The 48,611-nt window shown below is 74.5% G+C and carries 15 protein-coding genes and 2 pseudogenes; 4 read left to right on the top strand and 13 right to left on the bottom strand.

Going from position 1 to position 48,611, the window contains the following annotated elements; genetic code table 11:
• Positions 1-131: 131 nt before the first annotated feature.
• Positions 132-797, bottom strand: coding sequence for a hypothetical protein (locus ACZ6D7_RS39040; RefSeq protein ID WP_469501280.1), 666 nt, complete (start codon positions 795-797; stop codon positions 132-134).
• A gap of 257 nt (positions 798-1,054) precedes the next feature.
• Between ACZ6D7_RS39040 and ACZ6D7_RS39035 the strand changes: the two genes are divergently transcribed.
• The 4 genes from ACZ6D7_RS39035 to ACZ6D7_RS39020 all read left to right on the top strand — a co-directional run bounded on the left by ACZ6D7_RS39035 (position 1,055) and on the right by ACZ6D7_RS39020 (position 6,376).
• A complete protein-coding gene (locus tag ACZ6D7_RS39035) occupies positions 1,055-2,917 on the top strand; it encodes a gamma-glutamyltransferase family protein (RefSeq protein WP_469501278.1) in 1,863 nt (620 codons plus the stop codon).
• Positions 2,918-3,011: 94 nt separating this feature from the next.
• Positions 3,012-3,854 carry an inositol monophosphatase family protein gene (locus ACZ6D7_RS39030; protein WP_469501276.1) on the top strand — a complete coding sequence of 281 codons (843 nt, stop codon included), beginning with the start codon at positions 3,012-3,014 and terminating at the stop codon, positions 3,852-3,854.
• A gap of 226 nt (positions 3,855-4,080) precedes the next feature.
• On the top strand, positions 4,081-5,493 hold the full coding sequence (locus ACZ6D7_RS39025; protein ID WP_469501354.1) for a phytoene desaturase family protein: 1,413 nt from the start codon (positions 4,081-4,083) through the stop codon (positions 5,491-5,493).
• A gap of 373 nt (positions 5,494-5,866) precedes the next feature.
• Positions 5,867-6,376, top strand: a complete 510-nt coding sequence (locus ACZ6D7_RS39020; protein WP_469501274.1) for an O-acetyl-ADP-ribose deacetylase — start codon at positions 5,867-5,869, stop codon at positions 6,374-6,376.
• A 46-nt stretch (positions 6,377-6,422) separates the two neighbouring features.
• Here the strand turns inward: ACZ6D7_RS39020 and ACZ6D7_RS39015 are convergent, their stop codons facing one another.
• The 12 genes and pseudogenes from ACZ6D7_RS39015 to ACZ6D7_RS38960 all read right to left on the bottom strand — a co-directional run.
• On the bottom strand, positions 6,423-8,204 hold the full coding sequence (locus ACZ6D7_RS39015) for an FAD-dependent monooxygenase (RefSeq protein WP_469501272.1): 1,782 nt from the start codon (positions 8,202-8,204) through the stop codon (positions 6,423-6,425).
• A complete protein-coding gene (gene ubiG / locus ACZ6D7_RS39010; RefSeq protein ID WP_469501270.1) occupies positions 8,201-8,977 on the bottom strand; it encodes a bifunctional 2-polyprenyl-6-hydroxyphenol methylase/3-demethylubiquinol 3-O-methyltransferase UbiG in 777 nt (258 codons plus the stop codon). The genes ACZ6D7_RS39015 and ubiG overlap by 4 nt, the downstream gene beginning before the upstream one ends.
• A 32-nt stretch (positions 8,978-9,009) precedes the next feature.
• Entirely contained in the window at positions 9,010-10,851 is a 1,842-nt protein-coding gene (asnB, locus tag ACZ6D7_RS39005; RefSeq protein ID WP_469501268.1) for an asparagine synthase (glutamine-hydrolyzing), read from the bottom strand.
• 43 nt (positions 10,852-10,894) lie between these two features.
• The gene (locus ACZ6D7_RS39000; protein WP_469501265.1) at positions 10,895-11,392 is read right to left on the bottom strand and encodes an SRPBCC family protein; all 498 of its coding nucleotides are present in this window, start codon (positions 11,390-11,392) and stop codon (positions 10,895-10,897) included.
• Between the two features lie 36 nt (positions 11,393-11,428).
• On the bottom strand, positions 11,429-12,118 hold the full coding sequence (locus tag ACZ6D7_RS38995; protein WP_469501263.1) for a class I SAM-dependent methyltransferase: 690 nt from the start codon (positions 12,116-12,118) through the stop codon (positions 11,429-11,431).
• Positions 12,119-12,126: 8 nt separating this feature from the next.
• Positions 12,127-19,311 (bottom strand): annotated as a pseudogene (locus ACZ6D7_RS38990) (type I polyketide synthase); the annotation flags it as partial.
• A 90-nt stretch (positions 19,312-19,401) separates the two neighbouring features.
• Complete coding sequence (locus ACZ6D7_RS38985; protein WP_469501261.1) at positions 19,402-25,116, bottom strand: type I polyketide synthase; 5,715 nt, start codon at positions 25,114-25,116, stop codon at positions 19,402-19,404.
• A gap of 37 nt (positions 25,117-25,153) precedes the next feature.
• Positions 25,154-31,639, bottom strand: a complete 6,486-nt coding sequence (locus ACZ6D7_RS38980) for a type I polyketide synthase (protein ID WP_469501349.1) — start codon at positions 31,637-31,639, stop codon at positions 25,154-25,156.
• Between the two features lie 18 nt (positions 31,640-31,657).
• Positions 31,658-31,702 (bottom strand): annotated as a pseudogene (locus ACZ6D7_RS38975) (hypothetical protein); the annotation flags it as partial.
• 57 nt (positions 31,703-31,759) lie between these two features.
• Positions 31,760-37,267, bottom strand: coding sequence for a type I polyketide synthase (locus tag ACZ6D7_RS38970; RefSeq protein WP_469501258.1), 5,508 nt, complete (start codon positions 37,265-37,267; stop codon positions 31,760-31,762).
• 52 nt (positions 37,268-37,319) lie between these two features.
• Positions 37,320-47,471: an SDR family NAD(P)-dependent oxidoreductase gene (locus tag ACZ6D7_RS38965; RefSeq protein WP_469501255.1), complete on the bottom strand. Its 10,152-nt coding sequence runs from the start codon at positions 47,469-47,471 to the stop codon at positions 37,320-37,322.
• Positions 47,472-47,585: 114 nt separating this feature from the next.
• Positions 47,586-48,611 (bottom strand): acyl carrier protein (locus ACZ6D7_RS38960; protein ID WP_469501252.1); only part of this gene is annotated, 1,026 nt, incomplete at its 5' end.

Below are 48,611 nucleotides of genomic sequence, written 5' to 3'. Positions count from 1 at the left end.
GGTGGTTCGTCTCCGGACTAGCCGAAACGACGAGCGAAGAGATGGCCCCCCCCCCCCCCCCCCCCTCCCCCGCCCCCCCCCCCCCCCCCCCCCCCCCCCCCCCCCCCCCTCGCCCATCCTCCAGGCCTGGTTCAGCCGCTCACCTTCTGGAGCGTGGCCACCACGTCCTTCGCCGCCTTGATCGCACCCTTGTTGATCACGTCCGTGGCGGGCGCCTTCTTCGACTCGAAGTCGCTGCCGTTGTAGGTGACGATCACCAGGGCGTTGGCGACGCGGGCCACGACGACACCCTCACGGGTCTGCTGCTTGTCCTCCGTGGTGAGGTTGACCACCGAGTACGCCTCGTCCCCGAGCCCCGGGACGGCACCTCCGCCGCTCTTCTCCTTCAGCCGCTCCTGGTACGACTTCTCGGCCGCCGCGTCCGACTCGGCGATCTCGAAGGAGATGTCGAGCCAGCGGTAGTCGTACTCCTTGAGCGCGTTCCAGGAGCAGGTGCGGCGCACGTCGGTGTCCGTCGACGGGATCTCCTTGCCGGCCTTCTTGGCGCCCGGCACCAGCGAGGTGACCGTCTTGGTGGCCACGCTGGTGCAGGGCGCGGGCGCGGCGGCGTACGTCTTGGGCGCGGTCGTCGAGGACGGCCCTGCGGTGCTCTCGGACTGGGTCTGCTGCGTGTTCTTGGCCGCCGTGTCCGGTGTGTCGGTGGCCGGAGGGGACGTCAGCGCCCAGCCCGCGCAGGCCAGCACGGCCACCGGGGACAGGCGCGCGGTGAGGGCGAGCGGCAGTGGGAGAGAACGCACGGCGCACTTTCGTGGGGGACGGTGCGGACGGAGTCCGCGATGCGGACAGGGACGCCAGTGTCACACGACTCCCTGTGGGGCGGAAGCGAAAACTCGCAGCGTGCACGGGTGGTGACGAAGGGGCGTTGCCCTTCTGAGACATCGTCGGTTCTTTGGTGAGCAACTCGGTTCTTTGGTGAGGAAAGGGGCGAAAGGTCCCTCCGGGGCCGCTGCGTACGATCACGAGATCCACTGTCGTGCAGTGAGGAGCCGCCTCCGTGTTCACCACCCGACCCACGCTCCAGGGCACCTTCGGCATGGTGTCCTCCACGCACTGGCTGGCCTCGCAGTCGGCGATGGCCGTGCTGGAGGACGGCGGCAACGCCTGCGACGCGGCCGTGGCCGGGGCGTTCGTGCTGCACGTCGTCGAGCCGCACCTCAACGGGCCCGCCGGGGAGGTGCCGATCCTGCTCGCCCCGGCGGGTGGTGAGGTGCGCGTGCTGTGCGGGCAGGGCGTGGCACCGGCCGGCGCGACCGTCGCCCACTACCGGGGGCTCGGCCTGGACCTCGTGCCCGGCACCGGACCGCTGGCCGCCGCCGTCCCCGGCGCCTTCGACGCCTGGATGCTGCTCCTGCGCGACCACGGCACCAAGGACCTCGCCGACGTCCTGAAGTACGCCGTCGGGTACGCCGAGCACGGGCACGCGCCCGTGGAGAACGTCGGCGCGACCGTCGAGAGGATACGGGAGCTGTTCGAGACCGAGTGGACCTCGTCGGCGGAGGTGTACCTGCCCGGCGGACGCGCGCCCCGCCCCGGTGAGCTGCTGCGCAACCCCGCCCTCGCCGCCACCTGGCAGCGGCTGCTCGCCGAGACCGCCGGCGCGGGAGACCGGGAGGCGCGGATCGAGGCCGCGCGCCATGTGTGGCGCGCCGGGTTCGTCGCCGAGGCGCTCCTGCGGCAGTCCGCCCGGCCCACCCTCGACACCAGCGGTGAGCGCCACACCGGCACGCTCACCGCCGCCGACCTCGCCGGCTGGTCCGCGTCCTACGAGGCACCGGCGACCTACGACTGGAACGGCTGGACCCTGTGCAAGGCGGGCCCCTGGAGCCAGGGCCCGGCCCTCCTCCAGCAGCTCGCCCTGCTCCCGCCCGAGCTGCCCGCGTACGGCTCCGACGCCTACGTCCATCTGCTGATCGAGGGCTGCAAGCTCGCCATGGCCGACCGGGAGGCGTGGTACGGCGACGCCGCCGAGGTGCCGCTGGCCGAGCTGCTCGCGGACGACTACAACGCCGGGCGGCGCCGCCTCGCCGGCGACAAGGCGTCGTACGAGCTGCGGCCCGGCCGTCCCGGCGGCCGCGTGCCGCGGCTGAGCGCGCACGCGCACCTGGTCCGTACGGAGGAACCCGGCTCCGGCCCGATGGGGGTGGGGGAGCCGACGGTGGCCGGCGGACCGGCCGGGGCACGCGCGCGTGGTGGGTCCTCGCCGGGGAAGCCGGGGGAGCCGGGGGAGCCGGGGGTCGGTGCGGACGGGGGCACACGGGGCGACACCTGTCATCTCGACGTCGTCGACCGCTGGGGCACCATGGTGGCCGCGACGCCCAGCGGCGGCTGGCTCCAGTCCAACCCGGTCGTGCCCGAGCTGGGCTTCCCGCTCGGCACCCGGCTCCAGATGACCTGGCTGGAGGAGGGGCTGCCCAACTCGCTGACGCCCGGCCGCCGTCCCCGCACCACCCTCAGCCCCTCCCTCGCCCTGCGCGACGGCGTGCCGGTGCTGGCGTTCGGCACGCCCGGCGGCGACCAGCAGGACCAGTGGCAGCTGCACTTCTTCCTCGCCGCCGCCCTGAGCGCGCGGGTGCGCGGCGGCCTCGACCTCCAGGGCGCGATCGACGCCCCGAACTGGCACACCGATTCCTTCCCCGGCTCCTTCTACCCGCGCGGGATGCGGCCCGGCAGCGTGACCGTCGAGTCCCGGATGCCGGCGGAGGTGGTGGAGGGGCTGCGGCGGCGCGGCCACGACGTGACCGTCGGCGACCCGTGGTCCGAGGGCCGGCTGTGCGCGGTCGCGCGGGATCCGGACACCGGGATCCTGTCGGCGGCCGCGAACCCGCGGGGTATGCAGGGGTACGCCGTCGGCCGCTGACCCCGCAGGTAGCGGAACCGGTTGTTCATCCCCTTTCCACCCGGAGTGCACCGGCGGGGCGGGGATTGTCAGTGGGGCGTGCTCTCATGGAGACATGATCGAAGACATGGAAACCATCGACGAGTTTCTCGCCCGGCACTCGGCCGACGTGGAGGAAGCGCTCCGCAAGGCCGCCGCCACCGAGATCATGCCCCGCTTCCGGCAGCTCGCCGCGCACGAGGTCGACCAGAAGAGCGGTCCCCACGACCTGGTGACGGACGCCGACCGCAACGCCGAGCTGTTCCTGACGGAGGCCCTCGGCGCCCTCCTGCCCGGCTCGGTCGTCGTCGGCGAGGAGGCGGTGCACGCCGACCCGGTCACCTACGAGGCGATACAGGGCGACGCGCCGGTGTGGATCGTCGATCCGGTGGACGGCACCCGGCAGTTCGTGCACGGCGAGGACGGCTTCTGCACGCTGGTCGCGCTGGCCCGCCGCGGCGTCCTGCTCGCGTCCTGGACGTACGCCCCGGCGCGCGACCAGCTGGCCACGGCCGTGCGGGGCGGCGGTGCCTTCCTCGACGGCGAGCGGCTGTTCGCCGGCCCGCCCGAGGCCGGCCGCGACCTGAGGGTGGCCACCTCCCACCCCGACTACACCACCGAAGAGCAGAAGCGGGCCCTGCTGGGGCTGTGGACGGACGGCGTCGCGCCGCGCGCCTGCGGATCGGCAGGCCTGGAGTATCTCGCCGTCGCCCGGGGCGAGTCGGACGCGACGGCCTTCTCCTGGGAGGCGGCCTGGGACCACGCGGCGGGCCTGCTGCTGGTCGAGGAGGCGGGCGGCGCCCATCTGACACTCACCGGCGAGCCGTTCCGCATCACCGGCGGCAACGCCCTGCCGTTCACGGCGGCGCGCGACGCGGCGACGGCCCGGCGGGTCATGGGGCTGCTGTCGGGGGCATGAACGGCGACGCGGTGACGGCCGGCGACGCGACGAGGCTGCCGACGCGGTGACGGTTGTCGACCTGGTGACGGTTGCCGACGTGGTGCGTCCCTCCGCAGGGCGCGCGGGTACCTGACGGTTTGCGGCCCCGTGCCTCGGGCGCTGTCGTACCCCCGGCATATCCTGATGCCGGAGGCCGCCGGTCTACGGGGGCCACCCGCTGACGAAGGGGTCGGAAGTGCCGTCGATGCTCGATGTGGTCGTGGTGGGAGCGGGGCCCAACGGGCTGACCGCCGCAGTGGAGCTGGCCCGGCGCGGCTTCTCCGTGGCGCTCTTCGAGGCGCGGGACACCGTGGGCGGCGGCGCCCGCACCGAGGAGCTGACCCTGCCGGGCTTCCGGCACGACCCGTGCGCCGCCGCGCACCCCCTCGGGATCAATTCGCCCGCGTTCCGCGCCCTGCCCCTCGAGCGGTACGGGCTGGAGTGGCTGCACGCCGAGCTGCCCATGGCGCACCCGTTCCTCGACGGCAGCGCGGCCGTGCTGTCACGGTCGGTGGCGGAGACGGCCGCGTCCTTCGGGCCGCGTGACGCGGGCGCCTACCGGCGGCTCGTCGAGCCGTTCCTGCCCAAGTGGGACACGCTGGTACGCGACTTCATGTCCCTGCCGCTCACCGCCCTGCCGCGCGACCCGGTCACCCTCGCCCGGTTCGGGCTGGCCGGTCTGCCGCCGTCCACCTGGCTCACCCGCCGCTTCCGCGACGAGCCCGCCAAGACGCTCTTCGCCGGGCTCGTCGGCCATGTCATGGCCCCGCTGGGCGGCCTCGGCACGGGCGCCGTCGGCCTGGTCTTCGCGCTCGCCGCGCACGCCCGGGGCTGGCCGGTGGCCCGCGGCGGCTCCCAGGCCGTCTCCGACGCCCTCGCCGCCTATCTGAAGGACCTCGGCGGCGCCGTCCACACCGACTACGAGGTCAAGCGCCTCGACGACCTGCCGCCGGCCCGCGCCTACGTCTTCGACACCTCGCCCACCGCCCTCGCCCGGATCGCCGGCCTGGGCCACTACTACGCGGGGTTCCGGTACGGGGCGGCCGCCTTCAAGGTCGACTACGCGCTGGACGGCCCGGTCCCGTGGACGGCCCCGGAGGCCCGCGTCGCCGGCACCGTGCAGATCGGCGCGGACAGTGCGGAGATCGGCGCCGCCCTGCGGGCCGCGTCCCGCGAGGGGAAGGCACCCGAGCGGCCCTTCATGATCACCGTGCAGCCCGGTGTCGCCGACCCCACCCGCGCCCCGGCGGGCAAGCAGGTCTTCTGGGCGTACGGACACGTGCCCAACGGCTGGACGGGCGACCTCACGGACGTCCTCGAACGCCAACTGGAGCGCTTCGCCCCCGGCTTCCGCGACCGTGTCCTGGCCCGCGCGATCGCCGGCCCCGCCGAACTCGCCGCCCGCAACGCCAACTACGTCGGCGGCGACATCGCCACCGGCGCGGCCTCGGGCCTCCAGCTCCTGCTGCGCCCCCGGCTGTCCCTGTTCCCGTACTCCACCCCTCACCCGGCCGTCTACCTCTGTTCCGCCGCCACCCCACCCGGCCCGGGCGTCCACGGCATGTCGGGCCACAACGCGGCGAAGGCGGTGTGGCGGAGACTTCGGCAGCGGGGGTAGGGGGTGGGGTGGGGGCTGCCTGAGCAACTGGTGGCGGGGGCAGGGGCCGTGTCGGTGGTGGGCGGGCCGGGGCTTGTTCTGCGCGGCGGGCTCTCTGATCGGCGGGTCGTCCCTCCGGCCCGAGCGGTGACCTTCCGGGTCGCCAGCCGCTGCGCCGCCTTCGCTGCGCTCGGCTGCCGGGGGCGGTAGCGGGCCGGGCGGGAGGTGGGCGTTCGGGGGAATGCGCCGTGGCTTATTCGGCGGTGGCCGTTGGCGCGTCCTCGTTCCGTGCGGTGGTTGCTCGCTCCGGGTGTGGTCGGGGAGGGCCCGTTGTTCGGGTGGTGGGCGGTATTTCGTGCGCGATCGATCGCGAGCGGTTGGTATACACACAGGCATGACCACGATCACGCTCGTCCAGGGTGACATCACCGATCAGTCCGTGGACGCCATCGTCAACGCGGCCAACTCCTCGCTGCTCGGCGGCGGTGGTGTCGACGGGGCCATTCACCGGCGGGGCGGGCCCGAGATCCTCGCGGACTGCCGGCGGCTGCGGGCCTCGCACTACGGCAAGGGCCTGCCCACCGGGCAGGCGGTCGCGACGACGGCCGGCAAGCTGGACGCGCGCTGGGTGATCCACACCGTCGGCCCGGTGTACAGCGCGACGGAGGACCGGTCCGCGCTGCTGGCCTCCTGCTACCGCGAGTCCCTGCGGGTCGCCGACGAACTGGGCGCCCGTACGGTCGCGTTCCCGGCCGTGTCGGCGGGCATCTACGGCTGGCCGCTCGACGACGCCGCCCGGATCGCGGTGGAGACGGTCCGGGCGATGCCGACGGACGTCGAGGAGGCCAGGTTCGTGCTCTTCGACGAGCGGGCCTACGCGGCGTTCGCCGCGCGGACCGGCTGACGGCGGGCACCAGGGCACCCGCCGCCGCCGCGCGCGGTGGCCCGTGTCAGCGGCCGTTCGGTGTGTGCAGCAGGGTCGCCAGGACCTTCGGCAGATCCGATGCCGCCGCGGACGACACCGCACGCCAGGCCACATGGCCGTCGGGGCGGACCAGGACGCCGCCGTCCGCGTCCACCTCCCGCAGCCGCTCCCACGTCCCGTACGGGTCGCGCGGGCCCCCGGCCGTGCCGACCGGCCGCACGGTGACCTCGACGCCGGTCAGCCGGGCCGCCTCCCGGGCCGCCTCGTGCCAGGCCTCGCCGCCCCGGCCGGTGAGCAGCACGAATCGGCCGCGGCCGACGAGGTCCAGGGTGGAGCAGCGGCGCCGCCCGTCCTCCAGCCAGGCGTGCGGCAGCCGCGCGCCGGGCCAGGTCGTGGCCTGGTAGTACAGCTCGGGGTCGCGGTCCTGGGCCGGTTCCGGTGTGCCGTCGTCCACCCGGGCGCCCGCCCGGTAGCGGTGGCCGATCTCCATGCCGTGCGCGTTGACCTGACCGTTGATCCGGTCGGTGGCCGCAGCCAGCGCCTCCCGCCGGGCCGCCGCCTCGGGCGTGTCGTCGTGCAGGCCGCGCAGCAGCGCCCACTGCTCCTCGGCGCTCTGCCCGTCCTCGTACCTCAGGGCCGCCGGGATGCCGAGGAAGTCGAGCATGCTGCGTACGGCACGGTCCACGGCGTGCCCGCCCACCGGGAGGCGCTCGGTCTCGTAGCTGGCGAGGAGTTCGGGACCGGCCTGGCCCGCGAGGACCAGCCGCAGCTTCCACGCCAGGTTGTGGGCGTCCGCGACCGCCGTGTTCAGGCCGAGCCCATTGGTGGGCGGCATCTGGTGCACGGCGTCGCCCACGCAGAACACCCGCCCGGCGGCGAAGCGTTCGGCGACCTGCGCGTTGACCTGCCACGGCGAGACGCTCTTGATCCTGATGTCGATCGAGGAGTCGCCGATGCTCTGGCGGATGTGGGCGATGATCTCCTCGTGGTCGTCGGCGGAGAAGCCCTCCGGGTCGTCGTCGTGGTCGAGGAACCGCAGGTACACCCACTCGTTCCAGGGGCGGATGCTCACGAACACCCGGCCGTCCCCGGCCGGGCGGCCCGGCACTCCGCCGATGTAGAGGATCGCCGGACGGTCGGCGCAGTACCGCGACAGATCGGCCTCGAACCACACCGACGCCACCCGCGCGATGCCCTCGTGCCCCTGCATCCCGATGCCGATCTGCTCCCGCACCCGGCTGCGTGCCCCGTCCGCGCCGATCACATAGTCCGCGCGGACCGTGTACTCCTGCCAGGAGTGCCGGTCGCGCAGGACGGCGGTGACGCCGTCCTCGTCCTGCTCCAGCCGCTGGAAGTCCTGCCCGCCGCGGAGTTCGCCCACCCGGGCGCACTCGATCTCGTCGACCAGGATCGGCTCCAGGAGATGCTGGGCGAGGTTGCACATCCGGCTCGGGCTGGCCGCCAGATAGTCCCCGATCCGCTCCGGGCCGTTGCCGTACGCGTCCAGGCGGCTGACCTCCGGGCCCGCGAACGTGGACATGAAGACGTGGTTCGAGAAGAGGTGGCTGGGGGTCGCCTCGGCCAGCACCCGGTCCTCGACGCCCAGGTCGCGGAAGATCTCGCCGGTGCGCTGGTTGAGGAGGTGGGCGCGGGGGGTGTGCGCGCTGCCGTCGTAGCGGTCCACCAGGAGGTGACGGACGCCGTAGCGGGACAGGGCGAGCGACGCGGTGAGCCCGGCCGGACCGGCCCCGACGACGAGGACGGGGACGCGGACGGCCGGCGCGGCGGTGCTCTCGGACGTGTTCATCGGGCGGCCTTCCTCGCGAAACCGGCGTAGATGACGGAGGTGTCCTTCGGGTGGACGCCGAGACCGAAGCGGCGGCCCAGCTCGCCGTAGGTGATCTCGCCCCGGGCGCGGCGGCGCATGTCCTTCAGCAGCTCCAGCTGCGGCCGGGTGGAGGCGAACCCGATCGTCTCCTGGTTGTCCAGGCCGTGCCGGCGGAACAACGCGTACAGCTCCGCGGGCTTGATGAAGCTGTTCCAGTCGTGCAGGTCCTTCGGGGCGAAGCGGACCGACTTCCACTCCTGCGCCATCTTGATCATGGCGAGTTTGGAGCGGAACGTGCGGTTGATCGTGTCGTACAGGTAGTAGCCGCCAGGCTTCAGCACCCGCACCGCCTCGCCGACCGCGCGGTCGGTGCTGGTGACGTGCTCCAGGGTGTCGCAGCAGTACACCAGGTCGAACGTGCCGTCGGGGAAGGGGAGTTCCTCGGCGACGCCCTGCCGGTAGTCGATCTCCAGGGCCTGTTCACGGGCGTGGGCGCGGGCCGCCTCCAGCGAGGGGCCGGACGGGTCCATGCCGGTGACCTGGGCGCCCGTACGGCTGAAGCGCTCGGCGAGCAGCCCGCCGCCGCAGCCCACGTCCAGCACCCGCAGGCCCTTCAGCTCCAGCCGCAGCCGTGTGGTCAGGACGTCGTGGAAGTACGTGAAACGGGCCGGGGTGAACGCCTCCAGCGTGGCGAAGGGCTGGTTGTCGTCCCACCAGGAGAGCTGGTCGTAGAGGTCGTTGTCGACTGCCATGCCGTGGATGCTCCTTGCGCAGGGGGTGGGGGTCAGGACAGCTTGAGGGTGGGGCGGTGCAGATCGAGCCAGACGGCGAGGTCGAGGACGCGCTCGAACGCCTCGCGCGCGTCGCGCTCCACGGTCTCCGGCCCGCCCTGGACGGCCTGGGTGAGCGCGGCCCGGTCGAAGAACTCCACCGCTTGGTGGCCGTCCGACAGCAGGTCGCCCACCTGGCGCTGCAACGCGCCGACATAGCGCAGCTCCTGCGTGTGCGGGTAGAGCGCCTTGACCCGCTCCACCACCGAGGTGGGCAGGACATCGCGCACGGCCGCCCGCAGCAGGCTCTTCTCCCGGCCGTCGAACGTCTTCATCGACCACGGGGTGTTGAACACGTACTCCACCAGCCGGTGGTCGCAGAACGGCACCCGGACCTCCAGGCCCACCGCCATGCTCATCCGGTCCTTCCGGTCCAGCAACAGGCCCAGCAGGCTGGTGAGATGGACGTAGCAGAACTCCCTCATCCGCCGCTCGTGCGCGTCCTCGCCCGGCACGGACGGGAGTCGGGCGACGGTGTCGGTCCAGCGCTGCGCCCAGTACCCGGGCACGTCCAGGGTGCCCAGCAGCAGCCCGGGGTCGATCAGCTTGGTGGGATGGGACTTGGGGCCGAGTCCGGAGGCCGTGACCCACGGGAACATGGCGGCCTCCTGCACGACCGGCAGGTGGAACCACGGGTAGCCGCCGAAGATCTCGTCGGAGGACTCGCCCGACAGGGCCACCGTCGCGTGTTCCCGGATCGCCTTGAACAGCAGGTAGAGGGAGTTGTCCGCCTCCCCGAAGCCGAACGGCAGATCACGCGCGGTGACGGTGGCGCGCCGCACCTCCGGGTCCGCGAGCGTCTGGTGGTCCAGGCGGATGTCGGTGTGCACCGTGCCCACGTGCGCGACGACCTCACGGGCGTACGGCGCGTCCTGCGAGCCGCGCAGCTCGTCGGCGCGGAAGGCGTCCGGCTGCTCGAAGTCGACGGTGAACGTCCGTGTCTCCTGGCCGCGTTCGGCCATCCCGCGCGCGGCCAGCGCCGTCAGCGCGCTGGAGTCGAGGCCGCCGGAGAGCAGCACGCACTGCGGCACGTCCGCGACGAGCTGCCGGCCGACGCTGTCCTCCAGCAGCTCCCGCACCCGGCGCACGGTCGTCTCCGTGTCGTCCCGGTGCTCGGCGAGCTCCAGCCGCCAGTAGACGCGCTCGCGCGGCCCCGCCCGGTCGACGATCAGCATGCTGCCCGGCCGGACCTCCCGCATCCCCGCCCACACGGCGCGGCCCGGCTCCTTGACGAACCCGAACAGCTCACGGAAGCCGTCCGTGTCCACGACCGGCTCCACCGCCGGGTGGGCGAGGATCGCCTTGGCCTCCGAGCCGAACAGGACGCCGTCCTCGGTCTCGTACACGTACAGCGGCTTGATGCCGAGCCGGTCGCGCAGCAGCACCAGCTTGTCCGTACGGCCGTCCCAGACGCCCAGCGCGTACATTCCGTCGAGCCGGTCGGCGAACTCCTCGCCCCACTCCAGGTAGGCGTGCAGCACCACCTCGGTGTCGCTCGTGGTGCGGAAGCGGTGGCCGCGCCGCGCCAGCTCGGCGCGGAGCTCGACGAAGTTGTACGCCTCACCGCTGTACGTCAGCACCACCGGGCCGTCCGGGGTGTCCACCGTCATGGGCTGGACCCCGCCTTCGAGGTCGATGACGGACAGCCGCCGGTGCCCCAGCGCCGCGGAGCGCGACAGCCAGGTGCCCCCGGCGTCCGGGCCCCGGCAGACCATGGTCGCGGTCATCGCGTCGAGCGCGGCCTGCTGGGTCTGGAGGTCCCGCTGGAAGGCGATCCAGCCGGCGATCCCACACATGTGTTGTCTTCCTTCGGTCGGGGGTGCTTGTCGCGTGCTCGGGTCAGCGCTGGGCGGCCATGTACACGGGCAGCCCGTCGATGTGGGAGCGGCCGGTCGGCGCGAACATCAGCCGGTCCAGCGGACCCTGGAGATACGACCAGGGGCGGTTCAGCTCCGCCGCCCAGCGCCAGCTGAACCGCGAGCCGCCGTCGGTCGGCTCCACCACGTAGTCCTCCACGAGGTGCCGGAAGATGTTCTTGGTGCCCTCGACGGCGGTGAACGTCTTGCGCCGGCCCTCCTCCCAGCGGAAGAACCGCTCGCGCAGCACGAAGTCGCCGCCCAGCTCGATCTCCCGGGTGGTGCCGACGCCGTAGGGAGGCGGCGAGGTCCAGGTGAGGCGCTTCATGCCCTTGGTCCAGCTCGACACCCCCTCGCCGGTGAGCGCGGCCCACGTCTCCTCGGCCGGGTACGGCAGTTCGACGGAACGGGCGTGGTAGAGCGAGGCGGTGGCGAAGAGGGAGTCGTCGGCTTCCTCGACCGGGTACCAGCGAATGCCCATGGGGGTCCTTTCGGAAAGGGGGTGTCCTGGCGGGGGCTACTTCGGCTTGCGGGCGCGGAAGAGACCGACGCTGCCGCGGGTCACCAGATCGAAGTCGTCGAAGTTCTGCTCCAGTTGGGCGCGCAGGTCCTCCAGGCTGTCCTGGTCGTTGTGGAAGACGCCCTTGGCGTTGAGGTTGCCCATCAGCCACCGGCCCGCCCGGGTGACCGGGACGCCGGAGGACAGCACCGTGCTGCCGAACACGGTCCCGCCCGGCTTCACGGCCGCCGCCGCGTGCTTGATCGCCACACCCTTGTCGCGCAGGCTCCCCGGGATGCAGTGCAGCAGGAAGCTCAGCGCGGCCGAGTCATGGCTCTCGTCCGGCACCGGCAGCGGCTCCAGCGCGTTGGCGACGACCTTCGTCGTCTCGAAGAAGCGCAGCCGCTGCGCGGTGAAGTCGAGGGTGGCCGGGTTCAGATCGGCCAGCGTGATCTTCGGGTTGGACACCGGGAAACGCGCACGGGACAGCAGGTAGCCGGTGCCGACGCCGATCTCCAGGTGCTTCGCGCCGACGCTCGTGCGGTACAGCTCCTCGAAGTTGCTCGGGTGGCAGCGCCAGAACCACGGTGCGCTGCCCCGGAACACGACGAGGTCGTAGAAGGCGAGGGCGCGCCGGTGGTAGGGGGCCTGGCCGTCCAGGACCGCCTGGTCGATCTCGTGCGGCTGAGCGCCGTTCTCGGGGGACATAGGGGTGCTCACCTTCCGTGAGGGGCGGGGATCGGGGACCGGGGAAGCGACGACAGGTGCTCACGGATCGCGTCGAGCGTCGTCGGGGCGTGGTCGGTGGTCGTGGTGAAGTGGTCGCCGGGGACGTCCACGACGACGGGTTCGGGGATGGATTCGGGGTTGGGTTCGGGGACGTGCCCGACGCCGGGGACGGGGACGGGGGCGGGGCGGGCCGGCCACCGGGCCTGCCAGCCGGTCGTGGGGAATCCGGGCAGCGGTTCGGTGGCGCGGACGAGGAGCGTCGGGCAGGCCGGGGCGTCCTCGGCCGCGTCCTCGGCCGGACGCCAGGCGGCGAACAGGCGGGCGTAGCCGCCCATCGCCGTCAGCACGGTGTCGTCCAGGCCCGTCTGCCGGGGGTCCCCGGCGGGGGAGAGGCCGAGGTGGGTCTGGATGTGCCGCAGGACGGGGTCGCCCGGCTCGTAGCTGTCGATCAGGACGACGGCCGCCGGGGCGTGCGCGCGCAGCCGGGCCGCCACCGCGTGGGCGATCCAGCCGCCCGCCGAATGGCCGAGCAGCGCGAACGGCCTTCCCGCCGCGAGGAGTTCGACGTCGTGCGCGTGCGCTCGGACCAGCGCCTCGACGTCCGCCGGCAGTGCCTCGCCGGGCGTGAACCCGGGCGCGGGGAGCACCCAGACGTCCCGCTCGCCGCGCGCCCCGGCGGCGAGCCGGGCGTACTGGTGGGCACCGGACCGGCTCGCGAACGACGGGAAGCAGATCAGGACGGGCCCGTCGTCCCCGCGTGCCAGCCGCACGGGCGCCGGGCGGCTTACGGCCTCGGGTGGTGTCGCCGCGCCGAACGTCTCCCGGAACCGGGACGCCTCCTCCAGGAAGGAGCCGAACTCGGCGAACCGCCCCTCCTGCCCGGCCCGGACGGCCAGTTCGGTGAGGAACCCGGACGGCGTGGCCGACGGCGGAGCGGGCGTCTCCGACTCCGCGGCCGCCGTGAGCAGCGACGACGACTCGACCAGCACGGCGTGGAGATGGACGGCCAGGGCGTCCAGCGTGGGGTGCTCGAACACGGCCGTCGAGGCGAGCGCCACGCCGGTGGCCGACTGGAGCGCGGCCCGCAGCTCGGCGGCCGTGAGCGAGTCGATGCCGAGTTCCGGAAGCCCGAGGGCGGTGTCGACCTCCGTGGTGTCGGCGTGCCCGAGGACCGCCGCGACCTGTTCGGCGAGGAGCCGGCGCAGGGCGTCCTCGCGGGCGGGCACGGGGAGGGGCGCGAGACGGGCGTGCAGGTCGGAGGGGGCGGAGGGGACCGGGGCGGAGAGGTCCGGGTCCTCCGTGGCGGTGGGGGCGGTCCTGGCGGTGGTGGGGGCCGTCGGCGAGTCCGGCCAGTAGCGGCGGCCCTGGAAGGCGTACGTCGGCAGGTCCGCGATGTTCTCCCGGGCGCCGCCGCGGGCGCCGAGCAGGGCCGACCAGTCCACCGGCACGCCCCGGACATGGAGGTGGGCGAGGGCGGTGACCGCGCTCTCCGGCTCCGGACGGCCGCGCCGCAGCAGCGGGACCGCCACCACCGGGGCGCCGGGGCGGTCCGCCGCCGTGTCCCGGACGAGCGCCGACAGCACACCGCCCGCACCCGGTTCGAGGACCGTCGTCACCCCGTCGTCCAGCAGCCCGCGCACCCCGTCGTGGAAGCGCACGGTCTCCCGGATGTGCCGCACCCAGTACGCGGGGGAGCGCACCTCGCCCGCGTCCGCCGGCGCGCCCGTGAGGTTGGAGAGCAGGGGCAGGCGGGGCGCGTGGAACGTCAGCCCGGCCGCTACCTCGCCGAACTCCGCCAGCACACCGTCCATCAGCGGCGAGTGGAACGCGCGCGAGACCCGGAGCCGCTTGGTGCGCCGGCCCCGCTCCGCGAACACCTTCACCATCTCGTCGACCGCGCCCGAGGCACCGGACACCACGACGGCACGGGGGCCGTTGACCGCGGCGATGCCCAGGAGCCCGGCGTCGGCCGTGAGCAGCTCGTTCACCTCGTCCTCGGTGGCTTCCAGGGCGGCCATCGCCCCGCCCTCCGGGGACGCCTGCATCAGCCGGCCGCGCGCGGCCACCAGCCGGCAGGCGTCCTCGGCCGACAGCACGCCCGCCACGTACGCGGCCGTCAGCTCGCCGATCGAGTGGCCGCCCACGACGTCGGGCACGACACCCCAGGACTCCAGCAGCCGGAAGGCCGCGGCGCCCACGGCGAACAGCGCCGCCTGCGTATGGACGGTCTCGTCGAGGAGCGCGGCCGTCTCCGTCCCCGCCTCCGCGAACAGCACCTCGCGCACGCCGGGCCGACGTCCGTCCAGCTCGCGGTCGAGCAGCGCGCACAGCTCGTCCAAGGCCTCCGCGAAGACCGGGTAGTGGTCGTACAACTCACGTCCCATGCCCGGGAGTTGACTGCCCTGCCCGGGGAAGAGGAAGGCGAGCCGGCCGGTCGCGGTCCGGCCGCGGACCAGGCCCGTCGTCGCCGAGTCCGTCGCGAGGGCCGCCAGCCCCGCCTCCAGGGCCACACGGTCCGGACCGAGGACGACGGCGCGGTGCGGCAGCGCCGAGCGGGTGAAGGCCAGGGACCGGGCGACGGCGGTGTCGTCCGTGGCGTCGAGCCGGGAGGGGTGGGTGCGCAGGTGGGTGCGCAGCCGTTCCGCCTGCGCGCGCAGGGCCGTCGCGGTGTGCGCGGACAGCAGCCACGGGACGACAGGCGTCGGTTCGAGGGTGGGTTCGGCGACCGTCTCCCGCGGCGCCTCTTCCAGGATGACGTGCGCGTTCGTCCCGCTGATGCCGAACGCGGACACCCCGGCGCGGCGGGGCCGGCCCCGCTCGGGCCATTCCACGCTGTCGGCGAGCGGCGCCACGGCACCGGCCGACCAGTCCACGTGCGGGGTGGGCTCGTCCAGGTGCAGGGTGCGGGGCAGCACCCCGTGCTCCATCGCCTGCACCATCTTGATCACACCGGCCACGCCCGCCGCCGCCGCGCTGTGCCCGATGTTCGACTTCACCGAGCCCAGCAGCAGGGGCTGTTCGGCGGACCGGCCCCGGCCGTAGGTGGCGAGCAGCGCCTGTGCCTCGATGGGATCCCCCAGCGGGGTGCCCGTGCCGTGCGCCTCCACCGCGTCCACCTCGGCCGGGTCCAGCCGGGCGTTGGCGAGGGCCTGGCGGATCACCCGCTGCTGGGAGGGGCCGTTGGGGGCGGACAGCCCGTTGCTCGCGCCGTCCTGGTTGGTCGCGCTGCCCCGGACCACCGCGAGGACCCGCCGCCCGTGCCGCCGGGCGTCCGACAGCCGTTCCAGCAGCACCAGACCGACGCCCTCGGCCCACGCCGTACCGTCGGCACCGGCCGAGAACGGCTTGCACCGGCCGTCCGGAGCCAGTCCGCGCTGCCGGCTGAACCCGACGAACGCCTGCGGCGTCGACAGCACGGTCACCCCGCCCGCGAGCGCCAGCTCGCTCTCGCCCGAGCGCAGCGACTGCGCCGCCAGGTGCAGGGCGACCAGCGAGGACGAGCACGCCGTGTCGACGGTGATCGCCGGACCCTCCAGACCGAAGGTGTAGGAGAGCCGGCCGGACAGCACGCTCGCCGCGTTGCCCGTCATCAGATAGCCCTCCACCTCCTCCGACTCCGTCCGCGAGGCGTCGAGGAGCAGCGGGTAGTCCTGTCCGCTCAGCCCCGCGAACACGCCCGTACGGCTGCCGCGCAGCTCCGCCGGGTCGATGCCCGCGCGCTCGAACAGCTCCCAGGAGGTTTCGAGGAGCAGCCGCTGCTGCGGGTCCATGGCCAGGGCTTCGCGCGGGTTGATGCCGAAGAAGGCCGCGTCGAAGCGGTCCGCGCCGGTGAGGAAGCCGCCCTCGCGGACGTACGTGTGTCCCGAGCGCTCTGGGTCCGGGTCGTAGAGCGCCTCGACGTCCCAGCCCCGGTCCGTCGGGAACGGGCCGATGGCGTCCGCGCCGTCCGCGACCAACCGCCACAGGTCCTCGGGGGAGGCGACCCCGCCCGGGTAGCGGCAGGCCATGGCGACGATGACGATCGGGTCGTCGTCGGTGGGTACGGCGGGCGGAACGGGTCCCGTGCCGTCACCCATGCGCATGCCGTCACGCATGCCATCACGCATGCCGTCGTCCGTGCCGTCGAGGAGGGCGAGCAGATGGCGGCCGAGGGCCTGGGGTGTGGGGTGGTCGAAGACGACGGAGGAGGGCAGCCGGGCGCCGGTGGCCCGCACGAGACGGTTGCGCAGCTCCACGGCCGTCAGCGAGACGAACCCCGACTCGTGAAAGGGACGCGCCGGATCCAGCGGCTCCTCCAGCCCGAGCACCGCCGTGGCGTGGTCCGTCACCAGATCCCGCATCACCTTCTCGCGCGCGGCCGCCGACAGCCCGGACAGGCGCCCGCGCAACTCCGCCACGGCCGGGTCGAGTTCGTCCGCCGCGCCGTCGTCCGCCGCGACGTGCGAGGAGACGACGGTGCCCGGGATCGTCTCCACCCAGTAGGGCTTGCGCTGGAAGGGGTAGGTGGGGAGGGCGACGTGGTGGCGGGGCGCGGTGGTGAACGGGGTCCAGTCGACGGTGGTGCCCTGGGTGTGGAGGTGGGCGGCGGAGGTGAGGAGGCGTTGCCAGCCGCCTTCGTCGCGGCGGAGGGTGCCGGTGACGGTGGCTTCGGTGGTTTCGTCGATGGCGGGGACGAGAACCGGGTGGGGGCTGCATTCGAGGTAGGCGGTGTGCCCGTCGGTGGTGAGGAGCTTGAGGGTGGGGTGGAGGAGGACGGTCTGGCGGAGGTTGGTGTACCAGTAGGCGGCGTCGAGTTGTGCGGTGTCGATCAGCGCGGCGGACACTGTGGAGTAGAAGGGGACGGTGCTGGTGCGGGGGGTGATGTCGGCGAGGAGTTCGGCGAGGTCGGTTTCTATGGCTTCGACGTGGGGGGTGTGGGAGGCGTAGTCGACGTCGATGCGGCGGGCGCGGATTTCCTCTGCCTCGCAGTGGGCCATGAGTTGGTCGAGTGCGGTGGCGTCTCCGGCGACGACGGTGAAGCGGGGGCCGTTGAGGGCGGCTATGAAGATGGCGTCGGGCCATCGTTTGAGCAGTTCGGTGGTGTCTTCGCTGGTGAGGGGGAGGGAGACCATGCCGCCGCGTCCGGCGATCTTGAGGATGGCGCGGCTGCGGAGGGCGGCGACTTTCGCGCCGTCTTCGAGGGAGAGGGCTCCGGCGACGACGGCGGCGGCGATCTCGCCCTGCGAGTGCCCCACCACAGCGGCCGGCTCGACGCCGAGGGACCGCCACACCGCGGCCAGCGACACCATCACCGCGAACAGTGCGGGCTGGACGACGTCGACCCGGGTCAACGGCTGGCCGTCACGCAGAACTTCGGTCAGCGACCATTCCACGTGCGGGGCGAGCGCGGTCTCGCATGCGGCGATCGACTCGGCGAACACCTGTGAGGTGTCGAGGAGTTCGACGGCCATCCCGGTCCATTGCGACCCCTGGCCGGGGAACACGAACACGGGCCGGCCCGCGTCCCCTTGCCCGGTGACGACACCCGCCGCCTCGGTCGCGTCCGCCAACGCATCCAGCCCGGCGAGCAGTTGGACCCGATCCCCGCCGAGCACCACCGCGCGCCGGTCGAGGGACGCGCGCTGGGTCAGCAGGGCGTGAGCTGTGTGTCGTACGTCGTCCGGGCTCTCCCGGAGGTGCGCGGCCAGCCGCTCCGCCTGGGCGCGTAGTGCTCCGGCCGAGCGGGCGGAGAACACGAGAGGCACGAGGGGGACGGGAGGGACGAGGGGGACAGGAGGGGCGAGAGGGGCGGGCGGGGCCGTGGTGTCCGAGGTCTCGTTGGGTGCGTCCTGCGGTGCCTGTTCCAGGATGACGTGGGCGTTCGTCCCGCTCACGCCGAAGGAGGAGACGGCGGCCCGGCGCGGGCGGCCGGTCTCGGGCCACTCGCGCCGCTCGGTGAGGAGGGAGACGGCGCCGGTCGTCCAGTCGACGTGCGGGGTCGGCTCGTCCACGTGGAGCGTGGCGGGCAGCACACCGTGCTCCAGGGCCTTGACCATCTTGATGACGCCGCCGACGCCGGCGGCGGCCTGGGTGTGGCCGATGTTGGATTTCAACGAGCCGAGCCACAGGGGTCGTTCGGCCGGGCGGTCCTGTCCGTAGGTCGCCAGGAGGGCCTGCGCCTCGATCGGGTCGCCCAGGGTCGTGCCCGTCCCGTGCGCCTCCACCACGTCGATGTCGGCGGTGTCCAGCCGGGCGTTGGCGAGGGCCTGGCGGATGACCCGTTGCTGGGAGGGGCCGTTGGGGGCGGTGAGGCCGTTGCTGGCGCCGTCCTGGTTGACGGCCGAGCCCCGGACGACCGCCAGGATCCGGTGGCCCTGCCGCCGGGCGTCCGACAGCCGTTCCAGGAGCAGGACGCCCACGCCCTCGCCCCAGCCGGTGCCGTCCGCCGACGCGGCGAAGGCCTTGCAGCGGCCGTCGGGCGAGAGCCCGCGCTGCCGGGCGAACTCCACGAACATCCCGGGCGCCGCCATCACGGCCGCCCCGCCCGCCAGGGCCATCGTGGACTCGCCGCGCCGCAGCGACTGCACGGCCAGGTGCAGGGCGACCAGCGAGGACGAGCAGGCCGTGTCGACGGTGATCGCCGGACCCTCGAGGCCGAAGGTGTACGACAGGCGGCCGGAGATCACGCTCGCCGCGCCGCCGGAGAGCAGGTAGCCCTCCAGGTTCTCGGTGGCGCGCTGCACGAGGCTCGCGTAGTCCTGCTGGCCGGTGCCCATGAAGACGCCCGTGCGGCTGCCGCGCAGCGCGGTCGGGTCGATGCCCGCGTGCTCGAAGGCCTCCCAGGTGGTTTCGAGGAGCAGCCGCTGCTGCGGGTCCATCGCCAGGGCCTCGCGCGGTCCGATGCCGAAGAACCCGGCGTCGAACCGGTCGGCGCCGTCGAGAAAACAGCCCTCGCGCCCGTACGTCTTGCCCGGCGCGTCCGGGTCCGGGTCGTACAGCTCGTCGATGTCCCAGCCCCGGTCGGCGGGGAACGGGCCGGCGGTGTCGCGGCCCTGGGCGACCAGCTCCCACAGCCGGTCCGCGGAGTCGGCGCCGCCCGGATAGCGGCAGGCCATGCCGACGATCGCGATCGGCTCGCCCTCCACGGACCGCAGTTCGTTCAGCCGCTGCCGGGTCTCCTGGAGATCGGCCGTGACCCGCTTGAGGAAGTAGCGGAGCTTGTCCTCGGTCCCGCTGGGCTCACTGCTCGCCACGGTGGTGCCACCCTCTCTGTCGCGCACGGGTCAGGAGATCCCGAGTTCGTTGGTGATGAAGTCGAAGACCGCGTCGTCGTCCGCCGACTCCAGCTCCAGGGCGGGGCCGGGCGCGGTCCGCTCGTCGGCGGGCTCGCCCGTCCGCTCGCTCCAGGCGGTGACGACGGCCCGCAGCCGTCCGGCGATCCGGCCGTGGTCCGGGTGGCCGGGGGCGATGCCCGCCAACACGGCCTCCAGACGGTCCAGTTCACGCAGCACGGGGTCGGCGTCCGGGGTGTCCTCGCGCGGGAGCGTCTCGTCGAGGTGCCGGGCGAGCGCCTGGGACGTCGGGTGGTCGAAGACGAGCGTCGCGGACAGGCGCAGCCCGGTCGTGGCGTTCAGCCGGTTGCGCAGTTCCACCGCCGTGAGCGAGTCGAACCCCAGGTCGCTGAAGGCCCGTTCGGGGGCGACGGCGCCGAGGCCCGGGTGGCCGAGCACCTCGGCGACCGTGCCGCGCACCAGCTCCAGCAGGATGCGCCGCCGCTCCTCCTCGTCCGCCCCGCCGAGCCGCCCGCGCAGCGCCGCCGCCCGCCCGGAGGTGTCCGGCCCGGCCGGCCGCCTTTCGGCGGGGGCGTCCGCCCCCAGGGCGCGCAGCAGGGGAGGGACCGGGGCGCCGGCGGACGCGCCGAACGCCGTCGGATCCAGCCGCACCGGTACGACGACGGGAAGGCCGTCGGCGTCGGACCGCAGGGCGGCGGCCGTCGCCCTGTCGAACAGGGCCAGGCCCTCCTCGGCGGTGAGCGGCAGGACCCCGGCGCGGCGCATCCGGCGCAGGGCCGTCGCGTCCAGGCCGGCCGCCATTCCGGCCGTGTCCTGCTCCCACAGGCCCCAGGCCAGCGACACCGTCGGCAGCCCGTGTGCCGCACGGTGCTCGGCGAGGGCGTCCAGGAAGGAGTTGGCTGCGGTGTAGGCGCTCTGCCCGGCGCCGCCGAGCGTGGCCGTCGCCGACGAGAACAGCACCAGCGGTGTGTCCCCGGTCAGCTCGTGCAGATGCCAGGCCGCGTCCACCTTGGGACGCAGGACGGCGTCCACGCGCTCCGGGGTGAGCGCGTCGAGCGCGCCGTCGTCCAGGACCCCGGCCGTGTGGATCACGGCGGTCAGCGGGTGCTCCGCCGGGATGCCGTCGACGGCGGACGCGAGCGCCTCCCGGTCGGCGGCGTCGCACTCCGCCACGCTCACCTGCGCGCCGAGGCCGGTCAGTTCGGCCGTCAACTCCGCGACCCCAGGGGCTGATCGACCGCTGCGGCTCAGCAGCAGCAGCCTGCGCGCGCCGTGTTCCCGCACCAGGTGCCGGGCGACGAGTGCGCCCAGGGCACCCGTGCCGCCGGTCAGCAGGACCGTGCCGGGGAGTGGGGCGGGGGCGTCGGGGGCGGCCGTCGGGCGGGTGCGGACCAGGCGAGGGGTGAGCAACGTGCCGTCCCGCCAGGCCAGTTGGGGCTCGTCGAGGCGGGCCGCCGCACGCCAGGTGTCGGCCGGCGTGCCGTCGGGCGCGTCCAGCAGGACGAACCGGTCCGGGTGTTCCGCCTGGGCCGCGCGGGTCAGCCCCCACACGGGCGCCTGGCGGACCCCCGCGACCTTGTCGCCGGGCCCGGTGGCCACCGCGTCGCGGGTGACCACGATCAGCGGCGTGCCGGCGAGCCGCTCGTCCGCCGCCCACGCCACCAGCGCGGACCGCACGGCGCGCACCGCCGCGTGCGCGGCCTCGGGGACGGGACCGCCGGTGTCGTCGGAAGCCGTCAGGAACGTGGCATCGGGCACCGGCCGCCCGGCGGAAACAGCTTCCACGAGCGCCGGGACGTCCGCGAACCGCTCCCGTACGACGCCGTCCGGCACGGGCCCCGGGCCCACGGCGACGAGGTCGGTGGCCACGAGGTCCGTGGCGGCGAGGTCCGTGGCCCCCGGGGCTGTTTCCCCGGTGGCGTCCACCGGCGTCCACTCGACGTGGAACAGGTGATCCGGCCGCCGACTGCGGGAGGCGGCGCGCAACTGGGCGAGCGACACCGGGCGGGCCCGCAACGACTCCATCGAGGCCACCGGAGCCCCGTCCGCGTCCCACACGGTCACCGACATCGCCCGGGGCCCGACGGGGGAGAGCCGCACGCGCAGCGCGCCGGCACCCGGGCGGTGCAGCCGTACCCCGCTCCAGACGAAGGGCAGCAGCACCTCGTCCCCGGTGGTGCCGACCAGGCCGGCGTGCAGCGCGGCGTCCAGCAGCGCCGGGTGGACACCGTGCCGGGCCGCCTCGGCGTCGTACGGCTCGGGCAGGCGCACCTCGCCGTAGGTGTCCTCGCCCGCCCGCCACACCGCGCGCAGGCCCCGGAACGACGGGCCGTACGCGAAGCCGTCGCCCGCCACGGAGTCGTAGAAGCCGGTGATGTCGACGGGGACGGCCCCCGGCGGCGGCCAGGCCCCACCGGGCTCCGGAGCCGCCGCGCCGCCGTGCGGTGTGGCCTCCGTGGTGGCCAGGACCCCGCTCGCGTGGCGGGTCCACGGGAGGGCGTCGTCGGCCGGGTGCGCGGGCCGGGAGTGCACGGCGATCGTCCGCCGCCCGTGCTCGTCGGCCGCGCCCACGGTGAGCTGGAGGTGGACGGCCTCGTCCTCGGCGAGGATCAGCGGGCTCTCCTGGTGCAACTCCTCGACCGTGTCGCAGCCGGTCGACGCGGCCGCGTGCAGGGCGAGTTCGAGGTACGCCGTGCCCGGTACGACGGTCGATCCGAGGATCACGTGATCGGCGAGCCAGCCGTGCGTACCCGGCGACAGGCGGCCCGTGAGGACCAGTCCGTCGCCCTCGGCCGGCGCGAGCGCGGCGCCGAGCAGCGGGTGCCCGGCCGGGGCGAGGCCCAGGTCACCGGGCTCGGCCGGGGTGTCCGTACCGTCCGCGAGCCAGTACCGCTCGCCCTGGAAGGCGTACGTGGGCAGGCCGACCGGCTGGGCGGGTTCCGCACCCGGCCGGGCCACGACGGCACCCCAGTCCACCTCCGCACCCCGCACGTACGCCTCCGCCACCCCCGTGAGCAGGGTGCGGACCTCGTCGCGGTCGCGGCGCAGCAGCGGCACCGCGACGACCTCGGCGAGCGCGTCGTCCGGGAGCAGGGCCGCGGCGCCCTCGCGCACCATCGCTGACAGCACCCCGTCGGGCCCCAACTCCACGAACGTCCGCACTCCTTGGCCGAGCAGCGTGCGGACGCCGTCGTGGAACCGCACCGCCTCCCGCACATGCCGCACCCAGTAGTCCGGCGACCGGACCTCGGCGCTCGTGACGGGCCGGCCGGTGACGTTGGAGACGATCGGCAGGACCGGCTCGCGCAGGGTGAGCGTGGACAGCACCGCGCGGAAGGCGTCGAGCATGCCGTCCATGCGCGGCGAGTGGAACGCGTGGCTCACCGTCAGCTCCCTGGTGCGCCGGCCCCGGGCGCGCAGCTCGCCGACGACGTCGCGTACGGCGTCCTCGTCGCCGGAGACCACGACGGACGACGGCCCGTTGACGGCCGCGATCCCCGCCCGGCCGGCTCCCTCGGCCCGGCCCGCGAGCAGGGCCGTCACCTCCTCCTCCGCCGCCTCGACGGCCGCCATCAGCCCGCCGGGCGGCAGTTCCTGCATCAGCCGCCCGCGCGCCTCGACCGCCGTGACCGCGTCCTCCAGCGAGAAGACGCCCGCGACATGTGCCGCCGCCAGCTCGCCGACCGAGTGGCCGAGCAACTGGGCCGGGCGCATGCCCCACGACTCCACGAGCCGGTACAGGCTCACCTCCACGGCGAACAGCGCGGCCTGCGTCCACGCCGTACGGTCCAGCAGCGCGGCGCGCTCGGTACCGGGCGCGGCGCACAGCACCTCGCGCAGCCCGAGGCCGTTCCGCTCGTCGAACAGGCCGCAGATCCGGTCGAGGGACGCGGCGAACACCGGGTACGTGTCGTACAACTCCCGTCCCATCAGGGCTCGTTGGGCGCCCTGGCCGGTGAACAGGAAGGCCGTGGCCCCGCCCCGCCCCGCCGTGCCCACGATCGGGTTGCCGGTGTCCGCCGTGGGGGTCCGCAGCGCTTCCAGCCCGGCGAGCAGGTCTTCGCGGCCGGAGCCGAGGAGTACGGCGCGGTGGCCGAGGCGGGCCCGGGTGGTGGCGAGCGCGTGGGCGAGCGCCGCCGGGTCCCGGTCGGGGTGCGCCGAGACGGCCGTGTGCAGCCGTCCGGCCTGGGCGCGCAGCGCGGCCGGTCCGGCGGCGGACAGCGGCCAGGGCAGGAGCGGGCGGTCCGCGAGCGGACGGCCGGTGTCGGGCAGCGCCGCCGCCATGGGTTCCACCGGGGCCTGCTCCAGGACGACGTGGGCGTTGGTGCCGCTGATGCCGAAGGAGGACACGGCGGCCCGGCGCGGACGGTCCACCTCGGGCCACTCGCGCCGCTCGGTGAGCAGCGACACGGCCCCGGTCGTCCAGTCGACGTGCGGGGTCGGCTCGTCCACGTGGAGGGTGCGGGGCAGCACCCCGTGTTCCAGGGCCAGCACCATCTTGATGACACCGGCGACCCCCGCCGCCAACTGGGTGTGCCCGATATTGGACTTCACCGAGCCGAGCCACAACGGCCGTTCCGCCGGGCGCTCCTGTCCGTAGGTCGCCAGAAGCGCCCGGGCCTCGATCGGGTCGCCGAGCCGGGTGCCGGTGCCGTGCGCTTCGACGGCGTCCACGTCGGCGGAACCGAGGCCTGCGTCGGCGAGGGCCGCGCGGACGGCCTTCTGCTGGGCGAGTCCGTTGGGGGCGGTGAGGCCGTTGCTGGCGCCGTCCTGGTTGACGGCCGAACCCCGGACCAGGGCCAGCACCCGGTGACCGTGCCGCCGGGCGTCCGACAGCCGCTCCACCAGCAGGATCCCGACGCCCTCGCCCCAGGCCGTGCCGTCCGCCGCGCCCGCGAACGCCTTGATCCGGCCGTCGGGCGCCAGACCGCGCTGTCGGCTGAACTCCACGAACATGTGCGGCCGCGCCATCACCGCCGCCCCGCCCACCAGCGCCAGCTCGCACTCGCCGCCGCGCAGCGCCTGGGCCGCCAGATGCAGCGCCACCAGGGACGACGAGCACGCCGTGTCCACGGTCAGCGCCGGGCCCTCGAACCCGAACGTGTAGGACAGCCGCCCGGAGGCGACGCTCACGGTGGTGCCCGTCAGCAGATAGCCCTCGGCGCCCTCCGACGCGGCGCGCGGGCCGGCGCCGTACCCGAGCGGGGAGGCGGCGACGAACACGCCCGTACGGCTGCCGCGCAGCGACTCCGGGTCGATGCCGGCGCGCTCGACGGCCTCCCAGGAGGTCTCCAGCAGCAGCCGCTGCTGCGGATCCATGGCGAGGGCCTCGCGTGGGCTGATCCCGAAGAAGTCCGCGTCGAACCGGTCGGCGTCCCGCAGGAACGCCCCGTGCCGCACATAGCTCGTGCCGGGCCGGTCCGGGTCCGGGTCGTACAGCGCACCGACGTCCCAGCCGCGGTCGGCGGGGAACGGGCCGACGGCGTCCCGGCCCTCGTCGAGCAGCCGCCAGAAGTCCTCCGGAGAGGTCACGCCACCGGGGAACCGGCAGGCCATGCCGACGACGGCGATCGGCTCGTGCCGGCTCTCGGCGAGCCTGCGGTTCTCCTGCTGGAGGCGCTTGTTCTCCTTCAGGGAGTGGCGCAGCGCCTCCAGCATCCGCCCGGCCTGCTCGTCCTGCGTCACGGGGGTTCCCTCTCCGCTCATGGTCGTCTCCGCGGTCCGTCCGTACATCCGGCCGCGCTCATCGGTCGCCCGTGCCGAGCGCCAGGTTGATGAGGTCGTCCGCGTCCAGGGCGTCGAACTCGTTCGGGTCGTCGAACTCGTCCGGGTCGTCGGACGTGGCCGGATCGTCGGACTCGATCGGGTTCTCGGCGCCGTCCGCTGGGGCTGCCGGTCCGCTCAGTTCCAGCAGGGCCGCCAGCAGCCCGGACTCCCGCAGCCGGGCCGGCGGAAGGGTGGCCAGCAGCCGGCGTACGTCGTCGTCGGTGAGGTCCGCGGGGGAGGCGGGAGCCGCCGACGCCGGTGCGGCCGGGGCCAGTTCGCGCAGCAGGTGTTCGCCGAGGGCCGTCGGGGTCGGGTGGTCGAAGACGAGGGTGGCGGGCAGCCGCAGACCGGTGGCCGAGTTCAGCCGGTTGCGCAGCTCGACGGACGTCAGCGAGTCGAACCCGAGCTGTTTGAAAGCCTGTTGGGGTCCGATCGCCGTGTTCGACGAATGCCCTAGCACCAGGGCGGCGGCGTCCCGGACGAGGTCCAGCAGCACGCGTCCGCGCTCCACGGCCGGCAGCGCCGCCAGTCGCTCCGCCAACTCCTGTGGCGCGGACGAGGAGTTCACGCCGTCGGCCGTCGCCGCCTCGACCGTACGACGGTGGCGGGCGGCCGGTCCGGCCAGGCCCCGCAGCAGCGGGTGGGCGTTCCCGCCGCCCGTCCCGAGGGCCGCCGTGTCCAGCCGTACCGCCACCACCTCGGACCGGTCCGACGACAGGGCCGCGTCGAACAGGGCGAGCCCGTCGGCGTCGGACAGGGTGTGGAAACCCGCCCGGCGCAACCGGGCCAGATCGCCCGCGTCCAGGTGGCCCGTCATCGCGCTCGCCCGCTCCCACAGCCCCCAGGCCACGGAGAGCCCGGGCAGCCCCTGGGCGCGCCGGTGCCGGGCGAGGGCGTCGAGGAAGGCGTTGGCCGCCGCGTAGTTGCCCTGGCCGGGGCCGCCCAGCACCGCCGCCGACGAGGAGAACAGCACGAACGCGGCGAGATCCAGGTCCCGTGTCAGCTCGTGCAGATGCCAGGCCGCGTCGACCTTGGGCCGCAGCACCGCGTCGAGCCGCGCGGGTGTCAGGGCGGCCAGGACGGCGTCGTCGAGCACACCGGCCGCGTGCACCACGCCGGTGAGCGGGTGCGCGGCCGGGATCCCGGCCAGGACCGCCGCGAGCGCCTCGCGGTCCGCGCTGTCGCAGGCCGCCACGGTCACCTCGGCGCCCGCCGCGGTGAGGCCGGCGCGCAGTGCGGCGACGCCCTCGGCGGCCTCGCCCCGCCGCCCGAGCAGCAGCAGACGCCGTACACCGTGCTCGGCAACCAGATGCCGGGCCACCAGGGCGCCCAGGGTCCCGGTGCCGCCGGTGATCAGCACCGTGCCGTCCGGGTCGAGCGCGGCCGGCGGCATGGTCAGCAGCACCTTGCCCACGTGCCGGGCCTGGCTCATGTACCGGAAGGCGTCCAACCCGCGCCGTACGTCCCACGCGGACGTCGGGACGGGCCGCAGCGCACCGCTGTCGAACAGCGGCATCAGCTCGGCCATCATCCGGCCGATGCGCTCGTGGCCCGCCTCGATCAGGTCGAACCAGAGGTACGAGACGCCCGGACGGTCGGCCGCGACCCGCTCGGCGTCGCGGATGTCGGTCTTGCCCATCTCCACGAACCGCCGCCCGCCGTGCGGTCCGCCACCGTCACCGGGGGTCAGCAGCCGCAGCGACGCGTCGACGAACTCGTGGGCCAGCGAGTTCAGGACGACGTCCACCCCGCGCCCACCGGTGGCCGCCCGCACCCGCTCCTCGAAGTCCAGGGAGCGGGACGAGGAGATCCGCTCGTCGGGCACACCGAGCGCCCGCAGCGTCTCCCACTTGGCCGGGGACGCCGTCGTGTGCACCTCGGCGCCCAGGTGGCGGGCCAGTTGCAGCGCGGCCAGGCCCACGCCGCCCGTCGCCGCGTGGATCAGCACCGACTCCCCGGCCCGCAGGCCGGCGAGGTCGACGAGGCCGTAGTAGGCGGTGAGGAACGCGATCGGCACCGAGGCGCCCTCCGCGTACGTCCACCCCTCCGGCAGCGGGACGAGCAGCCGCCGGTCGACGACCGCGACCGGGCCGAACGACCCCGGCACCATGCCCATCACCCGGTCGCCCGGCGCCAGGTCCGTGACGTCCGACGCCACGTCCAGCACGACACCGGCCGCCTCGCCGCCCATCACGTCCTGGTCGACCATCCCCAGGCCCAGCAGCACGTCACGGAAATTCATGCCGGCCGCGCGGACCGAGACCCGGACGTGCCCGGACGGCAGCGCGGCCCGCGCCTGCGGGTACGGCACCAGCGCGAGGTTCTCCAGCGTGCCCTTGCCGGTGGTGTCCAGCCGCCAGGCCGAACCGTCGGCCGGCGCCGCCAGTTGCCGCCCGGCCGTCTCCCGCGCCAGCCGGGGCACCAGCAGCCGACCGTCGCGCAGCGCGCACTGGGGCTCCCCGGACGCCAGCGCGCGACGCAGCGCGGCCCGGGACGACTCCCGCCCGTCCACGTCGACCAGCACGAACCGCTCGGGGTGCTCGGACTGCGCCGAGCGCAGCAGCCCCCACAGCGGCGCGTGCACCAGGTCCGCCACGCCCTCGCCGTCCCCGGCCGCCACCGCACCACGCGTCACCAGCACCAGCCGACCGCCGGCGAACCGCTCGTCGGCCGCCCACTCGCGGACGACGGACAGGACACGGTGCAGCACGGCCCGGACGGCCTCCGGCGTGTCCGCCGGGGGCGGAGCGGTCGGGTTCGCCGGGGCCGCCGGGGCCGCTTCGCCCGGAGTCGGGTCCGCCGGGGCCGGGTCGGCGCCGCCGCACGACACCACGAACGTGCCGGGGGCGTCGAGGGCGGGGCGGGTGTCGAGACCGAGCCCGAGGCCGTCCGCGCCCAGGACGAACACATCGTCGTCCGAAGCGGTGTCGGGCAGCGGGAGTTCGGTCCACTCCGTGTACAGCAGGGGCGCCGTGCGGGCGAGTTGCTCCTCGCTCACCGTACGGCTCGTCAACGAGGCGACCTCGGCGACCGGCCGGCCGCTCTGGTCGGCCACGGCGAGGGTGAGGCCGTCCGGTCCCTCGGGTGCGACGCGCACGCGGAGCGCGGTGGCGCCGGTGGCGTGCAGGGTGACACCGCTCCAGGCGAACGGCAGGCGGACGGTGTCGACGCCCTCGGCGAGCCCGGCGTGCAGCGCCGCGTCGAGGAGCGCGGGATGCAGCCCGAACCGGCCTGCCGTGTCGTGGAGTTCGTCCGGCAGCCGCACTTCGGCGAACAGCTCCTCGCCGCGCCGCCAGACCGCGCGCAGGCCCTGGAAGGCGGGGCCGTAGCCGAGCCCCTGCCCGGCCAGTCTCGGGTAGAGGCCGGTGAGGTCCACGGGCTCGGCGCCGACGGGCGGCCAGGCGGTCAGGTCCCAGTCCGGCGGCGCCGCCGTCGTGCCGGTCACCCAGCCGGTCGCGTGACAGGTCCAGTCCGTGTCCCCCTCCGGGCGGCTGTGGACGGTCACGCCGCGCCGGCCGGTCTCGTCCGGCGCCTCGACGGTGACCTGGAGGTGCAGGGCGCCGTCCCCGCCGTCCTCGGGCAGGACCAGTGGCGCCTGGAGCGTCAGTTCCTCCAGTACGTCGCACCCGGCCTGGTCGGCGGCCTGGACGGCGAGTTCCACGAGCGCCGTACCCGGCACCAGGACCGTGTTCCACACGGCGTGATCGGCCAGCCACGGGTGCGTGCGGAGGGACAGCCGGCCGGTGAGCACGAGCGCGTCGCTGCCGGCCAGCGGGATCGAGGCGTCGAGCAGGGGGTGCCCGGTGGGGTCCGAGGCCCGGGTCGGCGCGGTGGCCTCCAACCAGTACCGGCTGCGTTGGAAGGGGTAGGTGGGGAGGTCGATGGGGGCGGCTGGTGCATGTGTGGTCGGCCAGGTGAGGGACGTTCCGTGGACGTGGAGGTGGGCTGCGGAGGTGAGGAGGCGTTGCCAGCCGCCTTCGTCGCGGCGGAGGGTGCCGGTGACCGTGCCTTGGGTGGTTTCGTCGATGGCGGGGACGAGGACGGGGTGGGGGCTGCATTCGAGGAATGCGGTGTGTCCGTCGGTCGTGAGGAGCTTGAGGGTGGGGTGGAGGAGGACGGTCTGGCGGAGGTTGGTGTACCAGTAGGCGGCGTCGAGTTGTGCGGTGTCGATCAAGGTGCCCGTGACCGTCGAGTAGAAGGGCACGGCGCTCGTGCGGGGGCTGATGCCGGCGAGGAGTTCGGCGAGGTCGGTTTCTATGGCTTCGACGTGGGGGGTGTGGGAGGCGTAGTCGACGTCGATGCGGCGGGCGCGGATCTCCTCCGCCTCGCAGTGGGCGAGTAGTTCGTCGAGGGCGGTGGCGTCTCCGGCGACGACGGTGGCCTGGGGGCCGTTGAGGGCGGCGACGGATATTCGGCCGTCCCAGCGCCCGATGAGTTCGGTCGCGTCGGCCGGTGCCAGGGGGAGGGAGACCATGCCGCCGTGTCCGGCGATCTTGAGGATGGCTCGGCTGCGGAGGGCGGCGACTTTCGCGCCGTCTTCGAGGGAGAGGGCCCCGGCGACGACGGCGGCGGCGATCTCGCCCTGGGAGTGTCCGATGACGGCGGCCGGTTCGACTCCCAGAGACCGCCACACCGCGGCCAGCGAGACCATGACGGCGAACAGTGCGGGCTGGACGATGTCGACCCGGGTCAACGGCTGTCCGTCACGCAGTACTTCGGTCAGCGACCATTCCACGTGCGGGGCGAGCGCGGTCTCGCATGCGGCGATCGACTCGGCGAACACTTGGGATGTGTCGAGGAGTTCGACGGCCATACCGGTCCATTGCGACCCCTGACCGGGGAACACGAACACGGGTCGCCCGGCATCCCCCTGCCCGATGACGACTCCGGGTGCCTCGACGCCCTCCGCCAACGCGGCGAGCGAGTCCAGCAGTTGCTCGCGATCGGAGCCCACCAACACGGCCCGATGCTCGAAGCGTGTCCGGCCGGTGGCCAGGGCGTGGCCGATCTCGGCGGGGGACCAGGCGGGGTGCTCGGTGACCGCGTTCCGCAGCTGGGCCGCCTGGGCGCGCAGGGCTTCGGGGGAGCGTGCGGAGAGCGGCCAGGCTGCGACGGCCGGGCGGTGCGGCGCCAGCTCGGGGCGGGGCTCCTGCGGTGCCTGTTCCAGGATGACGTGGGCGTTCGTCCCGCTCACGCCGAAGGAGGAGACGGCGGCCCGGCGCGGGCGGCCGGTCTCGGGCCACTCGCGCCGCTCGGTGAGGAGGGAGACGGCGCCGGTCGTCCAGTCGACGTGCGGGGTCGGCTCGTCCACGTGGAGCGTGGCGGGCAGGATGCCATGACGCAGGGCCATGACGGTCTTGATGACGCCGCCGACGCCGGCGGCGGCCTGGGTGTGGCCGATGTTGGATTTCAACGAGCCGAGCCACAGGGGTCGTTCGGCCGGGCGGTCCTGTCCGTAGGTCGCCAGGAGGGCCTGCGCCTCGATCGGGTCGCCCAGGGTCGTGCCCGTCCCGTGCGCCTCCACGGCGTCCACCAGGTCGGGGGAGAGCCGTGCCGAGGCCAGGGCGGCCCGGACCACCCGCTGCTGCGAGGGGCCGTTCGGCGCGGACAGGCTGCTGGTGGCGCCGTCCTGGTTGACGGCGGAACCGCGCAGCACGGCGAGGACCGGATGGCCCAGGCGGCGGGCGTCGGAGAGCCGTTCGACGAGCAGCATGCCCGCGCCCTCGCCCCAGGCCGTGCCGTCCGCCGAGGCCGCGAAGGACTTGATCCGGCCGTCCCGCGCGAGCCCGCCCAGCCTGCTGAAGTCGACGAGGGTGGACGGCGTGGCCATCACGGTGACCCCGCCCGCCAGCGCCAGGGCGCACTCCCCGCGCCGTACCGCGTGCGCGGCCAGGTGCAGGGCGACCAGCGAGGACGAGCACGCCGTGTCGACGGTGACCGCCGGGCCCTCCAGGCCCAGGACGTACGCGATCCGGCCGGAGGCCACGCTGCCCGCGTTGCCGCTGCCCAGGAAGCCCGCGACGGCCTCGTCCACCTCGCCCAGCCGGGTGGCGTGGTCGTGGTACATCAGCCCGGCGAACACCCCGACGCGGGTGCCGCGCAGCGTCGTCGGGTCGATCCCGGCGCGTTCGACCGCCTCCCAGGACGTTTCGAGGAGCAGCCGCTGCTGCGGGTCCATGGCCAGGGCCTCGCGCGGGCTGATGTCGAAGAACGCCGGGTCGAAGTCGGCGGCGCCCTCCAGGAATCCGCCCTCCCAGACGTACGACGTGCCCGGCCGCTGTCCGCTCGGGTCGAAGAACTCCTCGGCGGGCCAGCCGCGTTCGGCGGGCGGCGCGCCGACGGCGTCCCGGCCTTCGGCGACCAGCCGCCACAGGTCCTCGGGGGAGGCGACCCCGCCCGGGTAGCGGCACGCCATGCCGACGATCGCGATCGGCTCGCGGTCGGCCTCCTCCAGCTCGGTCACCCGGCGGCGGGCCTCGCCCAACTCGGCGGTGGCCCAGCGCAGATGCTCACGGAACTTGTCCACCTGCGCCGAGGACGAGGCCGGCTGTTGCTGCTGTGGTTGCGACACGGTGCCCTGCTCCTAGAGACGCTGCTTGTCCGTCTGCGCCCCGCCGTCGGCGGAGCGCAACTGGTGGAGAACCTCGAAGAGTTCGTCGTCGGACGCCGACGCGAGCCCCGCTGTCACGGGGCCGCCCTCGTCCCGACCGCCGTCCTGATCCGGTCCGCCGCCGGGCCAGCGGGAGACGAGGTCCCGCAGCCGGTGCGCGACCGTCTCCCTGGCCCTGGCGTCGGCGTCCTCGGCGACGGAGGCCAGGAACGCCTCCAGCCGGTCGAGTTCGGCCAGCGCCGGAGCCACGGTGGAACCGCCGCCGTCCGCCGCCCCGGTCAGTTCCGCGCCGAGGTGGTCGGCGAGGGCCTCGGCGGTCGGATGGTCGAAGATCAGCGTGCTCGGCAGGTCGATGCCGGTGGCGTCGTACAGCCTTTCCTGGAACTCCAGGTTGGACAGGGAGTCGAAGCCCAGGTCGACGAAGCCCTGCTGGGGCGGGATGTCCCGGGCCGACTGGCCGCCGCCCAGCACCACGGCCGCGTGCGAGCGGACCAGGTCGAGCAGGGCCCGCCGCCGCTCGGCCTCCGGCATCCCCTTCAGCTGCTCGGCATACGGGACCTCCGGGGCCGGGGTGGCCGGGGTGGCCGGGGTGGCCGGGGTGACGGATGTGGCCGAGGCGGGCGAGATGGCCGTGGCGTTCGCGTCGGTCGGTGCGGGGCTGCCCTTCGACGCCTCCCGTCGACCGGTGTCCGCCACCGCGCTCAGCAGCGCCGGCAGCCGCCCGTCGTCCCGGCGGTCCCGCAGCCGTGCCGGGTCGATGCCGAGGGGGACGAGGACCGGGGCGTCGGCCGTCGCGAGGGCGGCGTCGAACAGGTCCAGGGCGTCCGCCGTGGCGAGCGCCCGGATGCCGTCCTGCTCGATCCGGGCCCGGTCGGCCGCCGTCAAGTCGGCGGTGAGGGAGCTGCGTTCGGCCCACGGACCCCAGGCGAGGGAGCGGCCGGGCAGCCCCTGGGCGTGCCGGTGGTGGGCGAGGGCGTCCAGGAAGGCGTTGGCGGCCGCGTAGTTGGCCTGCCCGGCACCGCCGAACACACCGGACGCGGAGGAGAACGTCACGAACTCCGTCAGCGGCGTCTCGCGCGTCAGCTCGTGCAGATGCCAGGCCGCGTCCACCTTCGGCCGGAGCACGGTGGCGAGTCGGCCGTCCGTGAGCGAGCCGACCGAGGCGTCGGCCGTCACCCCGGCCACATGCACGACGGCCGTCAGGGGGTGCGCGGCGGGTACGGCGTCCAGGAGTGCCGCGAGCGCGTCCCGGTCGGCGGTGTCGCAGGCGGCCACGGTGACCCGCGCCCCCTCGGCGGCCAGTTCCGCCGCCAACTCGGCTGCCCCCGGCGTCTGTTCGCCCCGGCGGCCGGTCAGCAGCAGATGCCGGGCGCCCCGCGCGACCAGATGCCGGGCCACCAGCGCCCCCAGGGTGCCGGTGCCCCCGGTGACCAGCACGGTCCCGTCCGGATCGACGGCCGGAAGGCGGTCCACGGAGGCCTCGGGGGCCTCGGGGGCCGGAAGGTGATCCGCGGGCTCTGCCGGGGACAGCCGCGGTACCCACACCTCGCCGTCCCTCAGCGCGACCTCCGGCTCGTCCCGTACGGCGTCCAGTGCCCGTGCGAGCGCCCGCGGCCCGGGTGTCTCCGGGCCCGCCACCGTGAGCAGCCCGAACCGTCGCGGGTGCTCGGTCCGCGCGCTGCGCATCAGCCCGCGTACGGCGGCGTCGATGAGGGGTGCGGTGTCGATGAGCGGTGTGGCGTCGACGAGGGGCGCGGTGTTGACGAGGGGCGAGGCGTCCCGGGCGTCAGACGCCCCGGCCGCCTCCCGCGAGACCGTCACCAGCCTGCTCGACCTCAGCCCCGGCTCCGAGAGCCAGGTCCGCAGGACGGCGAGGAGAGCGACGGTCGTCGAGTGCACGGCTTCCGGGACGTCGGCCGAGGGTGGCACCGGCAGGCCGGAGACCGGGAGCAGGACCACGTTCGGCGCGGGCGCACCGGCGGCGACCGCCTCGACCAGGGCGCCCAGAGCGTCGTACCGGCGGTCGACGGCCACCGGCAGATCGTCCGCCGGGCCGAGCGCCACGACCACCATGTCCGCTGAGTCCACCGACTCCACGGGGCCTGGCAGTGCCGCCAGAGATGCCCACTCGGGCCGCAGCAGCATTCCTGCGCGCTCGGCGCCGCGCAGGGGGCGGGAGACGAGGGCGGTCACGGACAGCACGGGGACGCCCGCCGCGTCGGCGGCCCGCACGGTCACCGCGTGGGCGCCGTCCTCGGCGTACCCGTCGGCCGGAGCGATCCGTACCCGCAGGGCGCCCGCCCCGGACGCGCCCGTGGTCACGCCGTGCCAGACGTGCGGCACCCGGCGTTCCGCCAGGGCCCGCGGGTGCGCCGCCGTCCATGCCTGGAGCGCGGCGTCGAGCAGCGCGGGGTGCATGCCGTAGCGGCCGGCCTCCGTCCGCAGGCTGTCGGGCAGGGCGACCTCCGCGAAGACCTCGTCGCCCCGGCGCCACACGGACCGCGGCCCCCGGAAGGCGGGCCCGTAGGCGATGCCGTGGCGGGCGGCCCGCCGGTGGAGGTCGTCGATGTCGACGCCGACGGGCTCGGCGTCGCGCGGCGGCCATGTCACCAGGTCGGCGTCGGCCTCGTCCCGCGCCTCGACGGGAGAGAGGGTGCCGGTCGCGTGCCGGGTCCACCCCTGCTCGGGGCCCGGGCGGGCGGAGACGGTGAGGCGGCGCCGGCCGTCGGCGTCCGCAGCGGTGACGTGCAGCCGGAGCGCGCACCCGGTGGTGGGCAGCTCCAGCGGGGCGTGCAGGGTCAGTTCGGCGACCCGCGGGCAGTCGGCGCGCGCGCCGGCCCAGCCGGCCAGCTCCAGCAGCGCCGTACCCGGCACCACGAACCGACCGGCGACCGCATGGTCCGCGAGCCACGGATGGGTGGCCGTCGACAGCCGCCCCGTGAACAACAGGCCCTCGCCGTCGGGGAGTTCCACCGCCGCACCGAGCAGCGGATGTCCGGCGGGCGCGAGTCCGGCGGCCGTCGGGTCCGCGACGCGCGGGCCGTCGTCCAGCCAGTACCGGCGGCGACGGAAGGCGTACGTGGGCAGCTCGGCCGGGAACGGGCCGTCCGGGCCCGGCGCGGGGAAGGCCGCCGACCAGGTCACGGTCGCGGCGCTCACGTGCAGGCGGGCCAGCGCGGCCCACAGCGCGTCCTCCGTCCGGCCGCCGCCGACCGGGGACACGACGGTCCGCCCCGCGGGGAGGAGCGGGGCGACCGACCCCGACGGGCCGACCTCCACGAAGAGCCCGCGGTCGGCCAACTCGCCCACGATCCGCTCCAGTTCGCCGGGCGCGGTGGCCGTCAGCAGCGGGACGCGGGCGGTGCCCGGCTGCGGTGTCCCGCCGCCGCACAGCACCGCGCGGGCCGCCTCCTTCAGTGGTGTCGCGCCCGCGACACAGGCGGCGGCGAGCGCCGTCACCTCGTCCTCGCCGTCCCTCACGCCGACGACCGCCGTCGCGCGGACCCCGAACGCCTCCCACAGTCCGCCGAGGGCCACCAACACCGCCCAGCGGACCGCCGGTTCTGCCGGTTCAGCCGCTTCAGCCGGTTCCGCCGGTTCACCGGTCCCGCCGTGCAGCATGTCGCGCAGCGGCGGCAGGTCGGTGACCGCCCGCAGCGCCTCCTCGCACCGGTCCAGCCACTCACCGAACACCTCGGACGACGCGGCGAGCCGCGCGGCCCAGCCGAGATCCGCCGTCGGCCCCCGGTCGGCGAACACGAGCACGGCCCGGGCGTCCGACGCGACCTGCCCGTGCCCGAGGCCGGGGGCGTCACGCCCCTCGGCCAGCGCCGTCAGCCCCGCGAGCAGTGCGGCGCGGTCGGCGCCGAGCACCACCGCGCGGTGCTCGAACACCGATCTGCCCCGGGCCAGCGCGGCGCCCACCGCCTCGGCCGACAGTTCCGGACGCTCCGTCAGATGCGCGGCCAGCCGTGCCGCCTGGGCACGCAGCGCGTCCTCCGTACGACCGGACAGGACCCACGGCACGGCGCCGCCACCGGAACGGGTCCGAGCGGCGGGCGTGGGATCGCCCTGCTCCAGCACCACGTGGGCGTTGGTCCCGCTGACGCCGAAGGACGACACCCCCGCCCGCCGGGGCCGTCCGCCCGCCGGCCACTCCCGCCGCTCCGTGAGCAGCTTCACGGCGCCCGCCGACCAGTCCACGTGCGGATTCGGCGCGTCCACGTGCAGCGTGCGGGGCAGCACCCCGTGCTCCATCGCCTGCACCATCTTGATGACCCCGGCGACCCCGGCGGCGGCCTGCGCGTGCCCGATGTTCGACTTCACCGAGCCGAGCCACAACGGCCGTTCGGCAGGCCGGTCCTGCCCGTACGTGTCGATGAGTGCCTGCGCCTCGATCGGGTCCCCGAGCCTGGTGCCGGTGCCGTGCGCCTCGACCGCGTCCACGTCCGCCGCCGACAGCCCCGCCCGGTCCAGCGCCCGCCGGATCACCCGCCGCTGCGCCGGCCCGCTCGGCGCGGTCAGCCCGCTGCTGGCACCGTCCTGGTTGACGGCGCTGCCCCGGACCACGGCCAGCACCCGCCGCCCGTGCCGGCGGGCGTCGGACAGCCGCTCCAGCAACAGCATCCCGATGCCCTCACCGAGCGCGGTGCCGTCGGCCCCGGCAGCGAACGCCTTGCAGCGGGCGTCGCCCGCCAGCCCGCGCTGCCGACTGAACTCCAGCAGCGCCAGCGGCGACGCCATCACCGTGACACCACCGGCCAGCGCCAGCTCGCACTCACCGGCCCGCAGCGCCTGCGCCGCCTCGTGCAGCGCCACCAGCGACGACGAACAGGCCGTGTCCAGACTGATCGCCGGCCCCTCCAGACCGAGCGCGTACGCGACCCGGCCCGAGGCCACACTGCCCGTGCTGCCGTTGCCGAGATACCCCTCGAACTCGCCCGGCGCGTTGCGCAGTCGGGCCGCGTAGTCCTGGTAGATCACGCCCGCGAAGACCCCGGTACGGCTGCCGCGCAGCGACACCGGGTCGATGCCGGCGCGCTCGACTGCCTCCCAGGAGGTCTCCAGCAGCAGCCGCTGCTGGGGGTCGGTCGCCAGGGCCTCCCGGGCGCTCATCCCGAAGAACGCCGGGTCGAAGGCGGCCGGATCGTCCAGGAAGCCTCCCTCGCGGACCGTGACCTTGCCGGTGCGGGCCGGGTCCGGGTCGTACAGGTCCGGGTCCCAGCCGCGGTCGGCCGGCAGCGGCGCGATGACGTCCCGGCCCTCGGCGACCAGCCGCCACAGGTCCTCGGGGGAGGCGACGCCACCCGGGTAGCGGCAGGCCATGCCGACGATCGCGATCGGCTCGCGCGCCGCCGACTCGACCTCCTGGAGCCGCTGCCGGGTCCTGCGCAGGTCCAGGGTCAGCCGCTTCAGGGCGTCCACGACCTTCGCCTCGGCGCCCAGAGGGCCTGAGTCCCCGCGAGGGGCGTCGCTCGTCATGGTTGCGTCAGCCTTCTTCCGTGCGTGAGGGGGGTGCGGGTCGTCGGCCATGTCAGGACTTGCGCAGCTCGTCGTCGACGATGGTGAGGATGTCGTCGAGGGACGCGTTGTCGAACTCGCTCTCGAACTCGCCGAATTCGGTGGTGTGTTGGCCGGGGGAGGCGCCGGTGGTGAGGGTCGCCTCCCGGACCGCACCGGCGGGGACCAGCCGGTCGAGCAGCTCACTCAGTCGCGCCGCCACCTGCTCGCGCTCGGCGGTGCCCGTACTGTCCGCCGTCAGGAGTCCCGAGGCGAGAAGCCCGGCCTCCAGGTTGTCCACCGCGGCCAACCCGCCCCCGGACGGCGGCTCCTCCTGCTCCCCGGGACCCTCGGTGGCGTGCAGCAGCTCGTCCAGGTGGACGGCGACCGCCGACGCGGTGGGGTGGTCGAAGATCAGGGTCGCGGGCAGCCGTAGCCCGGTGGCCGCGTTGAGCAGGTTGCGCAGCTCCACCGCGCGCAGCGAGTCGAAGCCCGCGTCGAGCAGGCCGCGCTCGGGGTCGACCGCGTCGGGGGAGGCGTGGCCGAGCACCGCCGCCACCTGTCGTCGTACCAACTCCCGCAGCGTGTGGGCTCGTTCGCCGGGGGTCAGCCCGGTGAGCGAGAGGACCGGAGCGGCCGTGGCGGTACTGGTGTCGGCACCAGTACCCGTACCAGTACCTGCGGCTGCCGCCGCTCGTGGCCGTTCCGTCCGGGGGGCCAGCTCCCGCAGCAGCGGCCGGGTGCCGGCCTGCCCGCGCAGTGCCTGCCGGTCCAGCCGGACCGGGACGAGCAGCGCGCGCTCCTGTCCCAGCGCCCGATCGAAGAGCGCCAGCCCGTCCTCGGTCGGCAGGGGCAGTACGCCGGCCCGCCGCATCCGCGCCAGATCGGCCGGGGCGAGGCCGCCGGTCAGCCCGCTGACCTCCTCCCACAGCCCCCACGCGAGGGACACCGCGGGCAGCCCCCGCGCCCGGCGGTGCGCGGCGAGAGCGTCCACGTAGGCGTTGGCGGCCGCGTAGTTGGCCTGCCCGGCGTTGCCGAGCAGCCCGCCCGCCGCCGAGAACAGCACGAACGCCTTGAGGGGTTGGTGGCGGGTGAGGTGGTGCAGGTGCCAGGCGGCGTCGGCTTTGGGTCGCAGGACGGTGGTGACGCGGTCCGGGGTGAGGGTGTCGAGGGTGGCGTCGTCGAGGGTGCCGGCGGTGTGGACGACGGCGGTGAGTGGGTGTTCGTGGGGGATGTGGGTGAGCGCCTCGGCCAGGGCGGTGCGGTCGGAGACGTCGCAGGCGGTGAGGGTGACGGTGGTGCCGTGTGCTTCGAGTTCGGTGCGGAGTCGGTGGGCGCCGGGGGCGTGGGGTCCTTGTCGGCTGAGGAGGTGGAGGTGGCGTACGCCGTGGTGGGTGACGAGGTGGTGGGCGAGCAGCGAACCGAGGGTGCCGGTCCCGCCCGTGATCAGGACGGTGCCCTCCGGATCCCACCGCGCCGCCTCGCCCGCCGGGGCCTGCGACCGGGTCAGCCGGGGCACGAGAAGCCGGCCGTCACGCACGGCGTACTGCCCCTCCGCGCCCTCGCCCGACGCCACGGCCGCCACCACAGCGCGTACGGCGTCCGGCTCGTCGATGTCGGCGATCGTCACCCGCCCCGGATGCTCGGTCTGGGCGGACCGCACCAGACCCCACACGGCCGCCGCCCCCAGGTCGGAGACGTCCGCACCCTCCTCCACGGCCACCGCGCCCCGGGTGACCAGCACCAGACGCCCGTCGGCGAAGCGGTCGTCGGCCAGCCACTCCCGCAGCAGATCCAGCGCCCGGGTCACCGACTCGCCCGCCGATTCCTCCCGTGAGGGTGCCCAGGGGACGACCACCACCCCGGGCGGCGCGTCGGCGAGCGCGCCGAAACCGGGGGCCGCGGCCGCGATGCCGAGAGCCGGGCTCAGCCCGAACGGATCCGGCCCGACGACAGCAGCGCGGGCGGCCGGGGGCGCGGGTGCCGCCGCCGGGGCGGCCTCCGTCCACGTCAGCTCGAACAGCGTGTCCGTCGCCGTGACCGCACGGCTCGCGGCGGCCAACTGCTCCCGCGCCACCGGCCGTACGGCCAGTGAGGACACGGTCGCCACCGGTACGCCGTCCTGGTCGGCCACGGTCAGCGTGAGCGCGTCCGGCCCCAGGGGCGCGAGCCGTACGCGGAGGGCGGTGGCGCCGGTGGCGTGCAGGGTGACACCGTTCCAGGCGAACGGCAGCCGGACCTCGTCGTCGCCGTCGATCAGACTGGTGTGCAGGGCCGCGTCGAGGAGCGCGGGATGCAGACCGTACCGGTCGGCCGTACCCTGCTCGGCCTGCGCGAGCCGCACCTCGGCGAACAGCTCTCCGCCGCGCCGCCACGCCGCGTGCAGGCCCTGGAAGGCGGCCCCGTATCCGAACCCTCGCTCGGCCAGCCTCGGGTAGAGCCCGGTGACGTCGACGGGCTGCGCACCGACGGGCGGCCAGGCGGTCAGGTCCCCGCCGGGGCGTGCCGCACCGCTCGTCACGGAACCTGTGGCGTGGTGGGTCCAGGGGGTGTCGTCCGCCGACCGCTCGGGACGGCTGTGGATCCTCACCGCCCGGCGTCCGGTCCCGTCCGGCGCGTCGACGGTGACCTGAAGCCGAACGACGTCGTCCTCGGGCAGGACCAGCGGCGCTTGGAGCGTCAGTTCCTCCAGTACGTCGCACCCGGCCCGGTCGGCGGCCTGGACGGCCAGCTCCACGAGCCCGGTCCCGGGGACGAGCACCGTGCCCCATACGGCGTGGTCGGCCAGCCAGGGATGCGTGTGCGTGGACAGCCGCCCGGTGAGGACGAACGCGTCGCTGCCGGCCAGGGGGATCGTGGTGTCGAGCAGGGGGTGCTCGGTGGTGGCCGTGGGTGTGGAGTCGAGCCAGTAGCGGTCGCGTTGGAAGGGGTAGGTGGGGAGGTCGGTGGGGGTGGTCGATGCCGGTGTGGTGGGCCAGGTGAGGGGGGTGCCGTGGGTGTGGAGATGGGCGGCGGAGGTGAGGAGGCGTTGCCAGCCGCCTTCGTCGCGGCGGAGGGTGCCGGTGACGGTGGCTTCGGTGGTTTCGTCGATGGCGGGGACGAGAACCGGGTGGGGGCTGCATTCGAGGTAGGCGGTGTGCCCGTCGGTGGTCAGCAGCTTGAGGGTGGGGTGGAGGAGGACGGTCTGGCGGAGGTTGGTGTACCAGTAGGCCGCGTCGAGTTGTGCGGTGTCGATCAGCGCGGCGGACACCGTGGAGTAGAAGGGGACGGTGCTGGTGCGGGGGCTGATGCCGGCGAGGAGTTCGGCCAGGTCCGTCTCTATGGCTTCGACGTGGGGGGTGTGGGAGGCGTAGTCGACGTCGATGCGGCGGGCGCGGATCTCCTCCGCCTCGCAGTGGGCGAGTAGTTCGTCGAGGGCGGTGGCGTCTCCTGCTACGACGGTGGCCTGGGGGCCGTTGAGGGCGGCGACGGATATTCGGCCGTCCCAGCGCTCGATGAGTTCGGTCGCGTCGGCCGGTGCCAGGGGGAGGGAGACCATGCCGCCGTGTCCGGCGATCTTGAGGATGGCGCGGCTGCGGAGGGCGGCGACTTTCGCGCCGTCTTCGAGGGAGAGGGCTCCGGCGACGACGGCGGCGGCGATCTCGCCCTGCGAGTGCCCCACCACAGCGGCCGGCTCGACGCCGAGGGACCGCCAGACGGCGGCCAGCGACACCATCACCGCGAACAGCGCGGGCTGGACGACGTCGACCCGGGTCAACGGCTGTCCGTCACGCAGTACTTCGGTCAGCGACCACTCCACGTGCGGGGCGAGCGCGGCTTCGCATGCGGCGATCGATGCGGCGAACACCTGTGAGGTGTCGAGGAGTTCGACGGCCATCCCGGTCCACTGTGATCCCTGGCCGGGGAACACGAACACCGGCCGCCCCGCGTCTCCCTGCCCGGTGACGACACCCGGCGCCTCGACGCCCTCCGCCAACGCGGCGAGCGAGTCCAGCAGTTGCTCCCGGTCGGCGCCCACCAACACCGCCCGCCGCTCGAAGTCGGCGCGGCCGGTCGTCAGGGCGTGGGCGACCTCCGCCGGCGTCCACTCGGGGTGCTCGGTGACCGCGTTCCTCAGTCGGGCCGCCTGGGCGCGCAGGGCCTCGGGGGAGCGTGCGGAGAGCGGCCAGGCTGCGACGGCCGGGCGGTCCGGCGCCGGCTCGGGGCGGGACTCCTGTGGTGCCTGTTCCAGGATGACGTGCGCGTTCGTCCCGCTGATGCCGAAGGCGGACACGCCCGCGCGGCGCGGACGTTCGCCGGTCGGCCACTCGTGCTGTTCGGTGAGCAGCTCCACCGTTCCGGCGGACCAGTCGACGTGGGTCGTGGGTTCGGTGATGTGCAGGGTCCTCGGCAGGACGCCGTGCCGCAGCGCCAGCACCATCTTCATCACGCCCGCCACCCCGGCGGCGGCCTGCGTGTGGCCGATGTTGGACTTCAACGAGCCCAGCCGCAACGGCCGTTCGACGGGCCGGTCCTGCCCGTAGGTGGCGATGAGGGCCTGCGCCTCGATGGGGTCGCCGAGGCGGGTGCCGGTGCCGTGCGCCTCGACGGCGTCCACGTCCGCCGGGTCCAGGCCGGCGTCGGCCAGCGCCGCTCGGATGACACGCTGCTGGGAGGGGCCGTTCGGCGCGGTGAGGCCGTTGGAGGCGCCGTCCTGGTTGAGCGCGGAGCCCCGGACGACCGCCAGGACGGGGTGACCGTTGCGCCGCGCGTCCGACAACCGTTCCAGCACCAGGACGCCCGCGCCCTCGGCCAGGCCGAAGCCGTCCGCGTCGTCCGAGAACGCCTTGCAGCGCGAGGTCTCCGACAGCGCGCCCATCCGGCGGAAGCCGATGAAGATATCGGGCGTGGGCATCACCACCACACCGCCCGCGAAGGCCAGTTCGCTCTCCCCGCGCCGCAGCGACTGCACGGCCAGGTGCAGGGCGACCAGTGAGGACGAGCACGCCGTGTCGACGGTGATCGCCGGCCCTTCGAGACCGTACGCGTACGCCAGCCGGCCGGAGATCACGCTCGTGACACTGCCGGTGATGACGTAGTCCCGCACGGCCGGGGGCGCGTCGCTCGACCGTGGGCCGTAGGAGTGGGACATCGCGCCGACGAAGACGCCGGTCCGGCTGCCGCGCAGCGACGTCGGATCGACGCCCGCCCGCTCGCACGCCTCCCAGGAGGTTTCGAGGAGCAGCCGCTGCTGCGGGTCCATGGCCATGGCCTCGCGCGGGCTGATCCCGAAGAAGTCCGCGTCGAACGCGCTCACGTCCCGCAGAAAGCCGCCCTTCAGCAACTCGGGGTCGTCGACGCCGAAGGCGGCCCCCGCCCGCAGCCAGCCCCGGTCGGCGGGCGGGCCGGAGACCAGGTCCGCACCCTGCGCGAGCACCCGCCAGAGGGCCTCGGGGGAGTCCACGCCCCCGGGGAAACGGCACCCCATGCCCACGATCGCCACGGCGTCCTCGGCGTCCTCGGCCGGCTCCTGGGAGTGGGCGGTCGTCCGGTTGGCGGGCACCCCGCTGACCTGCTTCGCGTCGGTGAGCCGCGTGTCGGTCGGGGGAAGAACCAGCTCACGCAGCCGCCCGACGAGCGCGAGCGGAGTCGGATGGTCGAAGACGAGGGTGGCGGGCAGCTTAAGCCCGGTGGCGGCGTTCAGCCGGTTGCGCAGTTCCACCGCCGTGAGGGACTCGAAGCCCAGGTCCTTGAAGGCCCGGTCGGGGCGGATCGTCTCGGTCGCGGATCGCCCGAGCACGGCGTTCGCGTGCGCGCCGACGAGGTCAAGCAGAACCCGGTCCCCGTCCGCCCCCGACAGCCCGGCCACCCGCTCACGCAGCGCGGACCCGGCGGCCGACGGTTCGGCCGAACCCCCGGCCGAGCCGTCGGACGCACCCTGCGCCGTACGCTCCGACACGGCCCGCGCGGGGGCCAGTTCGGACAGCAGCCGGCTCGGCCGCACGGCCGTGAACAGGGGAACGAACCGCTCCCAGTCGATGTCCGAGACGGCCACGAACGTGTCGTCCTGGTCGAGCGCCTGCTCCAGAGCCGCGAGGGCCGACTCGGCCGGCATCAGCGGAAGCCCCTGTCGGCGCACCCGCTCGCGCCGCGCCTCCACGTCCGTGTCACCCAGGTTCTTCCAGGTGTTGACCGCGTCCTCCCACACGCCCCACGCCACCGAGGTCATGGGCAGGCCCCGGGCCCGGCCGCGCTCGGCCATCGCGTCCAGCGCGGCATTGGCCGCCGCGTACGCCGCGTGGTCGCCGCTGCCCCAGAACGCGGCGATCGAGGAGAACAGCACGAACGCGTCCAGCTCCTCGGCGTCCAGCAGCTCCGCGAGATGCCCGGCGCCGCCCAGCTTGGCGGCCAGTACGGCGTCGAAGCTCTCCAGGGTCGTGCCGTCGACCGGCGCCAGCTCGATGTGGGCGGCGGTGTGCAGCACGGTCCGCACGGTGTGGCCGTCCGCCCGCAGCCGTGCGAGCAGCTGTGCGACCGATTCCCGGTCGGACACATCACACGCGGCCACCGTCACGGCGACGCCCAGCGCGGTCAGTTCGGACGACAGCGCGGCGGCGCCCGGCGCGTCCGGTCCCGAACGGCTCACCAGCACCAGGTGCTCGGCCCCCGTCTCCGCCAGCCGCCGGGCCAGCCGGGGCGCGAGACTGCCCGTGCCACCCGTGACGAGCACCGTGCCCCGAGGCTGCCACCGCCGCACCGGCCGGGCGTTCCCGACCGCCGCGCTCACCATCCGACGGGCCACGGCACCGCCCGCGCGGACCGCCACCTGGTCCTCGGCCACGCCCGGTTCACCGGCCACGGTGCGGAGCAGCAGCGCGAGGGACCCGCCGTCGGGCTCCGCGGGGAGATCCACCAACCCGCCCCAGACGTAGGGGAGTTCCAGAGCGATGACGCGGCCGAGACCCCAGATCTGGGCCTGCGTCGGATCGGCCGGGCCGTCCGCCGCACCGGTGGACACCGCCCCGTGCGTGGCGCACCACAGCGGCGCGCGCAGTCCGAGGTCGTGCAGTGCCTGGGCCAGCGTCAGCGTGAGGGCGACGCCTGTGGTGAGGATCCGGTTCCCCGGACGCGTCCGGTCGTCGCGGGCCAGGAAGGACAGCACCCCCGCGGGACCCTCCGCCCCGCCGTCCAGGGCGCGCAGCCGCTCCGCCAGCGCTGCCCGGTCCGTGTCGGCCGCCGACAGTTCCACGACGACGGTCCGCGCGCCGTCCTCGGCGAACCGCCGCGTCGCCGCCGTCACCCAGGCGTCATCGGCGTACCCCTCGGGGACCAAGACCCACCAGGTGCCGGCCGGCCGAGCCGCCGCGCCCGCGGTCCCGGCCCGGTCCCCGGCCCGGTCCTCGGCCACCGGCCGCCATGCCACGCCGTACCGCCATCCGTCGACACCGGACGGGCCCCCGCTCTCCTCGGCGGCCAGGTCCTCGATCCACAGGTGGCGGTGCTGGAAGGGGTAGGTGGGGAGGTCGATGGGGGCGGCTGGTGCATGTGTGGTCGGCCAGGTGAGGGACGTTCCGTGGACGTGGAGGTGGGCTGCGGAGGTGAGGAGGCGTTGCCAGCCGCCTTCGTCGCGGCGGAGGGTGCCGGTGACCGTGCCGTCCGTGGTTTCGTCGATGGCGGGGACGAGGACGGGGTGGGGGCTGCATTCGAGGAATGCGGTGTGGCCGTCGGTCGTGAGGAGCTTGAGGGTGGGGTGGAGGAGGACGGTCTGGCGGAGGTTGGTGTACCAGTAGGCGGCGTCGAGTTGTGCGGTGTCGATCAAGGTGCCCGTGACCGTCGAGTAGAAGGGCACGGTGCTCGTGCGGGGGCTGATGCCGGCGAGGAGTTCGGCCAGGTCCGTCTCTATGGCTTCGACGTGGGGGGTGTGGGAGGCGTAGTCGACGTCGATGCGGCGGGCGCGGATCTCCTCCGCCTCGCAGTGGGCGAGTAGTTCGTCGAGGGCGGTGGCGTCTCCGGCGACGACGGTGGCCTGGGGGCCGTTGAGGGCGGCGACGGATATTCGGCCGTCCCAGCGCTCGATGAGTTCGGTCGCGTCGGCCGGTGCCAGGGGGAGGGAGACCATGCCGCCGTGTCCGGCGATCTTGAGGATGGCTCGGCTGCGGAGGGCGGCGACTTTCGCGCCGTCTTCGAGGGAGAGGGCTCCGGCGACGACGGCGGCGGCGATCTCGCCCTGCGAGTGCCCCACCACAGCGGCCGGTTCGACTCCCAGAGACCGCCACACCGCGGCCAGCGACACCATCACCGCGAACAGTGCGGGCTGGACGACGTCGACCCGGGTCAACGGCTGGCCGTCACGCAGAACTTCGCTCAGCGACCATTCCACGTGCGGGGCGAGCGCGGCCTCGCATGCGGCGATCGACTCGGCGAACACTTGGGATGTGTCGAGGAGTTCGACGGCCATCCCGGTCCACTGTGATCCCTGGCCGGGAAACACGAACACCGGCCGCCCGGCCTTCCCCTGGCCCGTGACGACTGCGGCGGCCTCGGTCCCCTCCGCCAACGCGGCGAGTCCGTCCAGCAGTTGCTCCCGATCCACCCCGAGCACCACCGCCCGCTGCTCCAGCGAGGCCCGCTGGGTCAGCAGGGCGTGGCTCACGTGACGTACGTCCGCCGAAGTGCCCCGGACGAATGCCGCCAGCCGCTCCGCCTGCGCGCGCAGGGCGTCGGCGGAACGTGCGGAGAACACGAGCGGCACGAGCGGGGTGAGTGGGGCGATCGCCGCGGGCGCGGCTGCCGCGGCAGCGGTCGCGGGCCGTGTCTCCTCCGGCGCCTGTTCCAGAATGATGTGCGCGTTCGTCCCGCTGATGCCGAAGGACGACACGGCGGCCCGGCGCGGACGGTCGACCTCGGGCCACTCCCGCTGCTCGGTGAGCAGCCGAACGCCGCCCTCGCTCCAGTCGACGTGCGGGGTGGGTTCGTCCACGTGGAGCGTGGCGGGCAGCACCCCGTGCTCCAGCGCCTTGACCATCTTGATGACGCCGCCGATGCCCGCGGCGGCTTGCGCGTGTCCGATGTTGGACTTCAACGAGCCGAGCCACAACGGCCGTTCGGCGGGCCGGTCCTGTCCGTACGTGTCGATGAGTGCCTGCGCCTCGATCGGGTCGCCGAGCTTGGTGCCGGTGCCGTGCGCCTCGACGGCGTCCACGTCCGCCGGTGCCAGCCGGGCGCTCTTGAGCGCCTGCCGGATGGCGCGCTCCTGCGCGGGGCCGTTCGGCGCCGAGAAGCCGCTGCTGCTGCCGTCCTGGTTGACGGCCGAGCCCCGGACGACCGCCAGGATCCGGTGGCCGTTGCGCCGCGCGTCCGACAGCCGCTCCAGGACCAGGACGCCCACGCCCTCGGCCCAGCCCGTGCCCTCCGCGCCCGCCGCGAAGGACCGGCAGCGACCGTCCGGGGACAGCGCGCGCTGCCGGCTGAACTCGACGAAGCCGACCGGCGAGGTCATCACCGTCACGCCGCCCGCGAGCGCCAGCTCGCTCTCGCCCGAGCGCAGCGACTGCGCCGCCAGGTGCAGGGCGACCAGCGAGGACGAGCATGCCGTGTCGACGGTGACCGCCGGGCCCTCCAGCCCCAGCGTGTAGGCGACGCGGCCCGACACCACGCTGCCCAGGCTGCCCGTCATCAGGTAGCCCTCCAGGTCCTCGGGGGTCCGGCGCATCCGGGACGCGTAGTCCTGGTGCATCACGCCCGCGAAGACGCCGGTCCGGCTGCCGCGCACCGACGTCGGGTCGACGCCCGCGCGCTCCAGCGCCTCCCACGACACTTCGAGGAGCAGCCGCTGCTGCGGGTGCATCGCCAGGGCCTCGCGCGGGCTGATGCCGAAGAAGTCCGGGTCGAAGAGCGAGGCGCCGCGCAGGAACCCGCCGGAACGCGTGTAGCTCCGGCCGGTCGCCTCGGGGTCCGGGTCGTACAGGCCCGGCAGGTCCCATCCGCGGTCCTGCGGGAACCCGGAGATCGCGTCGGTGCCGTCCGCCACCAGCTGCCACAGCTCCTCGGGAGACGTGACGTCCCCCGGGTAGCGGCAGGCCATGCCGACGATCGCGATGGGCTCCGAGACCGCCCTGGCCAGCGCACGGTTCTGCTGCCGCAGGGACTCGGCTTCCTTGAGCGAGGTCCGCAGCGCCTTGACGACTTCTTCATTCGACGCGGTCAACGAAAACTCCGAGGCTCTGGAGGAGGACTACGGCACGTCCGGGAGGGGTGGTGGGTCGGGGAGGGCGGGGGAGCAGAGGGAGCAGAGGGAGCAGAGAGAACAGGGGGAAGAGGGTCACGTGTCGCCGAGGGCGGCCCGGACCAGGTCGTCCAGGTCCATCTCGTCGATCGAGCTGCCGGCCTCGCCGGCGCCCTCGTCGTCGTACGCGTCGTCGTGCGCGTCGGCGTATTCGTCGGTGTGTCCGTCGGTGTGTCCGTCGGTGTGTCCGTCGGGGTGCGACTCCTCCGCGGAGGACGCCGTGGCCGCCTCCGGTGCGGGGAAGAGCCTGTCGTCCAGGAAACGGGCCACGGCCGCCGGTGTGGGGTGGTTGAAGACGAGGGTGGCGGGCAGGCGCAGCCCGGCCTCCGTACCGAGACGGTTGCGCAGTTCCAGGGCGGTGAGCGAGTCCACGCCCAACTCCAGGAAACCCCGCTCGGGATCGACGCGCTGGGAATCCGTGTGCCCGAGGACGACGGCCACATGACGGCGCACCAGGTCGAGCAGCGCCCGGGCCCGGTCGTTCGGCGCCAGCTCCGCGAGCCGGTCGCGCAGCACCGCCGTACCGCTCTCGGCGGAGCCGGAACCTGAGACGGAGGCGGTGCCCGCCCCGGCGCCGGTCGCCGCACGCCGTACGGCGGGCCGCACCAGCCCGCTCAGCAGCGCGGGCACCTCGCCGCCGGCCCGCGCCGCCGTCAGATCGAGCCGCGCGGGCACCAGCACCGCACGGTCGGGCCGTACGGCGACGGCCCGCAGCGCCGCGTCGAACAGGGCGAGCCCCTCCTCGGACGCCATGCCGACGAGCCCCGTACGGCGCAGCCGACGCAGGTCGGCCTCACCGAGGTGCCCGGTCATCCCGCTGGCCTCCGCCCACAGGCCCCACGCGAGGGACAGGGCCGGCAGCCCCTCGGCCCGTCGCCGCACGGCGAGCGCGTCGAGGAAGGCGTTGGCGGCCGCGTAACTCGCCTGGCCCGCCTGCCCCAGCACACCCGCCGCCGAGGAGAACACGACGAACGCCTTGAGGGGTTGGTGGCGGGTGAGGTGGTGCAGGTGCCAGGCGGCGTCGGCTTTGGGTCGCAGGACGGTGGTGACGCGGTCCGGGGT

The organism is Streptomyces sp. NPDC041784, assembly GCF_055591025.1.
Note: the sequence above shows the minus strand (reverse complement) of the source record. Positions and strands in the feature narration are given on the sequence as shown.

Excerpts from the sequence above, each read along its gene's own strand:
- ACZ6D7_RS39030 (WP_469501276.1), top strand. The coding sequence starts at position 3,012 with ATGATCGAAGACATGGAAACCATCGACGAGTTTCTCGCCCGGCACTCG.
- ACZ6D7_RS39025 (WP_469501354.1), top strand. The coding sequence starts at position 4,081 with ATGCTCGATGTGGTCGTGGTGGGAGCGGGGCCCAACGGGCTGACCGCC.
- ACZ6D7_RS39020 (WP_469501274.1), top strand. The coding sequence starts at position 5,867 with ATGACCACGATCACGCTCGTCCAGGGTGACATCACCGATCAGTCCGTG.
- ACZ6D7_RS39015 (WP_469501272.1), bottom strand. The coding sequence starts at position 8,204 with ATGAACACGTCCGAGAGCACCGCCGCGCCGGCCGTCCGCGTCCCCGTC.
- ubiG (WP_469501270.1), bottom strand. The coding sequence starts at position 8,977 with ATGGCAGTCGACAACGACCTCTACGACCAGCTCTCCTGGTGGGACGAC.
- asnB (WP_469501268.1), bottom strand. The coding sequence starts at position 10,851 with ATGTGTGGGATCGCCGGCTGGATCGCCTTCCAGCGGGACCTCCAGACC.
- ACZ6D7_RS39000 (WP_469501265.1), bottom strand. The coding sequence starts at position 11,392 with ATGGGCATTCGCTGGTACCCGGTCGAGGAAGCCGACGACTCCCTCTTC.
- ACZ6D7_RS38995 (WP_469501263.1), bottom strand. The coding sequence starts at position 12,118 with ATGTCCCCCGAGAACGGCGCTCAGCCGCACGAGATCGACCAGGCGGTC.
- ACZ6D7_RS38985 (WP_469501261.1), bottom strand. The coding sequence starts at position 25,116 with ATGAGCGGAGAGGGAACCCCCGTGACGCAGGACGAGCAGGCCGGGCGG.
- ACZ6D7_RS38970 (WP_469501258.1), bottom strand. The coding sequence starts at position 37,267 with ATGACGAGCGACGCCCCTCGCGGGGACTCAGGCCCTCTGGGCGCCGAG.